The 55,307-nt window shown below is 69.6% G+C and carries 54 protein-coding genes, 2 tRNA genes and 1 pseudogene (1 of these 57 running past the window's edge); 37 read left to right on the forward strand and 20 right to left on the reverse strand.

Going from position 1 to position 55,307, the window contains the following annotated elements:
* The 9 genes from infB to DDF67_RS26335 all read left to right on the forward strand — a co-directional run.
* Positions 1-2,587: translation initiation factor IF-2 (gene infB, locus DDF67_RS12215; RefSeq protein WP_109101171.1), on the forward strand; the 2,587-nt coding region annotated here is incomplete at its 5' end.
* A gap of 127 nt (positions 2,588-2,714) precedes the next feature.
* Positions 2,715-3,227: a DUF2939 domain-containing protein gene (locus DDF67_RS12220; protein ID WP_109101172.1), complete on the forward strand. Its 513-nt coding sequence runs from the start codon at positions 2,715-2,717 to the stop codon at positions 3,225-3,227.
* Positions 3,224-3,781: a hypothetical protein gene (locus DDF67_RS12225; RefSeq protein WP_109101173.1), complete on the forward strand. Its 558-nt coding sequence runs from the start codon at positions 3,224-3,226 to the stop codon at positions 3,779-3,781. Before DDF67_RS12220 ends, DDF67_RS12225 begins: the two co-directional genes overlap by 4 nt.
* Before the next feature lie 264 nt (positions 3,782-4,045).
* Positions 4,046-5,296, forward strand: a complete 1,251-nt coding sequence (locus tag DDF67_RS12230; RefSeq protein WP_109101174.1) for an aminotransferase-like domain-containing protein — start codon at positions 4,046-4,048, stop codon at positions 5,294-5,296.
* Between the two features lie 119 nt (positions 5,297-5,415).
* Positions 5,416-6,576, forward strand: a complete 1,161-nt coding sequence (locus tag DDF67_RS12235; RefSeq protein ID WP_109101175.1) for a DegT/DnrJ/EryC1/StrS family aminotransferase — start codon at positions 5,416-5,418, stop codon at positions 6,574-6,576.
* Positions 6,577-6,640: 64 nt separating this feature from the next.
* Complete coding sequence (locus DDF67_RS12240; RefSeq protein WP_109101176.1) at positions 6,641-7,408, forward strand: hypothetical protein; 768 nt, start codon at positions 6,641-6,643, stop codon at positions 7,406-7,408.
* Positions 7,408-8,289: a hypothetical protein gene (locus DDF67_RS12245; protein WP_109101177.1), complete on the forward strand. Its 882-nt coding sequence runs from the start codon at positions 7,408-7,410 to the stop codon at positions 8,287-8,289. The genes DDF67_RS12240 and DDF67_RS12245 overlap by 1 nt, the downstream gene beginning before the upstream one ends.
* 107 nt (positions 8,290-8,396) lie before the next feature.
* Complete coding sequence (locus DDF67_RS12250) at positions 8,397-9,374, forward strand: multidrug effflux MFS transporter (RefSeq protein ID WP_332888324.1); 978 nt, start codon at positions 8,397-8,399, stop codon at positions 9,372-9,374.
* The gene (locus DDF67_RS26335) at positions 9,305-9,652 is read left to right on the forward strand and encodes an MFS transporter (RefSeq protein WP_332888325.1); all 348 of its coding nucleotides are present in this window, start codon (positions 9,305-9,307) and stop codon (positions 9,650-9,652) included. The genes DDF67_RS12250 and DDF67_RS26335 overlap by 70 nt, the downstream gene beginning before the upstream one ends.
* On the opposite strand, the gene DDF67_RS12255 is transcribed toward DDF67_RS26335, so the two are convergent.
* Positions 9,649-11,256, reverse strand: coding sequence for a cisplatin damage response ATP-dependent DNA ligase (locus DDF67_RS12255; protein ID WP_109101178.1), 1,608 nt, complete (start codon positions 11,254-11,256; stop codon positions 9,649-9,651). The genes DDF67_RS26335 and DDF67_RS12255 overlap by 4 nt on opposite strands.
* Positions 11,257-11,350: 94 nt before the next feature.
* Between DDF67_RS12255 and DDF67_RS12260 the strand changes: the two genes are divergently transcribed.
* Positions 11,351-11,767, forward strand: coding sequence for a PaaI family thioesterase (locus DDF67_RS12260; RefSeq protein WP_109101179.1), 417 nt, complete (start codon positions 11,351-11,353; stop codon positions 11,765-11,767).
* Between the two features lie 5 nt (positions 11,768-11,772).
* Here the strand turns inward: DDF67_RS12260 and DDF67_RS12265 are convergent, their stop codons facing one another.
* Positions 11,773-12,807: a ligase-associated DNA damage response exonuclease gene (locus DDF67_RS12265; RefSeq protein WP_109101180.1), complete on the reverse strand. Its 1,035-nt coding sequence runs from the start codon at positions 12,805-12,807 to the stop codon at positions 11,773-11,775.
* Between the two features lie 26 nt (positions 12,808-12,833).
* Here DDF67_RS12265 and DDF67_RS12270 point away from each other — a divergent pair, with 26 nt between their 5' ends.
* The 4 genes from DDF67_RS12270 to DDF67_RS12280 all read left to right on the forward strand — a co-directional run bounded on the left by DDF67_RS12270 (position 12,834) and on the right by DDF67_RS12280 (position 16,822).
* Positions 12,834-13,349 carry a PaaI family thioesterase gene (locus DDF67_RS12270; protein ID WP_109101181.1) on the forward strand — a complete coding sequence of 172 codons (516 nt, stop codon included), beginning with the start codon at positions 12,834-12,836 and terminating at the stop codon, positions 13,347-13,349.
* Complete coding sequence (locus tag DDF67_RS12275) at positions 13,346-13,765, forward strand: PaaI family thioesterase (protein WP_058347561.1); 420 nt, start codon at positions 13,346-13,348, stop codon at positions 13,763-13,765. Before DDF67_RS12270 ends, DDF67_RS12275 begins: the two co-directional genes overlap by 4 nt.
* A gap of 248 nt (positions 13,766-14,013) precedes the next feature.
* Complete coding sequence (locus DDF67_RS26055) at positions 14,014-14,112, forward strand: hypothetical protein (RefSeq protein ID WP_233247634.1); 99 nt, start codon at positions 14,014-14,016, stop codon at positions 14,110-14,112.
* A gap of 280 nt (positions 14,113-14,392) precedes the next feature.
* A complete protein-coding gene (locus DDF67_RS12280; protein WP_109101182.1) occupies positions 14,393-16,822 on the forward strand; it encodes a TonB-dependent receptor in 2,430 nt (809 codons plus the stop codon).
* A gap of 5 nt (positions 16,823-16,827) precedes the next feature.
* On the opposite strand, the gene DDF67_RS12285 is transcribed toward DDF67_RS12280, so the two are convergent.
* A complete protein-coding gene (locus DDF67_RS12285; protein WP_109101183.1) occupies positions 16,828-17,805 on the reverse strand; it encodes a histone deacetylase family protein in 978 nt (325 codons plus the stop codon).
* A gap of 66 nt (positions 17,806-17,871) precedes the next feature.
* On the opposite strand from DDF67_RS12285, the gene DDF67_RS12290 reads away from it, so the two are divergent.
* Entirely contained in the window at positions 17,872-18,726 is an 855-nt protein-coding gene (locus DDF67_RS12290) for an acyl-CoA thioesterase (protein ID WP_109101184.1), read from the forward strand.
* 66 nt (positions 18,727-18,792) lie between these two features.
* Here the strand turns inward: DDF67_RS12290 and DDF67_RS12295 are convergent, their stop codons facing one another.
* The gene (locus tag DDF67_RS12295) at positions 18,793-20,628 is read right to left on the reverse strand and encodes an HWE histidine kinase domain-containing protein (RefSeq protein ID WP_332888326.1); all 1,836 of its coding nucleotides are present in this window, start codon (positions 20,626-20,628) and stop codon (positions 18,793-18,795) included.
* A gap of 230 nt (positions 20,629-20,858) precedes the next feature.
* Here DDF67_RS12295 and DDF67_RS12300 point away from each other — a divergent pair, with 230 nt between their 5' ends.
* The 3 genes from DDF67_RS12300 to DDF67_RS12310 all read left to right on the forward strand — a co-directional run bounded on the left by DDF67_RS12300 (position 20,859) and on the right by DDF67_RS12310 (position 22,310).
* Positions 20,859-21,209, forward strand: coding sequence for a hypothetical protein (locus tag DDF67_RS12300; protein WP_109101186.1), 351 nt, complete (start codon positions 20,859-20,861; stop codon positions 21,207-21,209).
* A gap of 17 nt (positions 21,210-21,226) precedes the next feature.
* On the forward strand, positions 21,227-21,622 hold the full coding sequence (locus DDF67_RS12305; RefSeq protein WP_233247635.1) for a hypothetical protein: 396 nt from the start codon (positions 21,227-21,229) through the stop codon (positions 21,620-21,622).
* A 76-nt stretch (positions 21,623-21,698) separates the two neighbouring features.
* Positions 21,699-22,310: a superoxide dismutase gene (locus DDF67_RS12310; RefSeq protein WP_109101188.1), complete on the forward strand. Its 612-nt coding sequence runs from the start codon at positions 21,699-21,701 to the stop codon at positions 22,308-22,310.
* A 157-nt stretch (positions 22,311-22,467) separates the two neighbouring features.
* On the opposite strand, the gene DDF67_RS12315 is transcribed toward DDF67_RS12310, so the two are convergent.
* The gene (locus DDF67_RS12315) at positions 22,468-23,292 is read right to left on the reverse strand and encodes a metallophosphoesterase family protein (RefSeq protein ID WP_332888327.1); all 825 of its coding nucleotides are present in this window, start codon (positions 23,290-23,292) and stop codon (positions 22,468-22,470) included.
* Positions 23,289-24,146: a diacylglycerol/lipid kinase family protein gene (locus DDF67_RS12320; RefSeq protein ID WP_109101189.1), complete on the reverse strand. Its 858-nt coding sequence runs from the start codon at positions 24,144-24,146 to the stop codon at positions 23,289-23,291. Before DDF67_RS12320 ends, DDF67_RS12315 begins: the two co-directional genes overlap by 4 nt.
* Positions 24,147-24,291: 145 nt before the next feature.
* Here DDF67_RS12320 and DDF67_RS12325 point away from each other — a divergent pair, with 145 nt between their 5' ends.
* The 4 genes from DDF67_RS12325 (at position 24,292) to DDF67_RS12340 (ending at position 25,981) form a co-directional block, all read left to right on the forward strand.
* Positions 24,292-24,633 (forward strand): YMGG-like glycine zipper-containing protein, encoded by a 342-nt coding sequence (locus DDF67_RS12325; protein ID WP_101711161.1) that lies wholly within the window; start codon positions 24,292-24,294, stop codon positions 24,631-24,633.
* A gap of 128 nt (positions 24,634-24,761) precedes the next feature.
* Positions 24,762-25,199 (forward strand): OmpA family protein, encoded by a 438-nt coding sequence (locus tag DDF67_RS12330; protein WP_233247636.1) that lies wholly within the window; start codon positions 24,762-24,764, stop codon positions 25,197-25,199.
* 299 nt (positions 25,200-25,498) lie between these two features.
* A complete protein-coding gene (locus tag DDF67_RS12335) occupies positions 25,499-25,699 on the forward strand; it encodes a hypothetical protein (protein WP_146198020.1) in 201 nt (66 codons plus the stop codon).
* Between the two features lie 9 nt (positions 25,700-25,708).
* The gene (locus DDF67_RS12340) at positions 25,709-25,981 is read left to right on the forward strand and encodes a hypothetical protein (protein ID WP_109101192.1); all 273 of its coding nucleotides are present in this window, start codon (positions 25,709-25,711) and stop codon (positions 25,979-25,981) included.
* Between the two features lie 119 nt (positions 25,982-26,100).
* On the opposite strand, the gene phyR is transcribed toward DDF67_RS12340, so the two are convergent.
* Positions 26,101-26,892, reverse strand: a complete 792-nt coding sequence (gene phyR / locus DDF67_RS12345) for an anti-anti sigma factor/receiver protein PhyR (protein ID WP_109101193.1) — start codon at positions 26,890-26,892, stop codon at positions 26,101-26,103.
* A gap of 231 nt (positions 26,893-27,123) precedes the next feature.
* Between phyR and nepR the strand changes: the two genes are divergently transcribed.
* The 5 genes from nepR (at position 27,124) to DDF67_RS12370 (ending at position 31,147) form a co-directional block, all read left to right on the forward strand.
* On the forward strand, positions 27,124-27,309 hold the full coding sequence (gene nepR / locus DDF67_RS12350; protein WP_101720661.1) for an anti-sigma T factor NepR: 186 nt from the start codon (positions 27,124-27,126) through the stop codon (positions 27,307-27,309).
* 2 nt (positions 27,310-27,311) lie between these two features.
* Positions 27,312-27,917: a sigma-70 family RNA polymerase sigma factor gene (locus tag DDF67_RS12355; RefSeq protein WP_109101194.1), complete on the forward strand. Its 606-nt coding sequence runs from the start codon at positions 27,312-27,314 to the stop codon at positions 27,915-27,917.
* Positions 27,914-29,629, forward strand: coding sequence for a sensor histidine kinase PhyK (phyK, locus tag DDF67_RS12360; RefSeq protein WP_109101195.1), 1,716 nt, complete (start codon positions 27,914-27,916; stop codon positions 29,627-29,629). The genes DDF67_RS12355 and phyK overlap by 4 nt, the downstream gene beginning before the upstream one ends.
* A 67-nt stretch (positions 29,630-29,696) precedes the next feature.
* Entirely contained in the window at positions 29,697-29,834 is a 138-nt protein-coding gene (locus tag DDF67_RS12365; protein WP_101711168.1) for an entericidin A/B family lipoprotein, read from the forward strand.
* 209 nt (positions 29,835-30,043) lie between these two features.
* Positions 30,044-31,147, forward strand: a complete 1,104-nt coding sequence (locus DDF67_RS12370) for a hypothetical protein (RefSeq protein ID WP_109101196.1) — start codon at positions 30,044-30,046, stop codon at positions 31,145-31,147.
* Here DDF67_RS12370 and DDF67_RS12375 read toward each other — a convergent pair.
* From DDF67_RS12375 to chpT, 3 genes are all read right to left on the reverse strand, one after another.
* The gene (locus DDF67_RS12375) at positions 31,144-31,974 is read right to left on the reverse strand and encodes a CheR family methyltransferase (RefSeq protein WP_109101197.1); all 831 of its coding nucleotides are present in this window, start codon (positions 31,972-31,974) and stop codon (positions 31,144-31,146) included. The genes DDF67_RS12370 and DDF67_RS12375 overlap by 4 nt on opposite strands.
* On the reverse strand, positions 31,971-32,348 hold the full coding sequence (locus DDF67_RS12380) for a response regulator (protein ID WP_199229219.1): 378 nt from the start codon (positions 32,346-32,348) through the stop codon (positions 31,971-31,973). Before DDF67_RS12380 ends, DDF67_RS12375 begins: the two co-directional genes overlap by 4 nt.
* 121 nt (positions 32,349-32,469) lie before the next feature.
* Positions 32,470-33,156, reverse strand: coding sequence for a histidine phosphotransferase ChpT (gene chpT / locus DDF67_RS12385; RefSeq protein WP_109101198.1), 687 nt, complete (start codon positions 33,154-33,156; stop codon positions 32,470-32,472).
* 138 nt (positions 33,157-33,294) lie between these two features.
* Here chpT and DDF67_RS12390 point away from each other — a divergent pair, with 138 nt between their 5' ends.
* From DDF67_RS12390 to DDF67_RS12410, 5 genes are all read left to right on the forward strand, one after another.
* Complete coding sequence (locus DDF67_RS12390; protein ID WP_101711171.1) at positions 33,295-33,486, forward strand: DUF3553 domain-containing protein; 192 nt, start codon at positions 33,295-33,297, stop codon at positions 33,484-33,486.
* The gene (gene cysQ, locus DDF67_RS12395) at positions 33,483-34,262 is read left to right on the forward strand and encodes a 3'(2'),5'-bisphosphate nucleotidase CysQ (protein WP_109101199.1); all 780 of its coding nucleotides are present in this window, start codon (positions 33,483-33,485) and stop codon (positions 34,260-34,262) included. Before DDF67_RS12390 ends, cysQ begins: the two co-directional genes overlap by 4 nt.
* 175 nt (positions 34,263-34,437) lie before the next feature.
* On the forward strand, positions 34,438-36,771 hold the full coding sequence (locus DDF67_RS12400; protein ID WP_109101200.1) for a TonB-dependent receptor: 2,334 nt from the start codon (positions 34,438-34,440) through the stop codon (positions 36,769-36,771).
* A gap of 203 nt (positions 36,772-36,974) precedes the next feature.
* Complete coding sequence (locus DDF67_RS12405) at positions 36,975-39,644, forward strand: PAS domain S-box protein (RefSeq protein WP_109101201.1); 2,670 nt, start codon at positions 36,975-36,977, stop codon at positions 39,642-39,644.
* A gap of 73 nt (positions 39,645-39,717) precedes the next feature.
* Positions 39,718-41,385: an MFS transporter gene (locus tag DDF67_RS12410; RefSeq protein WP_109101202.1), complete on the forward strand. Its 1,668-nt coding sequence runs from the start codon at positions 39,718-39,720 to the stop codon at positions 41,383-41,385.
* A 150-nt stretch (positions 41,386-41,535) separates the two neighbouring features.
* Here the strand turns inward: DDF67_RS12410 and DDF67_RS12415 are convergent, their stop codons facing one another.
* The 3 genes from DDF67_RS12415 to DDF67_RS12425 all read right to left on the reverse strand — a co-directional run bounded on the left by DDF67_RS12415 (position 41,536) and on the right by DDF67_RS12425 (position 45,308).
* Positions 41,536-43,272, reverse strand: coding sequence for a heparinase II/III family protein (locus DDF67_RS12415; protein ID WP_109101203.1), 1,737 nt, complete (start codon positions 43,270-43,272; stop codon positions 41,536-41,538).
* A gap of 9 nt (positions 43,273-43,281) precedes the next feature.
* Positions 43,282-43,941, reverse strand: a complete 660-nt coding sequence (gene rpe / locus DDF67_RS12420) for a ribulose-phosphate 3-epimerase (protein ID WP_058348977.1) — start codon at positions 43,939-43,941, stop codon at positions 43,282-43,284.
* A gap of 83 nt (positions 43,942-44,024) precedes the next feature.
* Positions 44,025-45,308 carry an RsmB/NOP family class I SAM-dependent RNA methyltransferase gene (locus tag DDF67_RS12425; RefSeq protein WP_109101204.1) on the reverse strand — a complete coding sequence of 428 codons (1,284 nt, stop codon included), beginning with the start codon at positions 45,306-45,308 and terminating at the stop codon, positions 44,025-44,027.
* Positions 45,309-45,386: 78 nt separating this feature from the next.
* Here DDF67_RS12425 and DDF67_RS12430 point away from each other — a divergent pair, with 78 nt between their 5' ends.
* Positions 45,387-45,623: a DUF1674 domain-containing protein gene (locus tag DDF67_RS12430; RefSeq protein ID WP_109101205.1), complete on the forward strand. Its 237-nt coding sequence runs from the start codon at positions 45,387-45,389 to the stop codon at positions 45,621-45,623.
* A 271-nt stretch (positions 45,624-45,894) separates the two neighbouring features.
* On the opposite strand, the pseudogene mscL reads toward DDF67_RS12430, so the two are convergent.
* From mscL to aroA, 6 genes and pseudogenes are all read right to left on the reverse strand, one after another.
* Positions 45,895-46,302 (reverse strand): annotated as a pseudogene (gene mscL / locus DDF67_RS12440) (large-conductance mechanosensitive channel protein MscL); the annotation flags it as partial.
* Between the two features lie 92 nt (positions 46,303-46,394).
* Entirely contained in the window at positions 46,395-46,676 is a 282-nt protein-coding gene (locus DDF67_RS12445; RefSeq protein WP_109101206.1) for an integration host factor subunit beta, read from the reverse strand.
* An 87-nt stretch (positions 46,677-46,763) separates the two neighbouring features.
* Positions 46,764-48,728, reverse strand: a complete 1,965-nt coding sequence (locus tag DDF67_RS12450; protein WP_109101207.1) for a DUF3857 domain-containing protein — start codon at positions 48,726-48,728, stop codon at positions 46,764-46,766.
* A gap of 139 nt (positions 48,729-48,867) precedes the next feature.
* Positions 48,868-50,580 carry a 30S ribosomal protein S1 gene (gene rpsA, locus DDF67_RS12455; RefSeq protein ID WP_109101208.1) on the reverse strand — a complete coding sequence of 571 codons (1,713 nt, stop codon included), beginning with the start codon at positions 50,578-50,580 and terminating at the stop codon, positions 48,868-48,870.
* Between the two features lie 152 nt (positions 50,581-50,732).
* Entirely contained in the window at positions 50,733-51,365 is a 633-nt protein-coding gene (cmk, locus tag DDF67_RS12460; RefSeq protein WP_109101209.1) for a (d)CMP kinase, read from the reverse strand.
* A 3-nt stretch (positions 51,366-51,368) separates the two neighbouring features.
* On the reverse strand, positions 51,369-52,709 hold the full coding sequence (gene aroA, locus DDF67_RS12465) for a 3-phosphoshikimate 1-carboxyvinyltransferase (protein WP_109101210.1): 1,341 nt from the start codon (positions 52,707-52,709) through the stop codon (positions 51,369-51,371).
* A gap of 117 nt (positions 52,710-52,826) precedes the next feature.
* Here aroA and DDF67_RS12470 point away from each other — a divergent pair, with 117 nt between their 5' ends.
* The 4 genes from DDF67_RS12470 to DDF67_RS12485 all read left to right on the forward strand — a co-directional run bounded on the left by DDF67_RS12470 (position 52,827) and on the right by DDF67_RS12485 (position 54,970).
* Positions 52,827-53,297, forward strand: coding sequence for a TIGR02300 family protein (locus DDF67_RS12470; RefSeq protein WP_109101211.1), 471 nt, complete (start codon positions 52,827-52,829; stop codon positions 53,295-53,297).
* A gap of 213 nt (positions 53,298-53,510) precedes the next feature.
* Positions 53,511-53,586, forward strand: a tRNA-Ala gene (locus tag DDF67_RS12475).
* Positions 53,587-53,756: 170 nt separating this feature from the next.
* Positions 53,757-53,832, forward strand: a tRNA-Ala gene (locus DDF67_RS12480).
* A 154-nt stretch (positions 53,833-53,986) separates the two neighbouring features.
* Positions 53,987-54,970 carry a mechanosensitive ion channel family protein gene (locus tag DDF67_RS12485; protein ID WP_109101212.1) on the forward strand — a complete coding sequence of 328 codons (984 nt, stop codon included), beginning with the start codon at positions 53,987-53,989 and terminating at the stop codon, positions 54,968-54,970.
* Here the strand turns inward: DDF67_RS12485 and DDF67_RS12490 are convergent.
* Positions 54,897-55,307, reverse strand: the final stretch of a protein-coding gene (locus DDF67_RS12490) for a trans-sulfuration enzyme family protein (protein ID WP_109101213.1). It continues 765 nt past the right edge of the window; only the last 411 of its 1,176 coding nucleotides appear in the window; its start codon lies off the right edge, out of view; it ends in the stop codon at positions 54,897-54,899. The genes DDF67_RS12485 and DDF67_RS12490 overlap by 74 nt on opposite strands.

Raw genomic sequence — 55,307 nt, forward strand, 5'->3', positions numbered from 1 at the left:
GACGACCGCCGCGGCTCCGCCGCCGGCTCCCGCCGCGCCGCGCGTCGAAGCGCCCCGCGCCGAGGCTCCGGCCGCGCCGCGCGCTCCGGGCCAGACCCGCACCTACGAACCCAGCCGTGAGCGCCGCGACGATCGTCCGACGACCACGACCTACCGGCCGACGCCGGGCGGCGACCGTCCTCAGGGCGATCGTCCCCAGGGGGATCGTCCGCAGGGCGACCGTCCGTTCAACCAGCGCGCTCCGCGCCAGGACGGGCCGTACAACCAGCGCGCCCCCCGTCAGGACGGGCCCTACAACCAGCGCGCTCCGCGTCCGGAAGGCGACCGCCCGCGCGGTCCGCGTCCCGAAGGCGCCGGCGGCGGCTACCGCTCGGGCGGCGACCGCCCGCAGGGTGATCGTCCGCAAGGCGACCGTCCGCAGCAGACCGTCCGCTACTCGGCCCTGGCTCCGCGCCCGGCGCCCGGCGCCGGCCGTGGTCCTGGCGGCCCCGGCGGTCCGCGCGGTCCGCGTCCGGGCGTGCCCGCCTCGGCTCCGGCGACCCCGGAAATCCAGCGCGCCATGCGTTCGGCTCCGCGTCCCGGTGGCGAAATAGGCCGCCGTCCCGACGAGGACGACGATCGTCGCAAGACCGCGAACGCGCCGAACAAGGCCGTGTCGCGCGTCAAGGGCGCTCCGCAACGCCGCGAAGGCCGTCTGACCATCCAGGCCGTGGCCGGTGACGGGGACTCCGCCGATCGCATGCGCTCGCTGGCCTCGGTTCGCCGGGCCCGTGAACGCGAGAAGGAAAAGCGCCGTGGCGGCGCGGTCGAGCAGGCGCGCGTCGCCCGCGAGGTCGTGATCCCCGACGTCATCACCGTGCAGGAGCTGTCCAACCGGATGGCCGTGCGCGGCGTCGAGATCATCAAGTTCCTGATGCGTCAGGGCGTGATGCTGAAGATCAACGACGTCATCGACAACGACACCGCCGAGCTGGTGGCCACCGAATTCGGCCACACCGTCAAGCGCGTGTCGGAAGCCGACGTCGAAGAGGGCTTCATCGGCGCCGAGGACCACGACGATCACCTGGAGGCCCGTCCTCCGGTCGTGACCATCATGGGCCACGTCGACCACGGCAAGACCTCGCTGCTCGACGCCCTGCGCTCCACCGACGTGGCGGCCGGCGAACACGGCGGGATCACCCAGCACATCGGCGCCTATCAGGTTCGCCTGAAGGACGGCCAGCGCGTCACCTTCCTCGACACCCCGGGCCACGCCGCCTTCTCGGCGATGCGCGCCCGCGGCGCCAACATCACCGACATCGTCGTGCTGGTGGTGGCTGGTGACGACGGCGTGATGCCGCAGACGATCGAAGCCATCAAGCACGCCAAGGCGGCCGAGGTTCCGATCATCGTGGCCGTCAACAAGATGGACAAGCCGGGCTCGGATCCGACCCGCGTGGTCAACGAGCTGCTGCAGCATGAGATCGTCGTCGAAAGCCTGGGTGGCGACACCCAGATCATCGAGGTCTCGGCCAAGGCCCGCACCGGCCTGGACGACCTGCTCGACGCCATCCTGCTGCAGGCCGAAGTGCTCGACCTGAAGGCCAACCCCGACCGCACCGCCGACGGCGTGGTGATCGAGGCCAAGCTGGACAAGGGTCGCGGCGCCGTCTCGACCGTCCTGGTCAACCGCGGCACGCTCAAGCGCGGCGACATCGTCGTCGCCGGCAGCCAGTTCGGCCGGGTTCGCGCCCTGCTGAACGAACGCAACGAGCAGCTGACCGAAGCAGGGCCGGCCACTCCGGTCGAGATCCTCGGCCTGGACGGCGTTCCCTCGCCCGGCGAAGCCTTCGCCGTGGTCGAGAACGAAGCCCGCGCTCGCGAGCTGACCGAGTACCGCATCCGCCAGAAGCGCGAGAAGACGCTGGCCCCCGTGGGCGCCGGCGCTTCGATGGCCGACATGATGGCCAAGCTGCAGGACAAGAAGCTGAAAGAGCTTCCGCTGATCATCAAGGCCGACGTGCAAGGTTCGGCCGAGGCGATCATCGGTTCGCTGGACAAGATGGCCACCGACGAGGTCCGCGCGCGGATCATCCTGTCGGGCGCCGGCGCGATCAGCGAAAGCGACGTCATGCTGGCCAAGGGCGCCGGCGCGCCGGTCATCGGCTTCAACGTCCGGGCTTCGGCCCAGGCGCGGGCCCTGGCCGAACGCGAAGGCGTCGAGATCCGCTACTACGCGATCATCTACGACCTGCTGGACGACATCAAAGGCGTGCTCTCGGGCATGCTGGCCCCGATCCAGCGCGAAACCTTCCTCGGCAACGCCGAAGTCCTGCAGGCCTTCGACATCACCAAGATCGGCAAGGTCGCTGGCTGTAAGGTCACCGAAGGCGTCGTCCGCAAGGGCGCGAAGGTCCGGATCATCCGTCAGGACATCGTCGTGCTCGAACTGGGCACCCTGCAGACGCTCAAGCGCTTCAAGGACGAGGTCAACGAAGTCCCCGTCGGTCAGGAGTGCGGCATGATGTTCGCGGGCTTCCAGGACATCAAGGTCGGCGACACCATCGAGTGCTTCACCGTCGAAGAGATCAAGCGTCAGCTCGACTAAGGGCTTTCGCAAGATCCGAACGATGCGAGGGGCGCGGTCCGAAAGGGCCGCGCCCCTTTCGCATGCGGGGAGAGCAGCGTTGCACGAGCGACTGGAATTCGCCGGAATTGGGCGCTAGCCCTAGGCCATGCGCATCAAAGTCCTTCTCGCCCTGACCGCGGTCGCCGCCTCGTTGAGCGCCTGCGCCACCGCCGATCGCTACGACGCCGCCGGCGACGTCCACGCCCTGCTGACGGCGATCCGCAACAACGATCGCGCCAGCTTCGACAGCCTGGTCGACCATCGCGCCCTGACCGGCGCGGTCGAGGCCCGCCTGGTCGAGGAGGCCCGCCGCTCGGGCGCCAAGGGCGGCTGGCAGGCGGCGATGATCGCCCTGGCAGGCCCGGCCGCCGACGTCGCCGGCGCGGCCCTGATCCGCCCCGAGGTGTTCCGCGCCGCCGCCAACTACTATGGCTACACGCCGGACAAGCCGATCCCCGGCCGCATCGCCATCGCCTCGGCCCTGCGCCCCACGGGCGACGGCCGGGTCTGCGCCGCCAAGCGTGACGGCCCGTGCATGCTGACCTTCACCCGCGAGGGCGGAACCTGGCGCCTGTCGGGCTTCGACGCCCAGGCCGTGAACCTGCAGCTCAAGCGATGAGGCGCCTGCCCGTCCTCCTGCTCGCCGCCGCGCTGCTGGGCGCCGTGGCCAGCCCGGCCGCGGCCGAACGGCGGATGTTCTCCTACGACCCCATCTCGCCCGACGCCAGGCGGCTGACGGGGGCAGGGGTAACGGTGCTGTTCGAGCAGGGCCTGCTGAACGCCAGGCCGATCAAGGTGCTGGCCACCGGCGTGCCGGCCCAGGCCCTGCTGCGCAAGGGCAGCCAGAAGGACCTCGGCAAGGGCGGTCTCGGCGCCATGTCCGGCGTCGACGCCGACGCGGCCCTCTACGAGGTCGATGGAACGGCCGAGCAGGGCAAGGTCTATGTCCGCGCCTTCTGCCCGGGGTCCAAGCGCCTGTGGCTCAGCTTCAGCCGCATCGCGCTGCGCCACGACCTGCGGATCCAGGCCTTTGGCGACGATCCCAGGGCGGCCGGCCAGGCGCGCCTGTGCGGGACGCTGGATTTCTCCTATCGCGGCGAATGGCGTCTGCCGTCCGACGGACCGCCCGATCCGAACGAGGACTGGACCGACAGCCTCAACGGCCCGCGCTGAGGCTTCCTGGCGGCCCTGTGAGAAATGCCGGGTTTCCTTCGGGGAGCCGCGCCGTTAGGGTCGCGCCCATGATCGCGAGCGAACGCGGGAACCGGCGCATCTGGCGCCGCCGTTCCCTGGGAACCAACGGACTCGTACGCAGCGCCTGACCGCTAGGGATCAGGCGTGGCGCCTTGGCGCGCCCAGGCGACGGAGAGCCGTCGCCCAAAGAAGACGGCGCCCCAGGGGGCCGCCCGCACGATTATCTCGATCAAGAACGACCTCATGACCATCGACATCCAAGACCTGGCCTCCGAAGAGCTGGCCACCAAGGACTGGGCCGCGCGCTTCTCCACGCGCATGGCCGGCATCCGCGCCAGCGAGATCCGCGAACTGCTGAAGCTGCTCGAGCAGCCTGACATCCTGTCCTTCGCCGGCGGCATTCCCGATCCGGCGCTGTTCCCGGCCCGGGCCATCCGGGCGGCCTATGCCGAGATCCTGGCCGACGGCGCTCAGGCCGCTCAGGCCCTGCAGTACACCGTCAGCGAGGGCCACGGCCCGCTGCGCCGCTGGATCGCCGAGCGCATGACCCGCGACGGCATGCCGTGCGAGCCGGAGAACGTGCTGCTGACCGCCGGCTCGCAGCAGGCGCTCGACCTGCTGGGCAAGCTGTTCCTGGACCCCGGCGCGACCGTGATAGTGGCCCGCCCGACCTATCTGGGCGCCCTGCAGGCCTTCAACGCCTACCAGCCGGCCTATCTCGACCTGCCCGAGGGCGCGCTGGACGGTGATGCGGCCGCCCGAGCGGCCGTGGGGGCCTGTGCGCCGCGCCTGGGCTACTTCGTTCCCGACTTCGCCAATCCCACCGGCGTCAGCCTGACCCTGGCCCAGCGGGAGGCCCTGCTCGACCTGGCCGAAGCCGGGGACTTCCCGCTGGTCGAGGACGGCGCCTATCGCGAGCTGCGTTTCGGCGGCGAGGCCATCCCCTCGCTGCTGGCGCTGGATATCGCCCGCAACGGCTCGATCGAGGCCGCCCGCACCCTGTTCTGCGGCACCCTGTCCAAGACCCTGTCGCCGGCCCTGCGCATCGGCTGGATCTGCGGTCCCAAGGCGGTCATCGAGAAACTGGTGCTGCTCAAGCAGGGCGGCGACCTGCACGTCTCGACCATCAACCAGATGGTCGCCCATCGGGTGGTCTCCGAGGGCTACGACCAGCACCTGGGCCGCCTGCGCGCGGCCTATGGCGGCCAGGCCCGGGCCATGCTGGCGGCGCTCCAGCAGCACATGCCGGCCGGCGTGTCCTGGATCTCGCCCGAAGGCGGCATGTTCGTCTGGCTGACCCTGCCGGCGGGTCTCGACGGCAAGGACCTCCTGGCCCGCGCCCTGACCGACATCCGAGTCGCCTTCGTCCCCGGCGCCCCCTTCTTCGCCGAAGCCCCCGCCGCCAACACCCTGCGCCTCAGCTACTCCCTGCTGCCCCCCGACCAGATCGAGGAGGGCGTCAGGCGTCTGGCCGGCCTGATCGCGAACGGATAGGCGGGGAGGAAGACCCTCCCCCCTTTCCGGGGGAGCATCTCGCCGACAGACAGCCGAGAAACAGTCGGTTACATCAATTGGCTCGAAACCGCCGCCTTTGAACTCTAAGAGCCGCGCCCATGAGCATGCCCTTCATCGACCTCGCCGCGCAGCAGCGCCGGATCCGCGACAAGATCGACGCGGCCATCGCCGCCGTCCTCGACAGCGGCGCCTATGTCATGGGCCCGCAGGTCCGCGAGTTCGAAGCCCAGTTGGCCGCCTTCGGCCAGGCCGGCAAGGCGCTGTCCTGCGCTAACGGCACCGACGCCATCGCCCTGCCGCTGATGGCCTGGGGCGTTGGCGCGGGCGATGCGGTGTTCTGCCCGTCCTTCACCTTCGCCGCGACGCCGGAAGTCGTGCCGTGGGTCAACGCCACCCCGGTGTTCGTCGACGTGCTGCCCGACACCTACAACCTCGATCCAGCCAGGCTGGAGGCCGCCATCGCCGAGGTGAAGGCGCAGGGCAAGCTGACGCCCAAGGTGGTCATCGCCGTCGACCTGTTCGGCCAGCCGGCCGATTATCCGGCCATCAAGGCCATCTGCGATCGCGAAGGCCTCAAGCTGATCGCCGACAGCGCCCAGGGCTTCGGCTGCACCCTGAACGGCAAGCATCCCCTGCACTGGGCGGACGTGGCCACCACCAGCTTCTTCCCGGCCAAGCCGCTGGGCTGCTACGGCGACGGCGGCGCGGTGCTGACCAACGACGCGGTGCTGTGGGACCTGATGGACAGCTATCGCGTGCACGGCAAGGCGGTGGGCCCGGACCTGGAAGGCAAGACCTTCGACCACGATCCGAAGTACCTCAACACCCGCATCGGCATGAACTCGCGCCTCGACACGATCCAGGCGGCGATCCTGATCGAGAAGCTGGCGATCTTCGCCGAGGAGATCCAGCTGCGCCAGGCTGTGGCCGATCGTTACGCCGAGGGCCTTGAAGGCGCGGTGCTGTCGACCCCCAGGGTGATCGACGGCGGCGTCTCGGTCTGGGCCCAGTACGTCATCGAGCACGAGAACCGAGACGGGCTGGCCGCCCACCTGAAGGCCGAGGGCGTGCCGACCGCCGTCTACTACCCCGTCCCCATGCACGTGCAGGCGCCATACGCGGCCTTCCCGCGCGGCGTGGGCGGCCTGCCGGTGACCGAGGCGAAAGCCGAGACGGTGCTGGCCCTGCCGATGCATCCCTATCTGGCGGAAGCTGATCAGGCGGTGATCATCGACGCGATCCGGGGCTTCAACGGCTAAGCTGCGCCTCATTGAGGCCTCAACTTCACGGATTGTGCAGCGCGAAAGTCTCGAAAAGGCCCGCATGCACGATCCGATCACCAGCCTCGTCGTCACGGTCTTCAGCGCCCCCAGCGCGGCCCTGATCATGGCCGGGGCCATCCTGGCCCTGGCCGTCGGCCTGATCTTCCAGTCGGGCCATTTCGAGTTCGCGCCGCTGAAGGACGATCTTCGGCGCCGCGCCGACCTGCTGTCGGACCTGCCCGGGACCGACCGGCAGAAAGCCTTCGCCGAGGCCTTCCCCGCCATCGACAAGCGCCTGAGCGGCACGGCCCATCCGACCCTGGAACTGGGCTGGGCCGCCTATCGCGGCCAGCTGGCGCAGACCGGCGACGAGCGCCTGGCCTCTTCGATCCATGCGGTCGACGCCTTCGAGCATGCCGACGGCCCGGCCCGCACCCTCGAATGGTGGGCCAACCTGCTGGTCGCCATCGGCCTGGTGATCACCTTCATGGGCATCGTCGCGGCCCTGACCGAGGCGGTCGACGCCATGCAGCGACAGGGCGGCGCGGGCATGCAGACCGCGCTGATGGGCCTGCTGGCCGTAGCTGCCACCAAGTTCTGGACCTCGATCGCCGGCGTGCTGGGCTCGATCGTCCTGCGCCTGGTGGCCCGCCGCCGCCGCAAGGCGATCGAAAGCCTTGAAGCCCATTTCTTCGCCCTGCTCGACGGCTGCGTCCGCTTCGCGCCGCCGGAAAAGGTGATGCTGGAGCAGCTGGCCGTGCTGTCGCGCATCGAAGCCGCCTTGGCGGGAAGCGCCAGGGTCCAGCCCGCCGCGCCGAGCCTGGCCTGATGGCGCTGGCCCGCGCCCGCCGGCGCCGCACGCCCGACCTGGAGGAGGGCGAAAGCTACTACGTCTCGATGACCGACATGATGGTGGGGGTGATCTTCATCTTCATCATCATGCTGAGCTATTTCGCGCTGCAGTTCCGGCAGTCGACCAAGGCCCTGACCGAGGCCAGACATCCGGAGACGGCGGCCCTGCTGCAGACCGCCACGGCCTTGACGCCACGTGACGTCACCGTCGAGATCGACGAGAAGGCCCGCGTGCTGTGCGTGCCCGAGACCGTGATCGGCGGCGCCGGAACCGATCGCCGCTGCTTCTCCTACGCCCCGCCGGCCAAGAGCACGGGCGTCGCCGTCGCGGCGGGCGACGCCCAGCGCACGCTGATGGGCTTCCTCGACGCCGACCTGCGCGACGCCGGCGCGCCTCTGGTGGGCGACACCGCGAGCGGGGCGCTGTCGTTCTCGGCCGACGCGCTGTTCGAGCCGGGCGCGGCGACCCTGTCGCCCGGCGGCCGCAAGATCGCCGGCCAGGTCGCCGCTTCCCTGGCCCGGCGCCTGCCCTGCCTGTCCTACGGCGGCCACACCTCGACCACCTGTCCGGAAGGCGAGGCCAAGCTCGCCTTGGTCAATGTCGTCAGCCAGACCAATCTCGACGCCTTCACCGCCGAGGGGCAGCAGGCCGCAGCCCTGGCCCTGGCGCGATCGGCCGCCTTCCACCAGGCCCTGACGGGCGCCCAGCCGGTGCTCGGGGCGCTGCGCAATGCTCCTCCGGGCCAACCAGGGTCGCAGCCCCTGCTGCGGGTCGCCAGCGTCGGCCAGTCGCAGGAGGGCGCCTCCAGGGTCGGCGAGGGCCAGACCGTGAGCATCCAGTTCCAGATGGCCCAGTAAACGGACCCGCGCGGTTGGCGCGCGGGTCCCGTCGGCCTATATGCCGCGCGTTGCGTTTCGCGCCGGCCGGGCGCCTCGCGCGTCCACGGCCGAAGAAAGAGCGCGTCATGCCCAGGGACACCCAGCAGACCACATCGCCCCATGCCGGCATGAGCTTTGCCCAGTTCGTCGCCCTGATCGCGGCGATGATGGCCACCAACGCCCTGGCCATCGACTCCATGCTGCCTGCCCTGCCGCAGATCAGCGCCAGCCTGGGCCTGACCGCCGACAACCAGCGCCAGTGGGTGATCACCGCCTATCTGCTGGGCTTCGGCGCGGCCCAGATCGCCTACGGCTCGCTCGCCGACCGCTACGGCCGCAAGCCGGTGCTGCTGACGGGCCTGGTCCTCTACGTGCTGTTCAGCCTGGCCTGCGCCCTGACCACCTCGTTCGAGATGCTGCTGGCGGCCCGCGCCCTGACCGGCGTCGGCGCGGCGGCGACCCGGGTGCTGTCTGTCTCCATCGTCCGCGACTGCTATTCGGGCCGCCGCATGGCCCAGGTCATGTCGCTGTCGTTCATCGTCTTCCTGGCCGTGCCGATCATCGCGCCGTCGATCGGCCAGGCCATCGTGCTGGTCGCGCCCTGGCGCTGGATCTTCGGCGTCATGGCCGTGTTCGGCGCGGCGGTGATCGCCTGGACCGCCTTGAAGCTGCCCGAGACCCTTCACCCGGAAGACCGCACCCCGATCTCGCCCAAGGCCATCCTGGGCGCCTTCCGCACCGCCCTGACCGACCGCGTGGCCATGGGCTACACCATCGCCGCCACCCTGGTGCTGGCCGGCCTGTTCGGCTTCATCAATTCGGCCCAGCAGGTCTTCGTCGACGCCCTGGGCGCGGGCGAGTGGTTCACCCTGATCTTCGCCGGTATCGCCGGCGGCATCGCCCTGGCCTCGCTGGTCAACGCCCGCATCGTCGAGCGCCTGGGCATGCGCAAGGTCTCGCACGCGGCGCGATCGGCTTCATCGCCTTCGCCGGCGTGCACGCCATCGTCGCCCACACCCACCACGAGACGGTCTGGACCTTCGCCCTGCTGCAGGGCGGGATGATGTTCTGCTTCGGGCTCGTCATGTCGAACTTCGGGGCCATCGCCATGGAGCCGCTGGGCCATATCGCGGGCGCGGCGGCCTCGCTGCAGGGCTTCATCACCACCATCGGCGGGGCCCTGGGCGGCTTCCTGATCGGCCAGCTGTTCGATGGCACGGTCGGGCCGCTGACCCTGGGCTTCTTCGGCTTCGGCCTGGCCGGCATGGTCGCCGTGCTGGTCACCGAGAAGGGCAAGCTCTTCCAGACCGGCCAGGGCGGCGCGCCGGACATGGCGCACTAGGGGTCAAGCATCCGCTCCAGGGTCGACAGCTCGTCGGCCTCGCGGGCGGGCTTGTCCCAGCGGATGCGGTTGATGCGGGGAAAACGCATCGCCACGCCCGACTTGTGCCGGGTCGAGCGCTGCAGCCCCTCGAACGCCACTTCGAAGACGAGGCCGAACTCCAGGTCGGCGCGCACCGACCGCACCGGCCCGAACCGCTCGACGGTGTTGTCGCGCACGAACTTGTCGATCGCTTTGAGCTCCTCGTCGGTAAAGCCGAAATAGGCCTTGCCCACGGGGGTCAGCTTGCGATCGCCTGTCTCGTCCTCGCGCCAGACGCCGAAGGTGTAGTCGGAATAGAAGCTCGACCGTTTGCCGTGACCCCGCTGGGCGTACATCAGCACCGCGTCGACCAGGTGCGGGTCGCGCTTCCACTTGAACCACGGCCCCTTGGGGCGTCCGGGCTCGTAGGCGCTGTCCCAGCGCTTGAGCATCAGCCCCTCGGCGATGGCCGGATCGCCCGCCGGCGGGTCGGCGCGCAGGGCGGCCAGGCCTTCCCAGGTCTTGAAGGGCTGCAGCGGCGAAAGGTCGATCCGCGCCGTCGACAGCCGGCCGACGAAGGCCTCCAGCCGGCGCCGGCGCTGCGCGAAGGGCAGGGCGCGCAGGTCTTCCTCGCCGTCCAGCAGCAGGTCATAGGCGCGGATGCCGGCCGGATGGGCGGCCATCAGCCTGGCGTCCACCGTCTTACGGTTCAGCCGTTGTTGCAGGTCGCCGAAGCTGGCGATCGCGCCGTCGCGCATGACCAGCAGCTCGCCGTCCAGCGCGCCCTCGAAATCCAGGGCCTCCAGCACGTCCGGGAAGGTCGCCGAGATGTCGTCGCCGGTGCGGGTGTAGAGCCTTCGCTCGCCGCGCTCGCTGACCGCCTGAACGCGGATGCCGTCCCACTTCCATTCTGCGGCATAGTCGGCCGGATCGAGCTTGGCGAAGTCCACCGCTTCGTCGATGGCCTGGGCCAGCATCACCGGCCGGAAGCGGCCGGGGGCGTCTGGCGAGGGCCGTTCCGAGCGTCCCTCCAGCCAGGCGAAGAGGTCGCCATAGGGCGGCTCGATCGCGTGCCACACCTCTTCGATCTCGCCGATCGGCACGCCGCCCAGATTGGCGCAGGCCTGCTTGGCCAGGCGTGACGAGACCCCCACTCGCAGGCCGCCGGTCATCAGTTTCAGCAGCGCCCAGCGGCCGTCGGCGTCGAGGGCGTCGAGCCAGCCTTCGATCAGCGCCTGCGCGCCTGCCCGCGAGGTCGTCTTCAGCGCTTCGACCACCTCCGACAGCTCCGGTTCGCGATTGGCGCCGGGCCGGGCGGGCCAGACCAGGGCGACGGTCTCGGCCAGGTCGCCGACATAGTCGTAGGACCAGGCGAACAGCTGGGCGTCCATCCGCGCCTCGACGGCCTTGCGGATGAAGGCCGGCTTGGCGGCGTCGAACGACAGGGCGCCGGTCAGGGCCGCCAGGGCGTAGCCGCGATCCGGGTCCTGGGTTCCGCGCAGGAAGTCCTCGATCAGGGTCAGCTTGGCGTTGCGCGAGGCCGTCAGCGACAGGCGGTCAAGAAGATGGGCGAAGGCGCGCATGGCTAGAGAATGTCGCCGCGAGGCGCAGGTTCAAGCCGCCATGCTTGCGCAAAATTCAAACATTCGTTTAACTCGCAGCCGAGGGAGACGCCCGATGACCTTCCAACCGCCCCAGCCCTTCACGCCCCACACCCGCACCAGCCCGCTGACCGCGCCGTGGGAGCCGATCTACGCCGATGTGCGCGAGGACCGCTGGGTGCTGGGCCTGGAGGCTCGCGAGGCGCACGCCAATTCGCGCGGCGGACCGCACGGCGGGCTGATCGCCGCCCTGGCCGACAACGCCATGGGCCTGTCGTGCGGGGTGCGGATGCGGCGCGAGGGCCTCTCCTTCAACGGCTTCGTCACCGTCTCGCTGGGCGTCGACTACCTGGCCGCGCCCGTCCTTGGCCAATGGCTGGAGTTCGACACCGACTTCATCAAGCCGGGCAAGAGCCTGTGCTACGCCGAGGCCACGGTCCGCGCCGACGGCAAGCCGGTGGCCAGGGCGCGGGGCACGTTCAAGGTCGTCTGAGGCGACTACTCGCCGTCATCCTCGTCGTAGCCGACCAGGCGCAGGGCGCGGGCGGGAATGCCTTCCAGCTCGCACCAGCGCTCCAGGGCCTCTTCGCGGCCGTGGGTGATCCACACCTCGCCGGGGCGCAGCTCGGCCAGGGTGTCGGTCAGTTCGTCCCAGTCGGCGTGATCTGAGATGATCAGCGGCAGCTCGACGCCGCGCTGGCGGGCTCTTGCCCGCACCCGCATCCAGCCGCTGGCGAAGCAGTCGACGGGGTCGGGGAACCGTCGGCTCCAGCGATCGGCCAGGGCCGAGGGCGGGGCGACGATGATGCTGCCGGCAAAGTCCCCGGCCTTGCCGCGCTCGACGGTCGCCGGGGCCAGCGGGCCCAGGTCGACGCCATGGGCCTCGTAGAGGCGGTTCAGCCGCTCCATGGCGCCGTGCACGTGGATCGTCCGGTCCCAGCCGGCCTCGCGCAGCAGGGCGATCACCCGCTGCGCCTTGCCCAAGGCATAGGCGCCGACCATATGGGCGCGCTCAGGGAACTGCTCGACAGACTTCAGCAGGGCGGCGATCTCGCCGGCGTCGTCGGGATGGCGGAAGACCGGCAGGCCGAAGGTCGCTTCGGTGACGAAGACGTTGCACGGCACGGGCTCGAACCGCGTGCAGGTGGGGTCGCGGCGGCGCTTGTAGTCGCCGGAGACGACGATGGTCAGGCCCTTCCAGCGCACCACCGCCTGGGCCGAGCCCAGCACGTGGCCGGCGGGGACGAGAGAGACCTCGACGTCGTTGATCTTGACGCTCTCACCATAGGCCATCGGCTGGCGGCCGACGACGGCGAAGCCCTCGCCGTAGCGCTCGGCCATGATCGCCAGGGTCTGGGGCGTCGCCAGCACGGTGTTATGGCCGGCGCGGGCGTGGTCGGAATGGCCGTGGGTGATCACCGCCCGGTCCACGGGGCGGACCGGGTCGATGTAGAAGTCGCCGGGCGGGCAATACAGCCCTCCGGGCTTCGGACAGAGAAGATCCTGGGGCTTTATCACGGCTGGATAAGACAACGCGCGATCCTGTAAGCCTATCCCTCATGAGCGAGACGGACCAGAACGAACAGCACCGCCTCATCGCCAAGGCGATGAACGAGGGAAGCCCCCAGGCCAAGGCCCTGGGCTTTTCCACCCTGGAGATCGGCGACGGCGTCGCCATCCTGAAGGTGCCCTACCGCACCGAGCTGGTGGGCGATCCCGAGACCGGCGTCATCGCCGGCGGCGTGGTCACGACCCTGCTCGACCATGCTTCGGGGCAGGCGGTTCACGCGGCCATGAGCCACTGGACCTCGATCGCCACCCTGGACCTGCGCATCGACTACATGCGGCCAGCCGAACCGGGAAAGGACATCCTGGCCCGGGCGCATTGCTACAAGCTGACCCGCTCGGTGGCCTTCGTGCGGGCCGTGGCCTACGAGACCGACCCCGAGGATCCGATCGCCGCCGCCCAGGCCGCCTTCATGCTGGATTCCAGCGCCGGCAAGAAGGCCGGCGCCAACCTCAAGCCGCCGGGCTCCAGCAAGCCGGAGTCGGAAAAGAAGGAGGGCGGCCAGTGAGCGAAGCCCAAGATCGCCTGGTCGCCGTACTCGGCGCCATCCCCTACGCCCGCTTCATCGGCATGAAGGCCGAGCTGGCCGGCGATGAGATGACCGCCATCCTGCCGTTCTCGCCCGAGATCGTCGGCAACCCGATGCTGCCGGCCATCCACGGCGGGGTGCTGGGCGCCTTCATGGAGATGACGGCCCTGGCCCAGCTGTCCATCGCCGAGACCCTGAAGCGCCAGCCGCGCACCATCGACGTCTCGATCGAGTATCTGCGCTCGGGCCGGCCGCTGACCACCTATGCCCGAGCCCAGATCAAGAAGGTCGGCCGGCGCATCGCCAACGTCCATGTCGAGGCCTGGCAGGAACAGCGCGCCGCGCCGATCGCGGCCCTGCGTGGCCACTTCCTGCTGACCGGGGCCGAGGATTGATCCTCCCCCGGTTGCGGCGGCGGGGCGCAAGGCGTTCCCGCCGACTCCACGTTCTGTCAGGTAGCATTTCTCCTTTAATATGGAATTCACGCTCACATTAATCCAATGTAATGCGCATTACGGGTCTGATAGTTTCTTAAAATGGCGTCATGACGCAAAGGTAACGGGTGTTCGTCCCCCGCCCGTCCTATACCTGTTTTCACCGGACGCGGACGTCGCGCCGGGCAAACAACTCAGGGACTAGACCAATGACCTTCTCGAACAACGCCTTCGCTTCGCTCGCCAGCCTGGTGCTCGCCGTGCTCCCCCTCGTCGTCGTCGCCGGCTTCATCTCGCCGAGCATCTGAGTGATCGCCGCGTAGCTCCGCCGGCTCGATCCCGGCGGAGCATGGCGAAATAACACTACCAGAAAGAATAGATCGGAAAGAATTCGAAACTTACTTGTTTCAATAGATATCAGAACGTTGCCTTTGCAGCGAACTTGCAGCGATATCGTCGATATTCGACCCTATAATCGCTTAAATATCGTCATCAAACATTGAATTACGATCTCTAGAAATCCCGCCTTCGCAGGGTTTTACTTCGCATATCGGCGAAGTTGCTGCGAGCAAGGGGATATTCCTAGAGATGAACAGAACCAAGCTGGCCTGCCTGGCCACGACGGCGCTGTTCGGCGGCCTGCTTTCGGCCACCGGCGCCTTCGCCCAATCGACCGCCACCACCGAACTCGACACCGTCGTCGTCACCGCCGCCTCGGGTCCCAAGACGATGGACGGGACCATGGTCGCCGAGACGGCGCCCAAGGGTAAGTACACGGTCACCAACGAGTTCCTGAACCGTCAGGCCGACGGCCAGACGGTGCTGCAGTCGCTGAACCTTGTGCCCGGCCTGGTGTTCACCAACAGCGACCCCTACGGCTCGTCGGGCGGCAGCATCCGCCTGCATGGCCAGGACGGCGCCCACATCGGCTTCCTGGTGGACGGCGTGCCGCTGAACGACGGCGGCAACTACGCCATCTATTCCAACCAGCAGGTCGACGCCGAGCTGATCCAGCAGGCCAACGTCAACACCGGTTCGACCGACGCCGACTCCGTCACCGCCTCCTCGACCGCAGGCGTGATCAACTACACGACCCTGCGCGCCACCAAGGACTTCGGCGTGGTCACCAAGGCCGGCGTCGGCACCGACAACTTCCGCCGCGCCTTCGCCCTGCTGCAGACCGGCGAATTCGGCCCGCTGGGCACGCGCGCATGGATCGCCGGCAGCTGGCAGAAGTACGACAAGTTCAAGGGTCCCGGCACGCTCGAGAAGAAGCAGGTCAACGCCCGCATCGAGCAGGACCTGGCCAAGCCGGGCGACTTCCTGGCGCTGAACTTCAACTACAATGAGAACCGCAACAGCAGCTACTACGCGCCCTACCTGACCAACGCCGACGCCTCGGTGGCCGGCGACGTGGCGACCTACGGCGAGGACTACGACTTCAGCACCACGCCGGGCACGTCGAGTTACTACGGCCTGCGCATCAACCCATCGAACACCGGCACGATCCGCGCCCAGTCGCGCTTCACCCTGCTGCCGAACCTGAAGCTGACGGTCGATCCGTCGTTCAACTACACCCTGGCCAACGGCGGCGGCTCGACCAGCCTGTCGGAAACCTCGATCCAGCTGAAGAACAGCGCCGGCGCGGGCGTCGACCTCAATGGCGACGGCGACACCGGCGACACCGTGCTGGTCTATTCGCCCAGCAACACCAACACCCGCCGCTGGGGCCTGAACACCTCGCTGATCTGGGACGTGGCCGACCACCACCGCGTGCGCTTCGCCTATGCCTGGGACGAGGCCCACACCCGCCAGACCGGCGAGTACAGCATCCTCAACAGCAACGGCGACCCTACCGACGTGTTCAGCGGCAAGGACGGCTACGGCGTGGCGGTGCTGACCGCGGACGGCGACGTCGCCCAGAAGCGCAACCGCAGCTCGGTGGCCACCTTCAACCAGTTCAGCGTCGAGTACCGCGGCGAATTCCTGGACGAAAAGCTGGTCGCCAACATCGGGGTGCGCCTGCCCACCCTGGACCGCGAACTGAACCAGTACTGCTACTCGCGCGCCGGCTCGACCACCTACTACTGCTCGTCGATGACCCCGACGGCGACGGCCGCCAAGGCCGACGGCGCGGTGGCTTCGGTCGTCACCGTCAACGGCGCGACCTACTTCTCGCCGTTCTCGGCCAAGAAGAGCTATGACGACACCCTGCCGAACGTGGGCCTGTCATACCGCGTCGGCGACAACCATTCGGTCTACGCCAGCTATTCGGAGCAGATGTCGGCGCCCAAGGTCGACAACCTCTACACCCTGACCAGCACCGGGGCCCTGGGCAATGTCGAGCCGGAAACCGGCCAGACGGTGGAAGTCGGCTACCGCTTCCGCACGCCGACGGTCATGGCCTCGGCCAGCGTCTACCACACCAACATCCAGAACCGGATCGTCACCACGGTCGACCAGAACGACGGCACCTACATCGATCGCAACGTCGGCGACGTCGAGATCCAGGGCTTCGACGCCCAGGCCCAATGGCGCCTGGACGACAGCCTGACGATCTACGGGTCGATGGCCTATACCGACGCCAAGCTGCAGGACGACCTTGCCGTCAGCTACAGCGCGACCACGGGCCTGGCCACCTATGCCGACACCGCCGGCAAACAGGTCGTTGAGACCCCGAAGTGGACCTTCGCCGGCCGCCTGACCTACGACATCGGCAAGTTCCAGATCGGCGTGCAGGGCAAGTTCATCGGCGAGCGCTACATGACCGACGTGAACGACCAGAAGCTGCCGCACTACACGGTGTGGGACGCCGACGTTCGTTACGACCTGGGCGGCGACGGCTGGAAGAAGTCGTACCTCCAGCTCAATGTCACCAACATCTTCGACAAGTTCTACTACGGCAACCTGTCGGGGACCCAGACCAGCGCCACCCCGGGCGATCCGGGCTATGCGCGCACCTACGCCTATGTCGGCGCGCCGCGTGCGGCGGTGCTCAGCCTGCGGACGGCCTTCTAGAGGCTTCAGATCGCGTGAGGAAGGGGCGGCTCGGCGACGGGCCGCTCCTTTTTCATGGGCCAGAGGGCTGCGGCCGTGCGGTGCAGGATGGCGTGGCGGTCGGCCAGGCGGTCGATGTCGGGATCGTAGCCGCCGCCTATCACGCCGACTACGGGGATCTCTCGCTGAAGGCAGGCGCCCAGCACCCGCGCCTCGCGGGCGGCGATGCCGGCGTTGGTCAGGGCGAGGCGCCCCAGCTTGTCGTCAGCATGCGGATCGACCCCGGCGTTGAAGAAGACGAGGTCGGGGTCCACACGCGCGATCAGCTCCGGCAGGATCGCGTCGAGACGGGCCAGATAGGTCTCGTCGTCGGTTCCGTCCGGCAGCTCGACGTCGAGATCGGAGAGGGCCTTGCGGTGCGGGAAGTTCTTTTCGGCGTGCATCGAGAAGGTGAAGACACTGGGATCCTCCTCGAAGATCCGGGCGGTGCCGTCGCCCTGGTGAACGTCGAGATCGACGACCAGCACCTGCGAGACACGCCCCTCGGCCTGAAGCAGCCGGGCGGCCACCGCCACGTCGTTGAACACGCAGAAGCCCGCCCCGGAAGCCGCTTCGGCGTGATGGCTGCCACCGGCGGTGTTGCAGGCCATCCCGTGCTCCAGCGCCAGGCGGGCGGCCAGGATCGTGCCGCCGGTCGCCGCACGGGCGCGAATGGCGACGCTTTCGCTGTTGGGCATGCCGATGCGGCGCACGATGTCGGCCGGCAGGGAAAGCTCGACGACGCCCCGCACATAGTCGTCGGTATGGGCCAGCCTCAGAACCTCCAGCGGCGCGAACTCAGGTCTGTGGAAGCCCGTCGGCCCCGGAAGGCCCTCGGCTTCCAGCAGGCTGGCCAGCTTGGAAAACTTGTCCATCGGAAAGCGGTGGCCAGGCGGCATTTCGGCCCGGAAGGCGGGATGATGGACGATAGGCGGCATGGCCTGAAGGATGGGCGCCGCGACCATGCGGCGCAAGGCTGACGCTATGGGCAGGCTTGCTCTGGCCGTCCGTGAAGCTTATCGCAGCGCACCATGCAGACGCCCGAGAACCTCGCCGAGATCCTGACCCTCGAACCGATCGAGGTGAACCTGTTCCGGGGCATCAGTCCCAATGACGGCTTTCCGCGCATCTTCGGCGGCCTGGTCATCGCCCAGGCCCTGACCGCGGCCTATCAGACTGTGCCCGAGCGCGTCTGCCACTCGCTGCACGCCTACTTCATCCGCCCCGGCGACGTGAACGCCCCGGTTCTGTACGAGGTCGAGCGCGCCCGCGACGGCGGCACCTTCACCACTCGCCGGGTGGCCGCCATCCAGCATGGCGAGCAGATCTTCAACCTGGCCGCCTCGTTCCAGACGCCGGAAGTGGGGCTGGAGCACCAGTTCGAGGCGCCGAACGTTCCCGCGCCCGAGACCCTGCCGACCGAGGCCGAGTACCTGCGCAGCCTGGGCGACCAAATCCATCCCAAGATGCTGGCCTTCATGGAGCGCCCGCGTCCCGTCGACCTGCGCTGGATCGATCCGCAGAACCCGGTGAAGCCCGAGAAGAAGTCGGGCGAGAAGCAGGTGTGGATGCGCGCCGTCGCCCCGCTGGGCGAGGACATCCGCATGCAGCAGGCCGCCCTGGCCTATGCGTCCGACATGGCCTTCATGGAAAGCGCCCTGCGCCCGCACGGCCTGATCTGGACGACGCCGGGCCTGCAGGCCGCCAGCCTCGACCACGCCATGTGGTTCCATCATCCCTTCGACTTCAACGACTGGACCCTGTTCTCCCAGGACAGCCCCAGCGCCTCGCAGGGCCGGGGCCTGGTGCGCGGCCAGATGTTCAGCCGCGACGGCAGGCTGGTGGCCTCGGTGGCCCAGGAGTGCCTGATGCGGATCCGGAAGTAGGCGCTCCGCGCGCTCCTTCAGTCGCTTTGCGACACCTCCCTCTCTGGGGGAGGCGAGCCGCAGGGGTCACCCCCGCCCCGTTACCGAGGCCAGCGCGCGGGCGATCTGGTGGACGTTGTAGGGCTTGCGCACGATCGGGGCGTCGAAGCCCATGGGCGCGGCCTTGTCGGCATAGCCGGTTGCGAAGACGAACGGCCGCCCCTCCTTGCGCAGGACCTCGGCGACGGGCGCCACGGATTGGCCGTTGAGGTCGGCGTCGAGCACGGCCGCGTCGAAGCCCAGCTCCAGCATCGACAGGGCCTCGCCCAGTTCGGCCGCGCAGCCGACCACCTGGACGCCGCTGTCCTCCAGGCCCGCTTCCAGCTCCATGGCCAGCAGCAACGAGTCCTCGACGATCAGAACCTTGAGGCCGGCGATGGCCCCGGCGCGGAAGTTGTCGTCGCCGCCGCCGATGGTCTCGACGATGCGCTCGGGCTCGGCCGGCGCAGGCTCTGGCTCGGGAGCGTCGGCCAGGGCGGAAGGCGCGGCGTGGATCATCGCCGTGACGCCGCTGCGGCGGTAGTCGATCTTGGCCTCGCCGCCCAGTTCGCGCCCGACCACGTCCTCGACCAGGGTGGCGCCGAAGCCGCGCGTGGTCGGTTCGCTGGTCAGCGGACCGCCGGTCTCCAGCCATTCCAGGCTGAAGCCGCCCTCGGGCGAGCGGCGCCAGACGATCTCGACCCGGCCGGTCTCGGTCGACAGCGAGCCGTATTTCACGGCGTTGACCGCCAGTTCGTGCAGGGCCAGCGACAGGGCGGCCGCCGCACGCGGGGTCAGGAACAGCTCCGGACCGTCCCAGCGGGTCTGGGTCGGCGCCAGGCCGCCGAGTTCGGCGGCGGCGATGCGGCCCAGGGTCGCCCCGCGCCAGCGGGCGGCGCTGATCAGATCGTGGGCCGAGCTCATCGACTTCAGCCGCGCGGCGAAGGTCTTGAGGAAGGCGTCCAGCGATGAACTCTTGCGGGCCGACTGGGCGGCGACCGACTGCACCACGGCCAGCAGGTTCTTGATGCGGTGGTCAAGCTCGGCCACCAGGTTGTCGCGCTGCTCGTCGGCCTCGCGCTGGTCGGTGATGTCCTGCACCACGCCGATCAGCAGGTCGGGCTGGCCCTCGTCGTCCAGCACCATGACGCCGCAGCCGCGGCTCCACTGTTCGTGGCCGTCCGCGCCGGGCGCGCGCCGGTACTCGACCTCGTAGCGGCCGGTCTCGCGCAGCTGGGCGCGCAGGTCCTCGCGGGTGACCTCGCGATCCTCCGGATGGACATAGGGCCAGACCGCCTTGCCCTCCTGGGCCGGCATCTCGCCCGCCGGAATGCCGCTGATGCGGGCCATCCGCTCGCTGATCCGCAGGCGGTCGGTCTTGACGTGCCACTCGAATTCGCCGAGCCGCGCGGCGCCCAGCGCCAGGGCCAGGCGCTCGCCGTCCAGCAGGCGCTCGGCCGCAGCGCGGGCCTGGTCTGCGCCCCGGATCAGCTCCTCGATGGCGAGATCCGCCAGCTCTCCCAGGTCCTCCAGAAGGTCGGGGGAGAGATTCGTGCGCGGTTTGTCGTCCTCGACGGCCAGCACCCCGACCACCAGGCCGCGCGGATCGCGCAGGGGGGCGCAGGCGAAGAAGGCCGCGTCCGAGATGTCGACATGCTGGGCCGAGCGGCTGCAGCGCAGCACCAGTTCGGCCAGCGGCGTGTCGCGGGAAATGGAGTCGGCGTCATGGCCGATGCGGCCGGCCAGGCGGATCCGCTCGGGCTCTATCAGCATCAGCGCGGCGCGCGGGGCGTCGAACAGGCGAGCGGCCAGCCGCGTCAGACGTGTAAGGCGCGGGTCGTCGGCGTCCTTCCACGCTCCGGCCAGAGCCGTCGCCGCCCGCACCCTGCGGGCCTCCTGGTCCGATGCTCGTTCTGCATCCGCGTCCGCCATGATTCGAACATAGACCGGCTTCTCGCGTGGCGCGAGCGGGGATCGGATGCTCCAGTGCGATCTCCTGTGGTGAAGCTTTTCGGGTCGCGCTAAGGTGGGAACTGGCCGTGCGGGCTCCGCGTTGTCGGGGCGCAGCTTGAGCTGCACTTCCCGCAAAGCCTGCCGCGAACCGGAGACGAGACATGCCCGCGAACGCCTTGAACACCGCTCAGAACGAAGCCGACAAGGCGACGGCCGCCGCCGGTGCGGCCGCCGAGCACGCCGAACGCTCCTTCGCCGAGGCCGCCAGCGCCGCCAAGGCCAGCTTCGCCGACGCCGCCAAGCGCCTCGAGAAGAACCTGGTCGACAGCTTCGACACCCTGCGCGCCCAGAGCCGCACCTACACCGACACCGCCGGCCAGCAGCTGGAAGACGCCCAGAAGTACGTCTCCGAGCGCGTCCGCGAACGTCCGATCACCGCCACCCTGGCCGGCCTCGGCGTCGGCGTCCTCCTGGGCCTCCTGCTCGCCGGCAGCCGCAGCCACAACAAGTGATCTTCGAAAAGACCCTGATGACGCTTGCAGCGGCCGCGGCGATCGCCGCGGCCGCTGCCGTGAGCGTATTCGCCGCCGCCTTCGCGCTGTACGCGGTGCTGGCGCCGATCCTGACCTCGGCCGGCGCGGCCGCGGTGGTCGCCGCCGCCTTCGCCCTGATCGTCGCCCTCACCGGCCTGATCGTCGCGGGCCGGGCCGAAGCCGCCTCCGCGCGTGCGCGCCACGCCGCGCCGCCCCATGTGGACGGCTTGACCGAACGTCTAGTGGACATGGTCAAGGACCGGCCGCTGCTATCGATCGGTGCGGCCCTGGCCGCGGGCGTCTTCGCGCTGAAGAACCCGACCTTCACCGCATCGGTGGCGTCCGCCTTCATGGCGTCGCGCCGAGCATCGACGCCTCCGCCGCCGCGCTGAAGTTTTTGTAGCGCGGGTCCCTATCTTTTCATCGCCCCCGGCCCATCTTCCGGGGGCGTTTCGCCATGGAGCAACCATGTTCAAGCTGCCTGACCTGCCCTACGCCTACGAGGCGCTGCAGCCGACCATTTCGGCCAACACCCTCCACTTCCACCACGACAAGCACCACGCCGCGTACGTCAACGCGCTGAACGGTCTGCTGCCGGAAGACGACAGCCGCTCGCTGGAAGCGGTCATCGCCGACGCCGGCCCGGGCAAGGTGTTCAACAACGCCGCCCAGGCCTGGAACCACGCCTTCTTCTGGGAATGCATGGCTCCGGCCAGCGCTGGTCCCGGCGAAGCCCTGGCCAAGGCCATCGACGAAACCTTCGGCGGCCTGGCCGGCCTGAAGGAAAAGTTCGTCGCCGAGGGCGTCGGCCACTTCGGCTCGGGCTGGGCCTGGCTGGTCGCCGAAGGCGACAAGCTGTCGATCATCTCGACCCACGACGCGGACGGCGCCATGACCAAGCCGGGCGTGACCCCGCTGCTGGTCTGCGACGTGTGGGAGCACGCCTACTACCTCGACCACCAGAACAACCGTAAGGGCTTCCTGGAAGCCTGGTTCGACGCCCTGCCCAACTGGGCGTTCGCCGACGCCCAGTACGCCGCGGCTCAGGGCCAGGGCGAAGCCTGGAAATACCCGGTCTGATCGACCGTTCGAGGGCCGACCTCGAGAAGGGCGGGATCGCAAGGTCCCGCCCTTCTTGCATTCAGGGATACGAAACCTCGCCCTTCGACAGGCTCAGGGTGCGGTTCCGAGCTGGCCTTTGTCCTGGCCCCCATCCAGGGCTTGTCGAAGGACGGGGCTACGGATCGTCCGTCTTGCAGTTGGGCCGCCGGTTCACCGCCCAGGTGCGCCAGACCGAAAAGCCGGTGCGCTCGAACGCCATGGCGGTGATGCGCATCTCGACTTCGTCGGCCTCGATGATGTTGAAGCTGGGCGGCACGCCGCGCTCGCGCACCGACAGGGTGCCCGAACCGACCGCCTGGGTGCAGCCGCCGGCATAGGGATAGGCGTGGACGAACGGCGCATGGATGTGGCCGGTCAGCACCAGATCCGCGCCGGCGTTGGCGAAGGCCAGGGCCGCGGCCTCGCCCCCCCGCACCTTGGCGGTCATCGGTCCGCCCATCATCTCGATCAGCGGGTGGTGGCAGACCACTACCTTGAGCCGCCCCGCCGGCTCGGCCGCCAGGCGCCTCGCCACCGCCTTGGTCTGGGCGCGCGAAACCGCCCCCTTCGACCAGTTCCAGCGGATCTGGGCCCCGCGCGCCGAATTGAGGGTGAACACCGCCGCCCGCTCGTCGCGGAACGCCAGGCCGTCGGGCTCGCCGAACCGGGCCTCGTAGCGCCGCCAGGGCGTGAACAGGCGCTCGAAGATCTCCACCGGTCCCTTGAACGGGCTGTCGTGGTTGCCCGGCGCGAAGAGCTGGGGTCCTGGCAGGCGCTCGAACCAGGCGCGGGCGGCGTCGAACTCCGCCTGGGCGCCGTCCTTGGTCAGGTCGCCGGCCCCGATAACCAGGTCGGGCCGGGCCGCGTGGATGCACTCCACGGCCGCCTCGACGGCCTCCGGATGCTCGCCGCCGAAGTGGATGTCGGAGACCTGGACCATCTTGAAGACGGCGTCGGTCACGGCGCGTCGGCCTTCAGAGCCAGGGCGCGGAAGGCCTTGGGGCGGAAGCGGATGGTGACGTGGTCGTCCAGCCGCACCGGCTCGCCGTCGAGAATGGCGGGGATGCGTCCGCCGGCCCAGGCCCGTCCCACGCGGCAGCGGCCGACGCTGACCGACGGGTCGTCGCGCCAGGCGCCGGTGACGGTCTTCACGCCCAGGCGGAAGATGTCGAGGGCGTTGCTGGGATCCAGGGCCGCGGCTTCCAGGGCCCGCTCGTCGGCGTCCAGCGCCGTGGAAACCAGCGGGCACATCAGGGTCAGGGCCTCGGTCTTCTCCTTGGGCCGTCCGTCGAGCACGTAGCGCAGGCGGCTTGAGAAGGCCCGCCTCAGCGCTCGCTGGGCGCGCATGATGGCCAGGTCGGCGCGACCCTGGCGGGCGGCCTCGCGGGCCTCGGCCCATAGGGCCGGACTGCCGAGGATGGCGGCGACGAAGAACAGGCGGCCGGCGACCTCGCCGCCGGAGATCATCCGCTCCTCGCCATGGGTCAGGCAGGCCTTCAGCGCCTCCGGCCAGGCCCGCTCTCCATAGAGGGCGCGCGGCAGCATGTTCATGGTGCCGCCGGGGAGGGGGGCCACCAGCGGACCGTCAGGCCCGGCCATCTCGGCCGCCGCCCGGGCGGTGCCGTCGCCGGCCAGCACGAACAGCACGTCCGGCTTTCGCGACAGGGCCTGCGCCAGGCAGGGCTCCAGCTCGCCGCCCGCCGGGGTGTGGACGTTCGCTTCGACGCCATGCTCGGCCAGGATCGCCTCGGCGCGTTCGGGACCGTCTCGTCCCACTGACCCGGAGGCGACGTTGGCGACCAGTTCGACGCGCATGAAAACTCCCGTCGGCGCGGCCGATCACGGCCCCCTTGCGGAGCAAACGGCGGCGCTTGGCGTGGGTTCCCGGGCGCGGGGGCCGGAACTTCCGCCGCTCATGCTCCGTTTGAGTGACCGGGACACGCTCGAACGGAGAGCCAAGATGAAGACCACAGTGATCGCCGTGGCGGCCGCCGGCCTGCTGGCCACCGCCTGCACGGCCACCGGCAACACCGAACGCAACGCCGCCGGCGGCGCCGCTCTGGGCGCCCTCGCCGGCGCCGTGATCGGCAACAATGTCGGCGGCGGCGACGCCGGCACGGGCGCGGCCATCGGCGCGGCTATCGGCGGCACCGCCGGCGCCATCAAGGGCTGCCGCGAAGACGGCGGCTGCGGCGCGACCAACGTTAATCGTCGCCAGTACTATGACGAGCGCGCTGGACGGTATTACTACTACGACTCGCGCAGCGGTCGTTATTTCTGGGAAGACGGCAGCCCCCGCTAGGGCGGCTTCGTCCAGACAGGATTTCGAAGGCGGTCGGCGCGCGTCGGCCGCCTTTGGCATGTCTGGCGGGGCGACACGATGGTGCAACGAGAGGGCGACGGATGAGCAAGGCGGGCGTTTGGGTTGCCATGGCGGCGATCGGTGTTGCGGCGGCGGGTTGCGCGAGCGGTCCCTGGCCCAAGTCGCGGTCGCAGATCGAGGCCCTTCCGGCCGCCTGCGAGGACTTCACCGTCTCGATCTATTTCGAACGCGATTCCGCGGCGATCACCCGCGAGGCCAGGCAGGTGCTGCGTGGCGCAGCCGACATGGCCAAGGGCTGCACGGCCAGAAACGTCCATGTCGTGGGCCTGGCCGACGCCGTCGGCGCGCCTGACGCCAACCTGGCCCTGTCGGAAAAGCGCGCGGGGGCCGTGACCGGCGCGCTGGCCAAGGTCGGTTTCCGCCAGGTGTCTTTCGAGGTGACGGCCGCCGGCGACGCCGGGGCGACCACCCGCGACGGCGAGGCCCGTCCGCTGCGCCGCCGCGCCGACGTGCGCATCGACCTGGAAGGTCCCGCCAGGCCCTGATCCCGAGCCGCCAATACAGAAAAGGCGGGTCGGTGATCCGATCCGCCTCGAGGCTCGACAGAAAAGGGGGTTGCGGAGACGGCAGGCTGGCTTTCACCAGCCTCAAGTCGGGGGGGCGTCGCCGCCTCCGCAGACATAGAACGACCTCCCATCACCCGCGTTCCCGAAACTTCGAAATATTTTTCGCCTGCCCGGCGAGCAGCCCTCTGAGGCCTATCGACAGGCCGTCGGAACGCGGCCGTGCGCGAAACGTTGTTCTCGTGATCCCGCGTCATGCGGGGCGAATGGGGAGCGACGTGATGATCCGCGCTTATCAAGCCGCACATGGCGGACTGGTCTTCGAAACCCAGCGTCGCCGCAGGCAGGTCCGGAGTTCGCGCCTGCTCGCCGTGGCGACGGTTCTGGGCATGGCGCTTGCGGTCGGGACCGTACAGCATTTCGCCGCCGCCCAGTTCGACGCCGGCCGCTCGGTTCCGGCCGCGTGGACAGACGCGAAATAGGAGGCGCCCATGGCGACCGACATCAACACCGAACACTCGCCCACCCTGAAGGCCACCCGTGCCCGCCAGGGTCGCTGGGGTCGCCACATCTTCTGGGTGCTGGTGATCTCGATCGTGCTGGCCGCCATCGCCCTGTTCGGCAGCTGGGGCATGCGCTCGGGCGAACTGGCCTCGGTGGAAGGCAACAAGGGCGCCAACACGCCGGCCGAGGCCCAGCAGGGCACTACCGAACTGGCCTCGCCCAAGCAGACCCCGCAGGAACAGACCGCGCCGGCCCACTAGGGGCCGCGCGGGACTGAGGGAAGGGCTCGGCAGAAGCCCGTCATGGAAACGCACCAAAGAGAAGGCCCCGGCGATCGCTCGCCGGGGCCTTCGTCGTTTCAGGACTTCGCCGGCCGCCGTCAGGCGGCCTGGCGGGTCCGGCGCGGGTGGAAGAACAGCGCCTGGCCGATCGCCGCCTTCACCGTTTCGGGCTGGAAGGGCTTGGTGATCAGGAAGGTCGGTTCCGGGCGCTCGCCGGTCAGCAGGCGCTCGGGGAAGGCGGTGATGAAGATCACCGGCACGTCGAGCCGGGCCAGGATGTCCTTGACCGCGTCGATGCCCGACGAGCCGTCCGCCAGCTGGATATCGGCCAGCACCAGGCCGGGCGTCTTGCGGGCGACGGCGTCGACGGCCTCGCCGCGGGTGGCGGCGATGTCGATGACGTCATGGCCCAACTCGCGCACCAGCGCCTCGATGTCGGCGGCGATGACCGGCTCGTCCTCGATGATCAGGACCTCGGTCGCCAGCTCGGCGTCGATCTCGGCCTGGGCGTCGGCGATCAGCCGCTCGACCTCGCCGAAGTCGCAGTCAAGGATCTGGGCCGCTTCGGTCGGCGTGAAGCCTTCCAGAGCGGTCAGCAGGAACGCCTGGCGCGAACGCGGGGCGATGCGCAGCAGGCGCTGCGAAGCGTCATCGGAGACGTCATCGCGGCGGGCTTCGAGCTGGGCGCCCGAGGTCAGCCAGATGGCGTGGAAAACGCGATACAGCGCCACGCGCGGCGACAGCGCCGCGTCAAGCGAGCGTTCGCCGGCGGCGAGAGCCTCCAGCGCCACCCGCACATAGTGGTCGCCGGTCGTCTGATCGCCGGTGAGGGCGCGGGCGTAACGGCGAACGTAGGGCAGGTGCGGCGCCAGTCGGGCAAGAAGACTCATGACCCCTCCCGTAGAGTGTCTTCGAAACAAAAAAGGCCTTCTGTCACGGCAAAGCTATGCCGTTCAGTCGAGTGCATAACGTGCCCTGCGCGAGAGCGGTTCCGCACCGTTCCGAATTTTGGCACTCTATGCTCAAGCTTGTGGAACCCGATGCGGAATGTGGCGTTGACCTCCAGCATTTACACATTCGGCCGCAGGGGGCGGACGCTGCGCACAACCGGCGTCGAGGACATGATCGAACACGTACCCATGGAAGATCAACGCAAGGGAGCCGCCTCGCTCGACGAGGCGCGGCTTCGGCAGCAGGCCATCGGCGTCAAGCTTCGGCAGATGTTCGACGAGGTGGTCAACGAGCCGGTCCCGGACGAATTCCTCGACATCCTGCGCAAGGCTGACAAGCCTTCGGGAGAGCGTTGAGCATGAGCGAAGCGCAAGTCGGCCGATCGCCCATCGATCCGGCCCGTGACGGGGTCTTCAAGAAAGAACTCGTCACTCTCATCCCGCACCTGCGGGCCTTCGCACGCACCCTCACCGGTGACCCGACGGCCGCGGACGACCTGGCGCAGGACGCCATGATGAAGGCCTGGGACGCGCGCGCCAGCTTCCAGCTGGGCACGAACATGAAGGCCTGGACCTTCATGATCCTGCGCAACCAGTTCTATTCGGAAAAGCGTCGCTCCTGGCGTCAGAGCCAGCTCGACCAGGAAGCCGCCGAGCGGACCCTGGTGGCGGTGGACGATCCGGAAGCCCCGGTCGCCCTCGACGAGCTGCGCATGAGCCTCGCCATGCTGCCGCCGGAACAGCGCGAAGCGCTGATCCTGGTCGGCGCCGGCGGCTTCGCCTACGAGGAAGCGGCCGACATCTGCGGCTGCGCGGTCGGCACGGTCAAGAGCCGGGTCAGCCGGGCTCGCCGGGCGCTGCAGGCCATCCTCGAGTCGGGCGGCTACGAGCGTGACGGCGCCGCCGCGGGTGACGCGATGCACGCCATCCTGGCCGATGCGGAGCGCCTGAGCACCCAGCGGTGAAGCGCGTGTACGGCCGTGCGGCCAAGGTCGTCGGCACGATCCGGGTCAGGCTAGCCCTGACGCTTGCATTGGCTTTGTTGCCCGTGCTGGCTATCGGCGTGGGGCAGTCCTATCTGGCGTTCCGCTCCGAGGGCGACGCGCGCCGGCAGAGCCTTGAGCTCGCCGCCGGCCACAGCGCCGCCACGGCCCGGGCCCGCATCGAGGCGGCTGGCGTGCTGCTCCAGACCCTGGGCCCCGGCTCGGTCGGTCTGGAGTGCGCCAGGCGGCTCGACGCGGTGAAGTCGCGCCTGCCCGGCTACGCCAATCTCATCCGTTTCGACGCCTACGGCCGGGTCGCCTGCGCCGCCGGCACGACGCCGCGCGACCCCGAGCGCGCCCAGCGCCCCTGGTTCCTCGACCTGGCGGCCGGCGCGCATCTGGCCGTCGCGCCGGCGCCTGGCGCGGTCTATGCCGGCGAGCCCTCGGTGCTGACCGCCGTCCGCGCCGAAGACGGCGCGGGCGTGTTCGACGGGGCCATGGCCGCGGTCCTGACCCTGTCGAGCCTCAAGCCCCAGACCGCCAACCGCTTCCTGCCCGACGGCGCCGAGATCGGCCTGGCCGACGCGCGCGGCAATGTCTTCTCGGCCACCGCCCCCCAGGCGTTCGGCCCCGCCAGCGCGCACCTGCGCGAAGAGGCCGAGGCCGGCCAGAAGACCATCCTCTGGTCCGGCAAGGACGCGCAGGGTCGTCGCCGCCTGTTCTCGGCCGCTCCGCTGGTCGAGGACGACGTCTTCGTGGTGCTGTCGGCGCCGGCGCCGGGGCTGCTGTCCTGGGCCAATCTCAGTCCGATCTCGCGAATGCTGCCGCCGCTGCTGGCCTTCGGCCTGGCCCTGGCCGGCGTGCTTTGGGCGACCGAGCGCGCGGTGATCCGGTGGATCGTCTATCTGCGCCGGGTGGCGGCGATCTACGCCAAGGGCCGCTTCACGGTGCGTCCGCTGCAGGCCGAGCGCGCGCCGCCCGAGATCCGCGAGCTGGCCGAAACGCTCGACCAGATGGCCGCCGGCATCGTCACGCGCGACGCCTCTCTGCGCGACAGCCTGGCCGAGAAGGACTCGCTGATGCGCGAGATCCATCACCGGGTGAAGAACAACCTGCAGATCATCACCTCGCTGCTGAACATGCAGCAGCGCGCCCTGACCGATCCGGCGGCGCGCACGGCGATGAACGACACCCGCCAGCGGATCACCGCCCTGGCCCAGATCTATCGCGCCCTCTACCAGGGGCCGGACCTCAAGCGGGTGGACCTGCGGCCGTTCCTGGAGGAGCTGACCGCCCTGCTGCTGGCCGGCGACGTCAACGGCCAGGGCTCGGTGCGCACCGAAGTCCACGCCGACCCGTTGGTCATCGATCCGGACCGTCTGGCCCCGCTGGCCCTGTTCGCCGTCGAGGCCATCACCAACGCCCAGAAGCACGCCCTGTCCGAGCGCGGCGGGGTGCTGACGGTCGACTTCTTCGTGCGCGGCGAGGAGGCCGAGCTGGCCATCGGCGACGACGGCCCCGGCGCCCCCGCCGGCCCGGGCGAGGGGGTGGGGCGCACCCTGATGACCGCCTTCGCCCGCCAGCTGCGCGGCCAGGTGAAGTTCGACGCCAGCCCGATGGGCGGCCTCCTTGTGCGCCTCGTGTTTCCGACGCCGCAGGCTCTGCCGCCGCCCCAGCATCAGGCCGGAACCTAGGCCCTCCGGCCACGTTTGCTCTGGGCAATCTATCGACGCCCGTCAGGGCGAGCACCGGAGAACTCTCATGCGCAAGTTCGTCATCCTGGCCGCCCTGGCCGCCAGCCTCAGCGTCGCCGCCTGCAACACGGTCGAAGGCGCCGGCAAGGACGTCTCGTCGGCCGGCGCGGCCGTCAGCGACACCGCTCGCGACGCCAAGAACTGAACCTAGCCGTCCTAGGTTCGAAACGAAGGACCCGCCCCTTCCGGGGGCGGGTCTTTTGCATTCAGGATCGTCCTGTTGCGCGCATGGCGCCGAACCGGCGCCGACGCGTCTCGCCAGCGCATCAAGCGTTGCCGGCCTGAAAGAAAAGGTCCGGCTTTGCTGTCGGCGGGGAGATAAGCCAGACAAGCTGGACCCCGATCCTGCCGGCCATGACGGTCCCGGCTGCCTCCTCCGATCCCGCTCCCCTCCCGGTGTTCGTGCACAGCGGCTGGCGCTGCTCCAGCACCTATGTCTGGAGCCGCTTTCGCGCCCTGCCCGGCGTGCGGGCCTACTACGAGCCCTGGCACGAACAGCTCGCGACCCTGACGCCCGAGCGGATCGCCCGCGAGACCCCGCGCGCCAGCGGCCTGCGCCATCCTGGCGACGACGTTCCCTACCTCGCCGAGTTTGCGGACCTGCTGAAGCCAGGCGGCGGCGTCGCCGGCTATCAGCCGCGCTTCGCCCTCGACGACTACTTCCTGCCGGCCGACCGGCAGGACGCCGCCCAAACCGCCTATGTGGCCAGCCTGGTCGGCAGCGCCCAGGCGGCGGGGCGGACGCCGGTGCTGGCCTGCTGCCGCACGCTGGGGCGCGTCGATTGGCTGCGCCGGCGGTTCGGCGGCTTCCATGTGGTGCTGATCCGCGATCCGCTGCAGCAGTGGCTGTCATTCCACTCGCTGCGCAAGCGGCCTCGCCCGACCTATTTCGAGCTGTGCCAGTATGTCCTGCTGTCGGAGACCGTCGGGGCCGAGCCTCTGGCCCGGCAGCAGGGCCTGCCCGCGCCGAAGGGCGACGACCTGCCGGCCCGCATCGCCGCCATGCGCCGACGGCTCAAGCGCGCGCCGGCGCGGACCTCGTTCACCGCCTTCCTGGCGATCTATCTGCTGTCCTATCTGAAGGCCCTGCCGCAGGCCGACCTGGTGATCGACGTCGACCGCCTGGGTCAGGATCCGGACTATGCCGCCCGCATCTCCGAGGCCTTAAGCGCCGGCTGCGGCCTGGCGCCCGACTTCTCCGACTGCCGCACGCCGGCCGCCCATGCCACGGTTCCGGCCGCGCCCTATCGCCGGATTTCGCGGCAGGTGATCGACGCCCTGGACGCGCGCACGGCGCTCGCCGCGCCGGGACCCGCGGCCCTGCTGTTCGCCAAGCTGTCGAAGGCGATGGCCGAAGCGCCAGAGCCGCCGCCGTCGATGCGGCGGCGGCTGGCCGGCTGGATCTTGGAAAAGATCGGAGGCCTCGTCCCGCGCCGTCGGCGCAGGGCCAGGATCTAGGCCGCCGCGGCGCGGAAGGCCGGGTCGCGGGCGAACAGGCCCGGACGGCCGGGCAGGGGACGCAGCGCCTCGGTCACGCCGGCCAGGCTTTCGCCCTCGCCCAACACCAGCAGGCCGTCCTCGGTGAGGCGGGCGGCCATGGCCTCGGCCACGCGGGCGCGCACCGACGGATCAAGGCCCGGCAACACGTTGCGCAGCATGACCAGGTCGAAGACCCCCATGCCCGACAGGTCGGACACCAGGTTGATCCGCCGCCAGCGCACGGCCTGGCGGATGCGCGGCGAGATCGCCCAGGTCTCGTCCTGGTTCTCGAAGTGCTTGATCAGCAGGCGGATCGGCAGGCCGCGCTGGACCTCGAACTGGGTGTAGAGGCCGCTCTGGGCCTTCTCCAGACAGCGCTCGGAGAGGTCGGAGGCGAAGAACTCGAAGCGTACGCCCGGCTCGATGTCGCGCGCCTCATGGGCGGCGATGGCCAGGGAGTAGATCTCCTGGCCGGTCGAGCAGGCCGCGCTCCAGACCCGCACCGAGCCGTCTTTGCGTCGGCGCGACAGCTCCGGCATGGCCACGTCGCGCATGAAGGCGAAGGTGTCGCGGTCGCGAAAGAAGGCGGTCTCGTTGATGGTCAGGGCCTCGACCACCGCCCAGATCAGCCGCTCCTCGCGCTTGGCGCGCAGGGCCGCCACCAGGGCCTCGATCGACGGATAGCCTTCGCGCCGGGCCAGCGGCGCCAGGCGGCTTTCGACCACATAGTGCTTGTCGGTCTCGACCTTCAGGCCGGCGCGGGCGCGGCCCAGGGCCGCCAGCAGATCCATGTCCTCGGGGGTCATAGCAGGCCCGCCTCGGCGAACTTGGCGGCGATGATCTCGCCGTCGAACGGTTTCATGATGTATTCGTCGGCGCCGGTGTCGAGCGCCAGGCGAATGTTCTCGACCCGGTTCTCGACCGTGCAGAACACCACCACCGGCGTGTCGCCGCCCGGCTCCTGGCGCAGGCGCTGCAGGAATTCCAGGCCGTTCATCACCGGCATGTTCCAGTCGAGAAGGACGGCGTCGGGCATGGCCGCGCGACACCAGGCCAGCGCCTCCATGCCGTCGGCGGCCTCGGCGATCTCGAAGCCGATGTCCTCCAACGCACGGCGGGCCACCTTGCGGATCACCCGGCTGTCGTCGACGACGAGGCAGGTCTTCACGGCGCGCTCCAAATCGCGAGCGCGTCAGGCGAAAGTGTGTGCGGTTTCGCCGACTGACGCGCTCCAAATCCTAGACGGCCAGCATTGGCCGATCCGGGTTAAGGAGCGGTGACGGCGTTGAAAAAGGTGCGTCTCAGTCGACGGCGGGAGTCCAGGCGGCGATGCTGACGCGCTCTTCGGCGATCTCGACGCCGATCTGGCCGCCGGCGGCGCGCACCACCGAATACAGATAGGCCGCCTGCACCCAGGGGCCGCCCAGGCCCTCGCCCAGCGGCTCGCCCTTCAGGCCGGCCAGCACCTCGGGGCGCAGGCGAGCGCGCGGGCCCACGGCGTCGGCGGTGATCGCCGTGCGGCCGTCGGCGACGACGGCGCGCAGCGTGGCCGAGCCGCCGGCGGGCAGGGCGCTGGCGGCGATCTGGGCGATGTTGAGCAGGGCGCGCGAGGCGGCCTTGTTCAGCGGCTGCGGCGCGATGTCCCAGTTAAGGTTCGGACGCACGTGGGCGAAGACGCCCTGCTGGGCCAGCCGCTCCAGCTCGCGGGAGTCGAAGGACTCGGCCGAGGCCGAGGCGCCGAAGGCCACGCGGGTGAACTGCAGCAGGTCGGCCAGCTTGCGGGCCGAGCTGCTGATCAGGCTCATGGCGTCGTCGCGCATGTCCTGGGCGCTGGGGTCTTCCAGCAGGTCCAGGCCCGAGACGATGGCGCTCGCCGGGCTGATGAAGTCGTGACACAGGCGCGCGGCCACCAGGGCGGCGAAATCCGGGCCGTTGACGTCCAGCGAGACGGCGGGCGCGGGCGAGGCGGGGGCGGCGGTGTCGGTCATGGGCGCGATCTTTGGCGTGATTTGGGGCTTTGGCAAACGTGGCCGCGAAATCGCTTTCAACCAGGCCGGGTGCAAATCGACGCTGGGCGACGCCGAAAACCGCTCACACTTTGCCTCGCCACGCTCTATCAGGGAGCCGTGATGGATCCGTTTCTCGAACCCGGCGTGCTGGTGCGCCATCCGGGCCAGCCCGACTGGGGCCTTGGCCAGGTGCAGTCCGTGACCGGCCATCGCGTCACCGTGAATTTCGAAGAGGCCGGCAAGCAGACGATCGACGCCCGCGTCGTGAGACTGGTCTTCGTCGGCGACGACCCTAGAGGACAAGCATGAGCGCCGCCCCCCTTCCGGCCGACATCGGACGCGACCTGGCCCGTATCGTCGAGGCCGCCGCCGAGGTGATCCTGCCGTTCTGGCGGACCGAGCTCGACGTCGTGCGCAAGGCCGACGAGAGCCCCGTGACCGAGGCCGACAAGGCCGGCGAGAAGGTGATCCTGGCCCTGCTGGCCGAGCGCTTTCCCGAAATCCCCGCCATCTCCGAGGAGCACGCCTGCGAGTACGGCACGCCCGACTCCATCGGTCCGCGCTTCTTCCTGGTCGATCCGGTGGACGGCACCAAGGCCTTCGTGCGCGGCGATCCCAACTTCACCGTCAACATCGGCCTGATCGACGACGGCGTCCCCGTGGCCGGCGCGGTGTGCGCGCCCGCCACCGGCGAGGTGTGGTTCACGGCCGACGGCGGCGTGGTCAAGCGCGAGGGACCGGGCGGCGCCGAAACGCCGGTGCGCGCGCGCGCCTGGCCGGAGGGGCAGGCCCTGGCCCTGGTCAGCCACACGATGAAGGAAGACAAGGCCACGGCGCTGGCCGACCAGTACGGCTTCTCCCTGCGCGCGCCGATGGATTCGTCTATCAAGCTGGCTCGCATCGCCGAGGGCGCGGCCGACATCTATCCGCGCCACGGGCCGACCATGGAGTGGGACACGGCAGCCGGCCACGCCCTGATCGTCGCCGCCGGCGGACGCTTCACCACGCCCGAAGGCGAGCCGTTCCTGTACGGCAAGGCCGACCAGGGCTTCCGCAACGGCTGGTTCGTCGCCCGCGGCGCCTGATACACAGCCGATACGTTGCATAATGGTCACGGTTGTCGCGCTCAGCGGCGACCGCGGCCTTCCTGCGACTGATTATTATTGCACCCCGGCAATTGCGTACCTAAGAACGCCTCGCAATTTCAGGACAGGGGCCGCGGATCCTCCCCCGCGACCCGAGCTGGGGTCTCTCGACATAATGCAAATGCCTTCCTCGCCCGCCGTCGCCGGCGTTCGCAGCCAAGCCCGCCGCGCCCTGGGCGCCGCCGCCGTCGCCGGCGTCGCGGGCCTCGCCCTGGCGCCCGCCGCCTTCGCCGCCGACGCCGATGCGCCAGTCGCCACCGCGCCGGCCTCGGCTGACGTCCAGGAAGTCTCGGGCGTCGCCGTCGACGCCCGCAAGGCCACCGACATGCAGTCGGGCAAGTACACCGCCCCGCTGGTCGACACCCCGCGCTCGATCACGGTGATCTCCAGTCAGATCATCGAGCAGACCGCCGCCACGTCGCTGCAGGACATCCTGCGCACCTCGCCGGGCATCACCTTCGGCGCCGGCGAAGGCGGCCAGCCGCTGGCCGACCGTCCGTTCATCCGCGGCCAGGCCTCGGGCAACAACATCTTCGTCGACGGCATCCGCGACACCGGCGGCCAGACCCGCGAAGTCTTCAACCTCGAGCAGGTCGAGGTCATCAAGGGTCCGGACTCGGTCTACAGCGGCCGCGGCTCGGGCGGCGGCAGCATCAACCTGTCGACCAAGTCGCCCAAGGCCCGCACCTTCGCCGCCGGCTCGGCCGCCGTCGGCACCGACAACTACTACCGCGTCACCGCCGACGGCAACTACGCCTTCGCCGAGAACGCCGCCTTCCGCCTGAACCTGATGACGACCAAGGGCGACACGCCCGGCCGCGACAGCGTCGACTTCAAACGCTGGGGCCTCGCCCCGTCGCTGGCCTTCGGCATCGACACCGCCACCCAGCTGACCTTCAGCTACTACCACCTGGATACCGACCAAGACCCGGACTACGGCATTCCGCTGGCCAGCAAGCGCACCTGGGGCGTGGCCGGCACCGACAGCCGCACCCGTCCGGCCAGCGGCATCCTCGACGTCTCGCGCGACGCCTATTACGGCCTCGACCGCGACTGGATGAAGACCAAGGCCGACATCGGCACGATCGCCGTCCGCCACGAGATCAACGACAACTTCTCGGTCCGCCAGGCCTTCCGCTATGGCAAGACGCTGAACGACTACTTCGTCACCAACCCCGGCGACGGCGGCGCGGCCCAGTTCGTGGCCGGCGAGTGGTGGATGAAGCGCGGCACCAAGTCGCGCTGGAACGAGACCACGACCATCGCCTTCGTCAGCGACGTCAGCGGCAAGTTCAACCTGGGCTCGGTCGAGAACAGCTTCAACGCCGGCTTCGAGCTCGGTCGCGAGCAGAACGACAACGCCAGCTACACCTTCTACACCGCCAGCGGCTCGACCTGCCCGGTCGGCTTCACCGGCGCCGGCACCGGCGACTGCACGCGTCTCTACGCGCCGAACCCCAGCGACGCCTGGAGCGGCACGATCAACCGCGGTCCGGCTTCGCAATCGAAGACCAAGACCGCCGCGCTCTACGCCTTCGACACGGTCAAGCTCACTGAAAAGCTGCTGCTGAACCTCGGCGTCCGCTACGACGAGTACGAGACCCGCGGCTACAACGCCGCCTCGACCAACGCCAATGGCGTGATCACCTCGGTCACCTACACGACGGTGCCCAAGACCAGCTGGGACTTCGTCAACTATCAGGTCGGCCTGAACTACAAGCCGACCCCGTCGAGCAGCCTGTACGTCTCCTACGCCACCTCCTCGACCCCGCCGACCATCTCGTCGGGCGACCAGAACACGGCCGGCGGCACCGGCACCGGCAACCTGGCCACGACCGTCCTCGATCCGGAAGACACCACCAGCATCGAAGCCGGCGCCAAGTGGAACCTGTTCGGCGACCAGCTGGCCGTGTCGGGCGCGGTGTTCCGCACCGAGCGCAAGAACGCCCAGATCCAGGTCGAGGTCGGCGTCTACGAACAGGCCGGCGAAACTCGCGTCCAGGGCGTCGAACTGGGCGTTTCCGGCAAGATCACACCGGCCTGGCAGGTGTTCGGCGGCTATACCTACATGGATAGCGAGCTGGTCCGCGGCGCCTACAACAACGTCAACGTCGGCGACCCGCTGGCCAACACGCCGAAGAACACCTTCAGCCTGTTCACGACCTACCGCGTGCTGCGTCCGCTCACCATCGGCGGCGGCGCCTACTACGTGTCGAAGACCTTCGGCGGCAACCAGGGCGGCGCCGGCGGCGGCGCCAGCGGCATCTACATCCCGTCCTACACCCGCTACGACGCCTTCGCTTCGTACCGCGTCAACGACAAGGTCGACCTGCAGCTGAACGTCCAGAACCTGACGGACGAACGCTACATCCTGCGCACCAACGGCGTGCACCACGCCGACCCGGCGCCGGCCCGTCAGACCATGCTGACGCTGAACGTCCGCTACTGATCCCTTCGCCCTGGCGAAAAGATCACCTGAAGACCCCGCCCGGAGCGATCCGGGCGGGGTTTTTGCTTTGGGGACGGCGAGGTCGCGATTTTCGTCCCGTGGGCCGCGAACCGCGTTCGATTTCTCGCCCTGAACGCGCTGGCGCCAACCTTAAGTTTACCCTTGGTCGCGACAATCCGCCTCATCTTCCCCCGGGAGCTGGGATGTCCTCGCCGCCCTCGCCAGACACGCCGCCCGCGCCGCTGAGCCAGGCCGAGAGCGCGCAGTGGTTCTTCGAGAACGCACACGACCTGTTCGCGGTCGTGGTCGAGGGTCGTTTCGTCACCGTCAATCCGGCCTGGACCCGCCTGACCGGCTGGACCGCCGCCGACCTGATCGGCCAGTCGCCCCTGAAGTTCGTCGATCCCGAAGACCATCCAAGCCTGCTGGAGGGCGGCAAGGTGATCCAGGGCATGGGCGGGGCGGTGTTCCGCGTCCGCATGATCTGCAACGACGGCCGCCGCGTCTGGCTGGAGGCCCACGCGCGCCTGGGTCCCGCTGGCGAACTGGTGGGCACCCTGCGCGACGTCTCGGCCGAGGTGGCCCGCAAGGCCGAGCAGGCCGTCTCCCGCCGCACCCGCGAGATGCTGGCCTCGGCGGCCGGGGTGGGGGTGTGGAGCTTCGACCCCGTCGCCCAGCGCATCGAGTGGTCGAGCGACATTCTCAGCCTGACGGGCCTGCGCCCCGAAGAGGTCTCGACGCCCGAGGCCTTCTACGCCCGGCTGGACGAGCCCGAGCGCGGCCGCGTGCGCGCCACCTTTTCCCGCGCCGTGCGCACGGGGCAGGGCGGCACGATCGAGCACCACATGCGCGGCGCGACCGGCCAGAAGTTCGCCTTCCGCGCCACCTTCCAGACCGAGCCGCGCCCCGGCGGGGTCTTCGCCCTGCGCGGCATCTCGCAGAACATCACCGACGTCGCCCGCGATCGCGACCTGGCCCGCTGGGGCGAGGAGAAGGCCCGCAAGCTGGTCGAGGGCGCGCCGTTCGCCGTGGCCCTCTACGACCGCGACCTGCGCCTGACCGTCGTCAGCCCGCGCTTCCTCGACATTTTCCAGGCTACCGAGGCCGAGGTCATCGGCAAGTCGCTGCAGGAGCTGACCTACGGGGCGCGCAAGCGCTTCGTGGCGGCCGTCGAGCGCGCCCTGACCGGCCAGACCGTCGTGCGGCGCGAGGACAGCCTGACCGACGGCCATGGCCGCGAGCACCGCCTGCGCTGGGAGGCCCGGCCCTGGCGCGACGCCAGCGGCGCCATCGCCGGCGTCATCACCTACATGGACGACGTCACCGCCCTGACCGAGGCGCGCCGCGAGGCCCGCGCCAACGCCCGGCGGCTGAAGACGGCGCTGGGCGCGGCCCAGGCTGGGGTCTACGAGATCGACCACGCCGAGAAGACCTTCTGGGGCTCGCCGGAGTTCCACCGCATCCTGGGTCAGCGCATCACCTTCGACGACGTGCGCCAGGCCATCTGGCCGATGATCCGTTCGGAGGACGTGGCCGCCGTCTACGCCGCCGGGGCCGTCGGCCGCTGGGGCGAGCGGGCCTTCGATGCCCGGGTGATGCGTCCCAATGGCGAAGAACGCTGGATCCGCCTGTTCCACGAGATCCGCCGCGATCCTTCGGGCCGGGTGCGCAAGGCCTATGGCCTGGTGCTCGACATCGACGAGCAGAAGCGCGCCGAGCTGGCCCTGGTCGAGGCCGAACGCGCCGCCCAGGCCGCCAACGAGGCCAAGGCCCAGTTCCTGGCCAATATGAGCCACGAAATCCGCACGCCGATGAACGGGGTGCTGGGCGTCATCCACCTGCTCAAGCGCCAGGGGCTGTCGTCCGAGGCCGACCACCTGCTGGGCGAGGCTCTGGCCTGCGGCCGTATGCTGTCGACCTTGCTGGACGACATCATCGACTTCTCGCGCATCGAAGCTGGACGCCTGGAGGTCGCGCCCGAACCGATCGATCCCGCCGAACTGGCCCATAGCGTGGCGCGTTTGCTGCGCGCCCAGGCCGAGCACAAGGGCCTGGCCCTGATCGTCGAGGCCCCCGACCACGGGATTGTGCTGGCCGACCCCACGCGCCTGCGACAGGCGCTGTTCAACCTGATCGGCAACGCCGTGAAGTTCACCTTGTCGGGCTCGGTGGCGCTGCGCCTGCGCCGGGGCGAGGGCGATCGTCTGGTGTTCGAGGTCTCCGACACCGGCGTCGGCATCGCGCCGGAGGCCCAGGCCCGGCTGTTCCAGCGCTTCCAGCAGGCCGACGCCAGCACCACCCGCCGGTTCGGCGGCTCGGGGCTGGGCCTGGCCATCACCCGTCGCCTGGCCCAGATGATGGGCGGCGAGGTCGAGTTCAGCTCGGTCGAGGGCGAGGGTTCGACCTTCAGCCTGTCGATCAGCGCCCCGCCGGTGCAGACCGTCCCGCGCGACGAGGCCGACGGCGACAAGATGCTGGAAGGCCTCAAGGTGCTGGTGGTCGAAGACAACTCCACCAACCGCATGGTCGCGCGCCGGATCCTGGAGATGCTGGGCGCCGACGTCGAGACCGCCGAGGACGGGCTGTCGGGCGTCGAGGCCGCGACGCGCGGTTTCGACCTGATCCTGATGGATGTGCAGATGCCCGGCGTCGACGGCCTGGAGGCCGCCCGGCGCATCCGCGCCCTGCCGGGGCCTGTCGGCGCGACGCCGATCGTGGCGCTGACCGCCAACGTCCTGGCCCACCAGCGGGCCACCTACCTGGCGGCTGGCATGAACGGCGTGGCGGCCAAGCCGATCTCGCCCACCGCCCTCTTGGCCGAGATCGTGCGTGTGGCCGAGGCGGCCTCGACCGCCGAAACCGAGGCAGCCTGACGGTCCCCCAGACAGCGCCCTTTTCAGCTACCGGCGTTACGGGCTAATCCTCCTGCCAATCAGGGGGATCCGCATGACGGACACGACTGCCGGCGCCGCTCAGGAGAAGGGCGCCTCGATGCGCACGGTTGTGGCGGCCTCGTCGGCAGGCACGGCCTTCGAGTGGTACGACTTCTTCATCTTCGGCAGCCTGGCCCAGGTCATTTCCAAGACCTTCTTCACGGGCCTGTCCGACACCGCCGGCTACGTGGCGGCTCTGGCCCTGTTCGGCGTCGGCTTCGCCTTCCGGCCGCTGGGGGCGCTGGTGTTCGGCAAGATCGGCGACCAGGCCGGCCGCAAGGGCGCGTTCCTGGCCACGGTGCTGCTGATGGGCGGCGCCACCTTCGCCATCGCCCTGTTGCCCACCTTCCAGCAGGCGGGGATCATCGCCCCGATCCTGCTGATCATCCTGCGCTGCGTGCAGGGCTTCGCCCTGGGCGGAGAATATGGCGGGGCGGCGATCTACGTCGCCGAGCATTCCCCGCCCGGCCTGCGGGGCCGAGCCACCTCGTGGGTGCAGAGCTCGGCGTCGCTGGGCCTGTTCGCGGCGCTGATGGTCATACTGGCGACCCGCTGGGCGCTGGGCGCGCTCGTGGGGCCTGAAGCCTTCGACGACTGGGGCTGGCGCATCCCGTTCGCCGTTTCGATCGGCCTTCTGGCGGTCTCGGTCTGGATGCGCCTGAAGCTCAGCGAAAGCCCGACCTTCGCCAGGATGAAGGAAGAGGGCGCGGCGTCCAAGGCGCCCTATGCCGAGGCCTTCGGGCAGTGGAAGAACCTCAAGCTTGTGCTGCTGGCCTTTTTCGCCGTGATGTCGGCCCAGGGGGCGGTCTGGTACACGACCTTCTTCTACATCCAGACCTTCATGGAGAAGTTCCTGAAGGTCGCGCCCGGCACGATCAACGGCCTGATGATGGGCGCCGCGGCGGTCAGCGCGGTGCTCTACGTCGTGTTCGGCGCCCTGTCGGATCGGATCGGCCGCAAGCCGGTGATGCTGGGCGGCATGACCCTGGCGCTGGCCTTCTACTTCCCGGGTTTCCACCTCCTGGAGCGCGCCGCCAATCCGGCTCTCGCCGAGGCTTCGGCGAGGGCGCCGGTCAGCGTCACGGCCGATCCCGCAGACTGCGCCCTGCAGTTCGACCCCATCGGCAAGGCCGCCTTCGTCTCGTCCTGCGACATCGCCAAGAGCGCCCTGGCCAATGCGGGCGTCTCCTACGCCAACCACGCCGCACCGGCCGGGTCCCAGGCGGTGGTCCAGGTGGGCCAGGCGCGCATCGTTTCGCAGAGCGCCAAGGGCCTGCCGGCGGCTGAAGCCAAGGCCGTGAAGACCGCCAGCGAGGCCGCGATCAAGGCGGCGCTGGTCGAGGCTGGTTATCCGGCCGCGGCCGATCCCGCCCGCATGAACCTCTGGGGCGTGTTCGGGGTGCTGCTGGTGTTCGTGATCGGGGCCACGGCCCTCTACGGCCCTCTGGCCGCAGCCCTGGTCGAGCTCTTCCCGACCCGGGTGCGCTACACCGCCCTGTCGCTGCCCTATCACATCGGCACGGGCTGGATCGGCGGCTTCGTGCCGTTCAGCGCCTTCGCCATCGTTGCGGCGGTGGGGGATATCTATGCCGGGCTCTGGTACCCGGTGATCTTCACCCTGATCAGCGTGCTGGTGACGGCGTTCCTGCTGCCCGAGACGAAGGATCGGTCGCTGGACTGAGGCTGAAGACCCTCCCCCTGAAGGGAAAGGTGGCCCGAAGGGCCGGAGGGGGAAGGGCCTGCCGAAGTCGAAGACCACGCCGATGTGGGGGATCACATCCCCCTCCGTCGGCTGCGCCGACACCTCCCCCTTCGGGGGGAGGATCTGGGTTTAGTGGTCAGCGGCCCGCGCCAGCTTCCATCTGATCTTGGCGCCCTTCTCGGCGCGGACCTGGCTTTTGAGCACGATCACCCCCGCCTGGCGGGCGTGACCGTGGTCGAAATGCGGGGCGGCCAGGACGGCGACGTCGGGCGCATCGTTGCGCAGCCACCAGCCGACATTGGACGGCCCCTTGATCAGCACGCTCTTGCCGTCCCGGGCCAGCGAGGCGCGGGCGTCGGGGTGCAGGTGGAAGCTGATCTTGAACGGGTGATAGCGGCGCGGGCCGTCCAGCTTGGCCTCGGCCATCGGGATCAGGCTGTCCTCGCCGCGCAGTTCGTCGGCGGCCAGGTCTAGGAACAGCCGGCGGGCGTGCTTGAGGCCAAGGCGCCGCCAGCCGTCATGGACGATGTCGAGCCAGACGCCCTGTTCGCCGTCGTGGCGGCGGGAGTCGACGCTGGTGGCGCCGTCGACCAGCCAGGGGCCGAGCGCGGCGGCCCGGAAGCCCGACAGCGGCCGGCCGGCCGAGCCCTCGCCCACCGACACCGTCGAAGCCGCGTCGGACAGGCGGAAAGCCTGGGCGTTGGCGGCCTCGGGGCTCCAGCCGCTGGAGGTGATCAGGCGGTCCTTGCCGCAGATGATTTCCAGCGCCGCCGGTTGGGCGCAGGCCGAGCGGCTGAGCGCGCCCACGGGCGGCGCGCCGGCGTCGGCCAGCACCTGGATCGTCCCGCCCTGCATTTTCTGGAAGCCGACGTGCGGCATGTCCATCGGCGGGCGCGGGCCGTGGTCGTCATGGGCCAGGGCGGCGGCGATGCGGGCCGGCTCGACCGTCTCGCCGCCATGGAAGGCCGCCAGCTTGCCGTCGGCCAGGGTGAAGAAGCGCGCGCCCGACGACAGGCGGTCGATGGCCCGGCTGATCGCCTCGGGCGTCGGGCGGCCGCGCTGGCCCAGGGCGTCGTCCACGGTCAGCAGGTCGAACAGCAGCTCCAGCCCGGCCTCTGGCGAGCGCGAGGCGTGGCCGCCGTCTGGCAGCACGATGGCGTCGATGTCACGGGCGACGCGGCGCAGGCCCTCGGCCATCAGCTGGTCGGCGGCCTTGCCGACCAGGGCTGTGCCGGCGATGGCGACGACCACGGCCCGTTCCAGGGCGCGGTCGGGGGCGTCGGAGGCCTTCATCAGCTGGCGAGCGCCGCGGGCCACGTCCAGCGCCAGGGCGGCGGCCTCGGCGTCGGAGGCGCCGGGCGACAGGGTCTTGGCGGCGCAGGCCAGATGGAAGGTGCGGCGCTCCAGGCACTCGCCCGACCACGAGAAGGCGTTCCAGGTTCCGAACACCCGCCGCCAGTCCTGGATCAGCCGCAGGGCCCGGCGCGCGCCTTCCGGCCCCTGGGCCAGCAGGCCCGGCAGCCAGTCGAAGCGGTGCAGGGCCACGGCGAAGGCCCGCGAGGGGCTGGGGGTGTCGAAGGGGTCGCCTTCGGCCCCGACCTTCAGGCTCTCGTCGTGCAGGGTCAGCACGCCGTCCAGCAGCTGGCGGCCGCGATGAAGGTCGACGGGGCGGGGATCGTGCGGCCGGGCGGACAGGCCGACCGGTCGGGGGGCGGTGATCACCGCGCGATGCGGCGGCGAGCCGAACCACTCGCGCTCAAAGGCGGCGCGGACCGAGGCAAGGACCGACCGCGCCAGCACGACTCCGCGCCGCAGGGGGCGACCGGCGGGCTTGGATGCGGAGGGCGTAGCGGGCGCGCCGTTCATGCGGTGGCGTCAGTCCCCTTTGAGGGCGCGAATGTTGGCGGCGTAGGCGTCCGGGCCGCCCTTGAACACCGCCGAGCCGGCCACCAGGGCCGTGGCGCCGGCCGCGACGCACTGAGGCGCGGTGACCGGGGTCACGCCGCCGTCGACTTCCAGGATGATGTCCAGGCCCTGGGCGTCGATCAGCTTGCGCAGGGCCTCGACCTTGCGCAGCTGGCCTGGGATGAAGCTCTGGCCGCCGAAGCCGGGGTTCACCGACATGACCAGCACCAGGTCGACGTCCTCGAGGATCCATTCGACGTGATCGAGGCTGGTCGAGGGGTTGAACACCACGCCGGCCTTGGCGCCCAGCTGGCGGATGCGCTTGAGCGAGCGGTGCAGGTGCGGGCCGGCTTCCGGGTGGATGCTGATGATGTCGGCGCCGGCCTCGCGGAAGGCTTCCAGGTACGGATCGGCCGGGCTGATCATCAGGTGCACGTCGAACGGGATCTTGGCGTGCGGCCGGATGGCTTTGACGATGTCGGGGCCGAGCGTGATGTTCGGCACGAAGTGGCCGTCCATGACGTCGACATGCACCCAGTCGGCGCCGGCCGCCTCGATGGCGGCGACTTCGGCCCCCAACTTGGCGAAGTCGGAGGCGAGGATCGACGGGGCGATGATCGGCGCGGTCATGGTGTCCCTAAGGTCGGTGTCTTTGAATTACCGGTCAAAGGCTCAAGCTACAAGCGAGTGGAGGCCAGGTTTGGCTCCCCGCTCTACTTGGCCTTTACGAAACGAGCCGCGAAGAAGCCGTCCTGGCCGCCTTCGCGGTGGTGAGGCAGCAGGCGCAGCGTCCCGCGGGCCGTCAGGCTGGCCTGCGGCGCGCCGCCCTCGCCGGCGGTCATCGGGGCCAGCGAGAACTCCGGGTGACGGGCCAGGAAGGCCTCGATCTGGGCTTCGCCCTCTTCCGGCTCCAGCGAGCAGACACAATAGACCAGGCGGCCGCCGGGGGCGGTGCGCTGGGCGGCGCTGTCCAGCAGGGCCGACTGCACGCTGGCCAGGCTGGCCACGTCGCCTGGGCGCGCAGCCCACAGCACGTCGGGGTGGCGGCGGAAGGTGCCGGTGGCCGAGCACGGGGCGTCCAGCAGCACGGCGTCGAAGGTGCGCGCGTCTGCCCAGGTCGAGGCGTCGGCGGCGACGACCTCGGCCTCCACCCCCATGCGGGCGAGGTTCTCGCCAACGCGCTTGAGGCGGGCGGCCGAGCGGTCGACGGCCACCACCCTGGCGCCGGCGGCGGCCAGCTGCAGGGTCTTGCCGCCGGGGGCGGCGCAAAGGTCGACGGCGGTCTCGCCGGATTTCACGTCCAGCAGGCGCGCGGGGATCGCGGCGGCGGCGTCCTGCACCCACCAGGTCCCGGCCTCGAAGTCGGGCCAGCCGGCGACGTCGCCGCGGCGGCGGGTGCGCAGGGTGTCGCCCGGCAGGATCTCGGCCTCAAGGGCTTCAGCCAGGGACGCCAGGTCGGTTCCCGGCTTCACCGAAAGGTCGGTGGCCGGTTCCTCGGCGACCACGGCGGCCAGGGCCAGGGCGTCGTCCTGCCCCCAGGCGCCGGCCCAGCGGGCGAACAGCCACGGCGGCACGAGAGTCGAGGGGTCATCGGCCGGTGCGCCGTCGCGCAGCAGTCCCCGCAGCACGGCGTTGACCAGGCCCTTGAACGGACGGCTGGTCTTGTTGGCGCCGGCCAGCTCGACGCTGGTGGCGACGGCGGCGAAGGCCGGCACGTCGAGGAAGAAGGCCTGAGTGGCCCCCAGGCGCAGCAGGTTGCGCACGCGCGGCGGCGGTTCGCGGCTGAGCTTGGCGGCCAAAGCCCGGTCGACTGGGCCGAGGCGGCGCAGGGCGGCCATGGCGAGGGCGCGCGCGAAGGCGCGCTCACGCGGCTCCAGGGCGCGGAAAGCGTTGGTCGTCGCGGCCTCGTCGAGGCCGCCGCGGCGCGAGAGAGCCGCGTCGAGTAGGGCGAGGGCCGCTTCCCGTGCGGGAAGGCCGTCGTTAAGTTCCTGAGTCACCGCCCCGCCGTGCCCCGCAATGAGCGCGAGCGCAAGCCCCTTGGATGATCCTTAGGCGCTTGCGTGCTATGAAAGCTCATGTCCGACGATCTTTCTTCCCCGTTTTCCGAGGTTCAGGACCCGGAACTGGCCCGCCTGGGCGCCGCGCCTGGCAAGGACCTGAGCCCCGCCGCCCGTCGCGCCCTGGAGGAAGCCGCCGCTCGCCGCGAGGCCGAGGCGGCCCTGGCGATGCCGACGGAAAAGGGGGGCCGCGACGGCCCCGAGCCCACGCGCTTCGGCGACTGGGAGCGCAAGGGCGTGGCGGTGGATTTCTGAGGACCAGATCCTCTCCCTGAAGGGGGAGGTGTCGGCGAAGCCGACGGAGGGGGACGTGATTGCTCCCTCCGGCGACGTCATCGACTTTAGCAGGATCTTCCCCCTCCGGCCCTACGGGCCACCTCCCCCTTCAGGGGGAGGATTTGGGAGCTCAAGCTTTCGGCTTGCGCGGAGCGGCCGGCTTCTTGGCCGGGGCCTTCGGCGCGGCGGCGGCCTTGGGGGCCGGCGCGGGCTTTGCGGCGGCGGGAGCCACGGCGGCGACGGCCGGCGTGGCCAGCAGGTCGCGGATCTCGGTCAGCAATTTTTCTTCCGGGGTCGGGGCGGGCGGCGCGGCAGGGGCCGGCTCGGCCGCGTCGGTGCGGCGGATCTGGTTGACCAGCTTGACCAGCAGGAACACCACCGCCGCGACGATGAAGAACTGGATCAGGGTGTTGATGAAGGCGCCATACTGGATCGCGACCTTCTCGATCGCCTCGGTGGCCGGATCTTCGGCGCGCAGCACCCATTCCAGCTTCGAGAAGTCGAGCCCGCCGGTCAGCAGGCCGATCGGCGGCATGATCACCTGGTCGACCAGGCTTTTGACGATGCCGTTGAAGGCCGCGCCGATGATCACGCCGACGGCCAGGTCGATGACGTTGCCGCGAGCGATGAACTCGCGGAATTCCTTGACGATGCTCATGCTGGGTCCCTCTCGACTGTCCCTCAGGGCTAACCGGAACGCCGAAAGGCTGAGCCGGTTCGCCCCCAGGGGCAAGAGAGTCGGCCGGCCGACTAGTCGGCGTTGAGGCGGGCGCGCAGTTCCTTGCCGCTCTTGAAGAACGGCACATGCTTGGCGCGGACGTCGACGGTCTCCCCGGTGCGCGGATTGCGGCCCGCGCGAGCCGGGCGCGAGCGCACCGACAGGGCCCCGAAACCACGCAGTTCGACGCGGCCGCCGGCTTCCAGGGCGTTGATCATCCGCTCGAGGATGACGCCCACCACGCGCTCGACGTCCTTCTGCGTCAGGTGCGGGTTTTCGTTCGCGAGCCTGGCGATGAGTTCAGACTTGATCATCGATATCCCCTGCGCCGAGGGAGCGGCGCGCCGCGACCTTTGCCCAAGCAGGCCGCAATCTTCAAGGAAAAGGTTGCGGGCCGTCCCTCAAAGACCCTTCGGCGCCCTGACGATCTCGACGTCGTAGGCGGCCTTGCGGATGGCGGCGTTGGCCGCCTCGACCTGGGCGAACGGCAGCTCGCGCGCCTCGCTGCGGGTCACCTTCTCGAAGCGGGCGACGCCGTCGACCACCTGGGCCGACTTGATCACGCGGTAGCCCGTGGCGGCGTCATCGCCGTTGGCGCCCTTGACGATGAAGCCCTCGCCCTTGTTCGGCAGCACCACCTCCATGGTCTCGCGACCGTAGGACGGATAGCGCAGGACGAAGGGCGCGTCGGCGTTGGGACCCGGTTCACGGCGCGGGAAGGTGGCGCCGCGGCCATCGCCGCCGCCCAGCTTCAGCTCGCGCACGCCAAGATCGTCGTTGAGGCGCCATTCCGGCGTGCCCGTGCCGGCCATCACGACCTTGAGCTCGCCGTCCTCGGTCTTGGTCCAGTCGACGGTCTCCAGCGTGATCCAGCTGGAGGACTTGGAGACGCTCTGCTTGAGCGCGCGTTCGACGTCGGCCTTGGGCGCGGTCTCCAGCGAGCGGTTGAAGGCCCGGGCCGCGTCGCCGCGCATCAGGATCTCGACCCGCACCGGCGCGGGCTTGTCGAGGCCGGCCGAGGCGTCGATGTGCAGCTTGGTCTCGGTCTGGGCCTCGGCCAGCGGCGGCTGCTCGATGGGCTCCAGCCCCGCGCCCTTGGCGCGCACCGGCAGGGCCCAGCGGAAGCCCGGCGGACGCAGCTGGTCCAGGCCGCCCTTGTCGCCCGAGCGCGTGCCATCGAGCCAGAAGCTTTTCCCGTCGATGCGGGCGCGCACGATGATGTGGTTGAACTGGCCGGCGGCGGCCACGCGCTCGTCCATGCCGTCGCCGCTGGTGGTCGAGACGATGGCCGGCTCGGCGTCGACGCCCAGGCCGCGCAGCAGGGCAAGCAGCAACACCGTCTTGCCCTTGCAGTCGCCGAAGCGTCGCGCCCAGGTCTCGTCGGCGGGCGCGGGGCGATAGCCGCCGTCGCCCATGCTGAGCGCCAGGTAGCGGGTCTTGTCCTCGACCAGCTGCAGGGCCGCGAAGGCCCGTTCCTTGGGGTCCTTGGTCTCCGCGGCGATGCGGGCGATCTCGGCCCGCACCGGCGAATCCGGCGCCAGTTCGGCGGCCTTGTCGTAGAGCGGGTGCATCCGCCGCGAGATCTCGGCCCAGTCGGCATAGGTCGAGGCCTGCAGCTCGCCCACGCGCTGGAAGCGCAGCGGCGCGCCGGTCGGCGCCTTGGGCGACTCGGCGTCGGCCAGATCGACGCTCAGGCGCGTGAAGCCGCCGGCCTTCGTCACCGTCGGCTGCGGGAATCCGGCGCCGGCCTTCCAGACCACCGGATTGTCCTGCGGCCATTCCAGCCGCACGCGGTAGCGGCCGATCTTGCCGCCCCAGCCCATGCGCTCGAAGGCCTGGCCGCGGTTGTCGAGCAGCGGTTCGGTGCGGTGGACGGTGTAGGCCCAGTCGACCACGTCGCCGACCTGCAGGTCCTTGATCTGGACGCTGGCGGTCAGGCGGCCGTCGAGCATGGCCCGTTCGAGATTGGTCTCGCGGCGGATGACCAGCACGTCCTTGCCGCCCTGCAGCAGGTCGATGACCTGGTCGCCTCGACGAATGGCCAGGGTGTGCAGCGTCACCGTTTCGGCGGTCGGGTTCCAGGACACCGAGCGCGAGCCGGAGCCCGCCAGGCCCTCGGTCTTTACGATGCGCACGACGCGGCGATTGTAGTAGGTCCCGCCCGAGCGCTCGAGGCGCGTCTGGCTGTCGTCGAGCAGCACCTGGGTGGCGGGGGTTTCGGGGCCGGGCTGGGCGGCCGGGATCGGGGCGACGTCCACCCAGGCGGCGGGGGCGGCATAGGCGGGCTTGTCGGCGGCGGCGGCGTGGCCGGCCCACATCGCGGCCACGGCGGCGGCTGGAAGAACCAGCGCGGAAGACTTGAACATGGGACGCCCCTGCCAACTACTCAGACAAGCGGGACCATACAATTCCAGGCAGTGCGGCCAAGAGTTCGCGCAAAAGAAAAACGGCGGTCGGATTGCTCCGACCGCCGCCTGTCTTCAGCTCAAGCCGTGAGACTGAAGCTTATTCCTTCGGCGCAGCGCGCTCGCGCAGAGCCGCGCCCAGGATGTCACCCAGCGAAGCGCCGGAGTCCGACGAGCCGAACTGCTCGATGGCTTCCTTCTCTTCGGCCATTTCCAGCGACTTGATCGACAGCGAGACGCGGCGAGCAGCCTTGTCCACGTTGGTGATCTGAGCGTCGACGCGGTCGCCCACGGCGAAGCGCTCGGGGCGCTGTTCCTGACGATCGCGCGACAGGTCCGACTTGCGGATGAAGGCGGTCATCGGGGCGTCGTCTTCACCGAAGCGGACTTCGATGCCGCCCGAGGTGACTTCCGTGACGGTGACGGTCACGGTCTGGTTCTTGCGGAAGGTGTCGCCCGACATCGGGTCGCCGGCCAGCTGCTTGATGCCCAGCGAGATGCGTTCCTTCTCGATGTCGACATCGAGAACCTTCGCCTTGACCACGTCGCCCTTCTTGTAGCGAGCCATGGCTTCTTCGCCGGCGACGCTCCAGTCGATGTCCGACAGGTGCACCATGCCGTCGATGTCGTTGTCGAGGCCGATGAACAGACCAAATTCGGTCGCGTTCTTGACTTCGCCTTCGACGGTCGAGCCGATCGGGTGAGCCTCGACGAAGGCTTCCCACGGGTTGGCCAGGGCTTGCTTCAGGCCCAGCGAGACGCGGCGCTTGGACGGATCGACGTCCAGGACCACGACGTCGACTTCCTGCGAGGTCGACACGATCTTGCCGGGGTGGACGTTCTTCTTGGTCCACGACATTTCCGACACGTGCACCAGGCCTTCAACGCCGGCTTCCAGCTCCACGAAGGCGCCGTAGTCGGTGATGTTGGTGATGCGGCCGGTGAACTTGGCGCCGACCGGGTACTTGGCTTCAACGCCGTCCCACGGATCCGACTGCAGCTGCTTCATGCCGAGCGAGATGCGCTGGGTGTCCGGGTTGATCTTGACGATCTGGACCTTCACGGTGTCGCCCACGGCGAGCACCTGGCTCGGGTGGTTGACGCGCTTCCAGCTCATGTCGGTGACGTGCAGCAGGCCGTCGATGCCGCCCAGGTCGACGAAGGCGCCGTAGTCGGTGATGTTCTTGACGACGCCTTCGCGGATTTCACCCTCTTGCAGCTGCGACACCAGTTCGGTGCGCTGCTCGGCGCGGGCTTCTTCCAGGATGGCGCGACGCGAGACGACGATGTTGCCGCGCGGACGGTCCATCTTCAGGATGGCGAAGGGCTGTTCCTTGCCCATCAGCGGGCCGACGTCGCGCACCGGACGGATGTCGACTTGCGAGCCCGGCAGGAAGGCCGAGGCGCCGCCGAGGTCGACGGTGAAGCCGCCCTTCACGCGGCCGACGATCGCGCCCATGACGGGTTCGTTCTTGGCGTAGACGCCTTCCAGGCGGGTCCAGGCTTCTTCGCGCTTGGCCTTTTCGCGGCTGATCACCGCTTCGCCCATGGCGTTCTCAAGGCGCTCGAGGAAGACTTCGACGGTGTCGCCGACCTTGATGGTCGCCTTGCCGGCTTCGTCGACGCCGAATTCCTTCAGCTGGACGCGGCCTTCGGTCTTCAGACCGACGTCGATGATCGCGAAGTCCTTCTCGATCCCAACGACCTTGCCCTTGACCACGGAGCCTTCCGCGAAGTCGCGGCCGCCCATGGAGTCGTTGAGGAGCGCTTCGAAATCGTCGCGCGTGGGGTTGAAGCTCATATCGTCAGCCATGCTGATCTAAGGTCTCTGGGTTGTGGGAAGCCCTGTGACGAGCGCCGTCGGATGACGGTTCTCGGGATTCCGGGTGATAGGATTTTTCTGATGCGTCCGTCGCGTCCTGAAGCGGCGGCGAGGCGGGCGTTAGATTAGCCCTTGGAGTTTCCTCACCGGGCGCGCGCCGTCTCGACGATGCGGAGAGCCGCATCGAAGGCCTGGGATATAGTCATTTCCGACGTATCAAGCAAGATAGCGTCCACAGCCTGGGTCATGGGCGCGTCCTTGCGGCCGCCGTCGCGCTCGTCGCGCTTGCGGATATCGGCCAGGATCTCTTCGAAGGTGACGTTCTCGCCCTGGCCGGTCAGCTGCTTCCAGCGACGGTCGGCCCGGACCTCGGCGCTGGCGGTGACATAGAGCTTGGCGCGCGCCTCGGGGGCGATGACCGTGCCGATGTCGCGACCGTCCAGCACCGCGCCGTCCTGCTGGCCCGCGAACTCGCGCTGCAGGTCGAACAGGGCCGAGCGCACGCCGGGGTGCACGGCCACGCGGCTGGCGGCCTCGCCGGCGGCGCGGGTGCGCACTTCGGGGCGCTCCAGTTCGGCCAGGTCGAGGCCCCGTGCGGCGGCCTCGGCCGCCGCCGGATCGTCGAGATCGCCGCCGGCGTCCAGCAGGCGCACGCCGACCGCGCGGTACAGCAGGCCGGTGTCGAGCATCGGCAGGCCGTAGTGGGCGGCCAGGCGCGAGGCGATCGTGCCCTTGCCCGAGGCGGCGGGGCCGTCGACGGCGATCACGAAGCCCATGGATCAGGCCTCGACGATCGAGCCGCCCAGGCCCGTCATCAGCGACACGAAGCCGGGGAAGCTGGTGGCGATCATCCCCGGCTCGTCGATCTCGACCGGCTCCTGGGCGGCCAGGCCCAGGATCAGGTGGCTCATGGCGATGCGGTGATCGCCGTGGGTGATCACCTTGCCGCCGCCGCGCACCGGATGGTTGCCGCCCTTGGTCCCGACCACGGTCATGCCTTCGGGCTCTTCCTCGACGGTGACGCCGCAGGCCGCGAGGCCCGCCGCCGTCAGGGCGATGCGGTCGCTTTCCTTGACCCGCATCTCGCCGATGCCGCGCATGACGGTCGGGCCGTCGGCGAAGGCGGCCGCGACGGCCAGGATCGGGTATTCGTCGATCATCGCCGGCGCCCGCTCGGGCGGCACGACGACGCCCTTGAGCTGGGAGTAGCGGGCGGTGATGTCGCCGACGTCCTCGCCGCTCTCGACGCGCACGTTCGAGATGGTCAGGTCCGCGCCCATTTCCTGCAGCGTGGTGAAGAGGCCGGTGCGCAGCGCGTTGAGCATCACGCCCTCGACGGTCACTTCCGAGCCGGGGACGATCAGGCCGGCGACCAGCGGGAAGGCAGCCGAGGACGGGTCGCCCGGCACCTGCACATGCGTGCCCTTCAGCTTCTGGCCTTCGGGCAGGCGCACGTGGCGGACGACATGGTCGCCACTTGGCTTGTCCTCGACGATCACCTCGGCCCCGAAGGCGCGCAGCATGCGCTCGGTGTGGTCGCGGGTGGCTTCCGGCTCGATCACCTCGACGCCGCCCTCGGCGTGCAGGCCGGCCAGCAGCACGGCCGACTTCACCTGGGCCGAGGCCATCGGCAGGGTATAGACGAGGCCGCGAAGGGCCCCGCCCTTCAGGGTCAGGGGCAGGCGCCCCTTGTCGCGGCCGAACCAGGTGGCGCCCATGCGGGCCAGCGGGTCGAGGACCCGGCCCATGGGGCGGCCGCGCAGGCTGGCGTCGCCGGTGAAGGTGGAGCACATGGCGAAGCCTGCGGCGGCCCCCATGATCAGGCGCACGCCGGTGCCGGCGTTGCCGCAGTCGATGACGTCCGAGGGCTCGGAAAAGCCGCCCTTGCCTTCGACGCGCCAGCGGCCGACGCCCTCTTTCTCGACGCGCGCGCCGAAGGCCTGCATGGCCCGCGCGGTCGCCAGGACGTCGTCGCCTTCCAGCAGCCCCTCGATGGTGGTGGTGCCGCTGGCCAGGGCGCCAAGGATCATCGAACGGTGCGAAATGGACTTGTCGCCAGGCGCCCGAACCGTACCGCGAAGGGCTCCGCCCGGAGCGCTCTTCAATCCAGCCGTGGTCATGCCGAAACCGGCTCCTTGCAACATAGGTGTTTCGCGAAGGGGTTTGCTTTTGACAGCGGCCTCCCGTCATGGCAAGTCAGCCGCCGCTTTTCCCATCAGGATCAAAGGGTCGCCGCCTTGGCTAATCCCGACTTGGGCGCAAAACAAATCTGCCCCAACTGCCAATCGAAGTTCTACGACCTCAACCGTCGTCCGGCTGTCTGCCCAAAGTGCGGCGAACAGTTCGACCCGGAAGAGGCCCTGAAGTCGCGCCGTGTCCGCGCCCGCGCCGTCACGCCGGACTACGACGCCGACGACGAGAAGGAAGCCCCGGCTCCCAAGGAGCAGGACGGCTACGAGGACGAAGTCGACGAAACCCCGGAAATCGACGAGGCCGCCGAGGCCGACGTCACCGAGGGTGACGACGAAGACGGCGATCCGACCGCCGAGCCGTCGCCGGGCGGTGACGACCTGGGCGTCGACTTCGCCGAGGACGAAGACCTGGCCGACGAGGACGGCGACGACGTTCCGTTCCTCGAGGACGAAGACGAAGACGATCTCGGCGACGAGATCGAAGGCCTGCCGGACGGCGAAGACGACGACCGGTAAGCTCTGGAATTCCCGGGGGCGGAGCGATCCGCCCCCGGATTTTCGGGTTCTCCACAAGGCTTTGGCCGACCCCCGAAAAAAAGTTCGCCGAGGGGGTTGATCCCGCAAAAACCTCGGCATAGGTTCCGCGCCTCTTCGGAGGGCAGCCACTCGGAACCGCCGGAGAGACTAAGGAATTCGACGGAAAGTCTTCGTGATTTTCCATAGAGCCTTGGGGCTATAGCTCAGCTGGTAGAGCGCTTGAATGGCATTCAAGAGGTCAGCGGTTCGACTCCGCTTAGCTCCACCAAGACGGCCGCTTCCCTAAAGGGAGCGGCCGTTTCCATTTTTGGAAGCCTTCGAAGACTTGCTGGAAAACTTGCGCCTCCGCCTGATGGAGGGGCTTGATCCCGGAAAGGCCTCGACATAGTTTCCGCGCCTTCCCGGGCGACCATCCGGGGACCAAGGCTCCAGAGCCTCGGGGCTATAGCTCAGCTGGTAGAGCGCTTGAATGGCATTCAAGAGGTCAGCGGTTCGACTCCGCTTAGCTCCACCAAGACGGCCGCTCCCCTAAAGGGAGCGGCCGTTTCCATTTCCGGACCAGACTTGGCAGCGCTCGCGGGCCGGGCGCGGGCGCCTCGACGCCTCAGGGAACGAACCTGCGCCGCGTGTCGTTGACCGGCCGGCGCGGGGGCGCCATCGAGAGTTTCATGAGCAAGCCGACCATCGTACCCGAAGACCTGTCCCTGCCGTCCATCGCCAACATCAAGGCCGACGAAACCATGTTCGGCCATTTCATCGACTGGCTGGGCAAGATCGCCGTCAATCTGGTTGTCGCCGCGATCATCCTGGTGGTCACCTTCTGGGCCGCCGGCTGGCTGGCCGGGGTGGCCAAGCGGGCGCTGGGACGCGTTCACCGCACAAACCCCGACCCGACCCTGGAAAGCTTCGTCTCGTCGCTGGTGCGCTACGCCATGGTCGCCATCGGCCTGGTGGCGGTGCTGCAGCAGTTGGGCGTGCAGGCGACCTCGATCATCGCCGTGCTGGGCGCGGCCTCGCTGGCCATCGGCCTGGCCTTGCAGGGCGCGCTGTCGAACGTGGCGGCCGGCGTGATGATCCTGCTGTTCCGCCCCTATCGCGTCGGCGACGTCATCGAGACCGCCACGCGCCAGGGCACGGTCAAGTCGCTGGACCTGCTGTTCACCGAGATCTCGACCCCCGACAACGTCAAGGTGATGATCCCCAACAGCAAGGTGTTCGGCGACGTCATCCTCAACTATTCGACCCACCGCACCCGCCGGGCCGACGTGCTGTTCAAGGTGCCGCTGAAGACCGACCTGGTGCTGGTGCTGCAGAAGATGCGCGAGCGGGCCGAGAACGACCCGCGGGTGCGCAAGGAGCCGGCCCCGATGATCGAGGTCACCGACCTGTCGGAGGTGTTCGCCCAGGCCGCCATCCGCGTGTGGACGGCCAAGGAGGACTTCGGCCCGGTCAAGACCGACCTGATGCTGGCCGCCCACCTGTGGGCCGAGGACCCGACGCGGGAGCTGCCGCCCCCGCGCAAGTCGAACGCCCCGGATCCGTCGCCGTCCATGCCCGGCGACAAGGACCATCACCTGTTCAGGCTGAAAGCGCCGCGGAAAGGTCGGAAATCAGGTCCGAGCAGTCCTCAATCCCCACCGAAAGCCGGATGAGGGTGTCGCTGATCCCCAGCGCCTTGCGCTGATCGGCCGGAATCGAGGCATGGGTCATGATCGCTGGATGCTCGATCAGGCTCTCGACCCCGCCCAGGCTTTCGGCCAGGGTGAAGAGGCGCGTGCGCTCCAGCACCCGGCGCGCGGTGGCTTCGTCGCCCTTCAGCTCCACCGAGATGATCCCGCCGAAGCCGCCATGCATCTGGCGGCGGGCCAGGTCGTGCTGCGGGTGGCTGGCCAGGCCCGGATAGATCACCCGCTCGACGTCCTTGCGGGTGGACAGCCACTGGGCGATCTCCAGCGCGCTGTCGCAGGCCCGCTGCATGCGCAGGGCCAG

It is taken from the genome of Caulobacter endophyticus, from assembly GCF_003116815.1.
GTDB classification, from domain to species: Bacteria; Pseudomonadota; Alphaproteobacteria; order Caulobacterales; family Caulobacteraceae; genus Caulobacter; species Caulobacter endophyticus.

Coding starts and splice junctions, on each gene's coding strand:
- DDF67_RS12220 (WP_109101172.1), top strand. CDS start 2,715: ATGCGCATCAAAGTCCTTCTCGCCCTGACCGCGGTCGCCGCCTCGTTG.
- DDF67_RS12225 (WP_109101173.1), top strand. CDS start 3,224: ATGAGGCGCCTGCCCGTCCTCCTGCTCGCCGCCGCGCTGCTGGGCGCC.
- DDF67_RS12230 (WP_109101174.1), top strand. CDS start 4,046: ATGACCATCGACATCCAAGACCTGGCCTCCGAAGAGCTGGCCACCAAG.
- DDF67_RS12235 (WP_109101175.1), top strand. CDS start 5,416: ATGAGCATGCCCTTCATCGACCTCGCCGCGCAGCAGCGCCGGATCCGC.
- DDF67_RS12240 (WP_109101176.1), top strand. CDS start 6,641: ATGCACGATCCGATCACCAGCCTCGTCGTCACGGTCTTCAGCGCCCCC.
- DDF67_RS12245 (WP_109101177.1), top strand. CDS start 7,408: ATGGCGCTGGCCCGCGCCCGCCGGCGCCGCACGCCCGACCTGGAGGAG.
- DDF67_RS12250 (WP_332888324.1), top strand. CDS start 8,397: ATGCCCAGGGACACCCAGCAGACCACATCGCCCCATGCCGGCATGAGC.
- DDF67_RS12255 (WP_109101178.1), bottom strand. CDS start 11,256: ATGCGCGCCTTCGCCCATCTTCTTGACCGCCTGTCGCTGACGGCCTCG.
- DDF67_RS12260 (WP_109101179.1), top strand. CDS start 11,351: ATGACCTTCCAACCGCCCCAGCCCTTCACGCCCCACACCCGCACCAGC.
- DDF67_RS12270 (WP_109101181.1), top strand. CDS start 12,834: ATGAGCGAGACGGACCAGAACGAACAGCACCGCCTCATCGCCAAGGCG.
- DDF67_RS26055 (WP_233247634.1), top strand. CDS start 14,014: ATGACCTTCTCGAACAACGCCTTCGCTTCGCTCGCCAGCCTGGTGCTC.
- DDF67_RS12280 (WP_109101182.1), top strand. CDS start 14,393: ATGAACAGAACCAAGCTGGCCTGCCTGGCCACGACGGCGCTGTTCGGC.
- DDF67_RS12285 (WP_109101183.1), bottom strand. CDS start 17,805: ATGGTCGCGGCGCCCATCCTTCAGGCCATGCCGCCTATCGTCCATCAT.
- DDF67_RS12290 (WP_109101184.1), top strand. CDS start 17,872: ATGCAGACGCCCGAGAACCTCGCCGAGATCCTGACCCTCGAACCGATC.
- DDF67_RS12300 (WP_109101186.1), top strand. CDS start 20,859: ATGCCCGCGAACGCCTTGAACACCGCTCAGAACGAAGCCGACAAGGCG.
- DDF67_RS12305 (WP_233247635.1), top strand. CDS start 21,227: ATGACGCTTGCAGCGGCCGCGGCGATCGCCGCGGCCGCTGCCGTGAGC.
- DDF67_RS12310 (WP_109101188.1), top strand. CDS start 21,699: ATGTTCAAGCTGCCTGACCTGCCCTACGCCTACGAGGCGCTGCAGCCG.
- DDF67_RS12320 (WP_109101189.1), bottom strand. CDS start 24,146: ATGCGCGTCGAACTGGTCGCCAACGTCGCCTCCGGGTCAGTGGGACGA.
- DDF67_RS12325 (WP_101711161.1), top strand. CDS start 24,292: ATGAAGACCACAGTGATCGCCGTGGCGGCCGCCGGCCTGCTGGCCACC.
- DDF67_RS12330 (WP_233247636.1), top strand. CDS start 24,762: ATGGCGGCGATCGGTGTTGCGGCGGCGGGTTGCGCGAGCGGTCCCTGG.
- DDF67_RS12335 (WP_146198020.1), top strand. CDS start 25,499: ATGATCCGCGCTTATCAAGCCGCACATGGCGGACTGGTCTTCGAAACC.
- DDF67_RS12340 (WP_109101192.1), top strand. CDS start 25,709: ATGGCGACCGACATCAACACCGAACACTCGCCCACCCTGAAGGCCACC.
- phyR (WP_109101193.1), bottom strand. CDS start 26,892: ATGAGTCTTCTTGCCCGACTGGCGCCGCACCTGCCCTACGTTCGCCGT.
- nepR (WP_101720661.1), top strand. CDS start 27,124: ATGATCGAACACGTACCCATGGAAGATCAACGCAAGGGAGCCGCCTCG.
- DDF67_RS12355 (WP_109101194.1), top strand. CDS start 27,312: ATGAGCGAAGCGCAAGTCGGCCGATCGCCCATCGATCCGGCCCGTGAC.
- DDF67_RS12365 (WP_101711168.1), top strand. CDS start 29,697: ATGCGCAAGTTCGTCATCCTGGCCGCCCTGGCCGCCAGCCTCAGCGTC.
- DDF67_RS12370 (WP_109101196.1), top strand. CDS start 30,044: ATGACGGTCCCGGCTGCCTCCTCCGATCCCGCTCCCCTCCCGGTGTTC.
- DDF67_RS12375 (WP_109101197.1), bottom strand. CDS start 31,974: ATGACCCCCGAGGACATGGATCTGCTGGCGGCCCTGGGCCGCGCCCGC.
- chpT (WP_109101198.1), bottom strand. CDS start 33,156: ATGACCGACACCGCCGCCCCCGCCTCGCCCGCGCCCGCCGTCTCGCTG.
- cysQ (WP_109101199.1), top strand. CDS start 33,483: ATGAGCGCCGCCCCCCTTCCGGCCGACATCGGACGCGACCTGGCCCGT.
- DDF67_RS12400 (WP_109101200.1), top strand. CDS start 34,438: ATGCAAATGCCTTCCTCGCCCGCCGTCGCCGGCGTTCGCAGCCAAGCC.
- DDF67_RS12405 (WP_109101201.1), top strand. CDS start 36,975: ATGTCCTCGCCGCCCTCGCCAGACACGCCGCCCGCGCCGCTGAGCCAG.
- DDF67_RS12410 (WP_109101202.1), top strand. CDS start 39,718: ATGACGGACACGACTGCCGGCGCCGCTCAGGAGAAGGGCGCCTCGATG.
- DDF67_RS12415 (WP_109101203.1), bottom strand. CDS start 43,272: ATGAACGGCGCGCCCGCTACGCCCTCCGCATCCAAGCCCGCCGGTCGC.
- rpe (WP_058348977.1), bottom strand. CDS start 43,941: ATGACCGCGCCGATCATCGCCCCGTCGATCCTCGCCTCCGACTTCGCC.
- DDF67_RS12430 (WP_109101205.1), top strand. CDS start 45,387: ATGTCCGACGATCTTTCTTCCCCGTTTTCCGAGGTTCAGGACCCGGAA.
- DDF67_RS12445 (WP_109101206.1), bottom strand. CDS start 46,676: ATGATCAAGTCTGAACTCATCGCCAGGCTCGCGAACGAAAACCCGCAC.
- DDF67_RS12450 (WP_109101207.1), bottom strand. CDS start 48,728: ATGTTCAAGTCTTCCGCGCTGGTTCTTCCAGCCGCCGCCGTGGCCGCG.
- rpsA (WP_109101208.1), bottom strand. CDS start 50,580: ATGGCTGACGATATGAGCTTCAACCCCACGCGCGACGATTTCGAAGCG.
- cmk (WP_109101209.1), bottom strand. CDS start 51,365: ATGGGCTTCGTGATCGCCGTCGACGGCCCCGCCGCCTCGGGCAAGGGC.
- aroA (WP_109101210.1), bottom strand. CDS start 52,709: ATGACCACGGCTGGATTGAAGAGCGCTCCGGGCGGAGCCCTTCGCGGT.
- DDF67_RS12485 (WP_109101212.1), top strand. CDS start 53,987: ATGAGCAAGCCGACCATCGTACCCGAAGACCTGTCCCTGCCGTCCATC.